Source organism: Alteromonas sp. KUL49 (genome assembly GCF_006538345.1).
Taxonomy (GTDB): Bacteria; Pseudomonadota; Gammaproteobacteria; order Enterobacterales; family Alteromonadaceae; genus Alteromonas.
In genome coordinates this window covers 519,042-566,831 of record NZ_BJKL01000002.1, presented here as the reverse complement: position 1 = coordinate 566,831, position 47,790 = coordinate 519,042, and the positions used below count along the sequence as shown (strand labels likewise).

At 44.3% G+C, this 47,790-nt stretch carries 49 protein-coding genes and 1 pseudogene (1 of these 50 cut by a window edge); 19 read left to right on the top strand and 31 right to left on the bottom strand.

From position 1 onward, the window contains the following. Positions 1–285 precede the first annotated feature (285 nt). Together prpB and EYS00_RS05675 are read right to left on the bottom strand one after the other, a co-directional pair. Complete coding sequence (prpB, locus tag EYS00_RS05680; protein ID WP_130635577.1) at positions 286–1,161, bottom strand: methylisocitrate lyase; 876 nt, start codon at positions 1,159–1,161, stop codon at positions 286–288. A 54-nt stretch (positions 1,162–1,215) separates the two neighbouring features. After that, entirely contained in the window at positions 1,216–1,887 is a 672-nt protein-coding gene (locus tag EYS00_RS05675) for a GntR family transcriptional regulator (protein ID WP_130635576.1), read from the bottom strand. A 207-nt stretch (positions 1,888–2,094) separates the two neighbouring features. Between EYS00_RS05675 and EYS00_RS05670 the strand changes: the two genes are divergently transcribed. After that, a complete protein-coding gene (locus tag EYS00_RS05670) occupies positions 2,095–2,550 on the top strand; it encodes a DUF6491 family protein (protein WP_130635575.1) in 456 nt (151 codons plus the stop codon). Here EYS00_RS05670 and EYS00_RS05665 read toward each other — a convergent pair. From EYS00_RS05665 to EYS00_RS05650, 4 genes are all read right to left on the bottom strand, one after another. Further along, complete coding sequence (locus tag EYS00_RS05665; RefSeq protein WP_130635574.1) at positions 2,547–3,152, bottom strand: DNA-binding response regulator; 606 nt, start codon at positions 3,150–3,152, stop codon at positions 2,547–2,549. The two genes, EYS00_RS05670 and EYS00_RS05665, sit on opposite strands and share 4 nt — an antisense overlap. After that, entirely contained in the window at positions 3,149–4,027 is an 879-nt protein-coding gene (locus EYS00_RS05660) for a sensor histidine kinase (RefSeq protein ID WP_130635573.1), read from the bottom strand. The genes EYS00_RS05665 and EYS00_RS05660 overlap by 4 nt, the downstream gene beginning before the upstream one ends. Positions 4,028–4,261: 234 nt before the next feature. After that, the gene (locus EYS00_RS05655; RefSeq protein WP_130635572.1) at positions 4,262–4,591 is read right to left on the bottom strand and encodes a multidrug efflux SMR transporter; all 330 of its coding nucleotides are present in this window, start codon (positions 4,589–4,591) and stop codon (positions 4,262–4,264) included. After that, on the bottom strand, positions 4,588–5,157 hold the full coding sequence (locus tag EYS00_RS05650; protein WP_181412786.1) for a hypothetical protein: 570 nt from the start codon (positions 5,155–5,157) through the stop codon (positions 4,588–4,590). The genes EYS00_RS05655 and EYS00_RS05650 overlap by 4 nt, the downstream gene beginning before the upstream one ends. A gap of 177 nt (positions 5,158–5,334) precedes the next feature. On the opposite strand from EYS00_RS05650, the gene EYS00_RS05645 reads away from it, so the two are divergent. Continuing rightward, positions 5,335–6,318 (top strand): YeiH family protein, encoded by a 984-nt coding sequence (locus tag EYS00_RS05645; protein ID WP_130635604.1) that lies wholly within the window; start codon positions 5,335–5,337, stop codon positions 6,316–6,318. A gap of 71 nt (positions 6,319–6,389) precedes the next feature. Here EYS00_RS05645 and EYS00_RS05640 read toward each other — a convergent pair whose 3' ends face one another. Genes EYS00_RS05640 through EYS00_RS05625 form a run of 4 tightly spaced genes read right to left on the bottom strand, consistent with a single transcriptional unit; the run spans position 6,390 to position 9,914 of the window. Beyond that, complete coding sequence (locus EYS00_RS05640; RefSeq protein WP_130635603.1) at positions 6,390–6,971, bottom strand: BON domain-containing protein; 582 nt, start codon at positions 6,969–6,971, stop codon at positions 6,390–6,392. Between the two features lie 21 nt (positions 6,972–6,992). Further along, on the bottom strand, positions 6,993–7,589 hold the full coding sequence (locus tag EYS00_RS05635; protein ID WP_130635570.1) for a phosphoheptose isomerase: 597 nt from the start codon (positions 7,587–7,589) through the stop codon (positions 6,993–6,995). 55 nt (positions 7,590–7,644) lie between these two features. Beyond that, a complete protein-coding gene (locus EYS00_RS05630) occupies positions 7,645–7,986 on the bottom strand; it encodes a YraN family protein (protein WP_130635569.1) in 342 nt (113 codons plus the stop codon). Between the two features lie 5 nt (positions 7,987–7,991). After that, positions 7,992–9,914 carry a penicillin-binding protein activator gene (locus tag EYS00_RS05625; RefSeq protein ID WP_165399319.1) on the bottom strand — a complete coding sequence of 641 codons (1,923 nt, stop codon included), beginning with the start codon at positions 9,912–9,914 and terminating at the stop codon, positions 7,992–7,994. Between the two features lie 148 nt (positions 9,915–10,062). Here EYS00_RS05625 and rsmI point away from each other — a divergent pair, with 148 nt between their 5' ends. Continuing rightward, positions 10,063–10,875 carry a 16S rRNA (cytidine(1402)-2'-O)-methyltransferase gene (gene rsmI / locus EYS00_RS05620; RefSeq protein WP_258313011.1) on the top strand — a complete coding sequence of 271 codons (813 nt, stop codon included), beginning with the start codon at positions 10,063–10,065 and terminating at the stop codon, positions 10,873–10,875. Positions 10,876–10,901: 26 nt separating this feature from the next. On the opposite strand, the gene nspC is transcribed toward rsmI, so the two are convergent. The 4 genes from nspC to EYS00_RS05600 form a co-directional block, all read right to left on the bottom strand. Next, positions 10,902–12,032, bottom strand: a complete 1,131-nt coding sequence (gene nspC / locus EYS00_RS05615) for a carboxynorspermidine decarboxylase (protein ID WP_130635566.1) — start codon at positions 12,030–12,032, stop codon at positions 10,902–10,904. Between the two features lie 29 nt (positions 12,033–12,061). Next, positions 12,062–13,264, bottom strand: a complete 1,203-nt coding sequence (locus tag EYS00_RS05610; RefSeq protein WP_130635565.1) for a saccharopine dehydrogenase family protein — start codon at positions 13,262–13,264, stop codon at positions 12,062–12,064. 168 nt (positions 13,265–13,432) lie between these two features. Further along, positions 13,433–13,843: a hypothetical protein gene (locus EYS00_RS05605; RefSeq protein WP_130635564.1), complete on the bottom strand. Its 411-nt coding sequence runs from the start codon at positions 13,841–13,843 to the stop codon at positions 13,433–13,435. A 118-nt stretch (positions 13,844–13,961) separates the two neighbouring features. After that, the gene (locus EYS00_RS05600; RefSeq protein WP_130635563.1) at positions 13,962–14,765 is read right to left on the bottom strand and encodes a 1-aminocyclopropane-1-carboxylate deaminase/D-cysteine desulfhydrase; all 804 of its coding nucleotides are present in this window, start codon (positions 14,763–14,765) and stop codon (positions 13,962–13,964) included. 168 nt (positions 14,766–14,933) lie between these two features. Between EYS00_RS05600 and EYS00_RS05595 the strand changes: the two genes are divergently transcribed. Next, entirely contained in the window at positions 14,934–15,479 is a 546-nt protein-coding gene (locus tag EYS00_RS05595; protein ID WP_242618655.1) for a chalcone isomerase family protein, read from the top strand. Positions 15,480–15,504: 25 nt separating this feature from the next. Then, a complete protein-coding gene (locus EYS00_RS05590) occupies positions 15,505–16,047 on the top strand; it encodes a DUF3833 domain-containing protein (RefSeq protein WP_130635562.1) in 543 nt (180 codons plus the stop codon). Here EYS00_RS05590 and EYS00_RS05585 read toward each other — a convergent pair. The 3 genes from EYS00_RS05585 to aceK form a co-directional block, all read right to left on the bottom strand. Then, the gene (locus tag EYS00_RS05585; RefSeq protein WP_130635561.1) at positions 16,028–17,383 is read right to left on the bottom strand and encodes a HAMP domain-containing sensor histidine kinase; all 1,356 of its coding nucleotides are present in this window, start codon (positions 17,381–17,383) and stop codon (positions 16,028–16,030) included. The genes EYS00_RS05590 and EYS00_RS05585 overlap by 20 nt on opposite strands. Continuing rightward, positions 17,377–18,060 carry a response regulator transcription factor gene (locus EYS00_RS05580; RefSeq protein WP_130635560.1) on the bottom strand — a complete coding sequence of 228 codons (684 nt, stop codon included), beginning with the start codon at positions 18,058–18,060 and terminating at the stop codon, positions 17,377–17,379. Before EYS00_RS05580 ends, EYS00_RS05585 begins: the two co-directional genes overlap by 7 nt. A gap of 101 nt (positions 18,061–18,161) precedes the next feature. Continuing rightward, positions 18,162–19,877, bottom strand: coding sequence for a bifunctional isocitrate dehydrogenase kinase/phosphatase (aceK, locus tag EYS00_RS05575; protein WP_130635559.1), 1,716 nt, complete (start codon positions 19,875–19,877; stop codon positions 18,162–18,164). Between the two features lie 230 nt (positions 19,878–20,107). Between aceK and EYS00_RS05570 the strand changes: the two genes are divergently transcribed. Then, positions 20,108–20,494, top strand: a complete 387-nt coding sequence (locus EYS00_RS05570; RefSeq protein WP_130635558.1) for a response regulator — start codon at positions 20,108–20,110, stop codon at positions 20,492–20,494. An 84-nt stretch (positions 20,495–20,578) separates the two neighbouring features. Here EYS00_RS05570 and arsB read toward each other — a convergent pair whose 3' ends face one another. The 5 genes from arsB to EYS00_RS05545 all read right to left on the bottom strand — a co-directional run bounded on the left by arsB (position 20,579) and on the right by EYS00_RS05545 (position 23,816). Beyond that, positions 20,579–21,592, bottom strand: a complete 1,014-nt coding sequence (arsB, locus tag EYS00_RS05565) for an ACR3 family arsenite efflux transporter (protein WP_130635557.1) — start codon at positions 21,590–21,592, stop codon at positions 20,579–20,581. Positions 21,593–21,603: 11 nt separating this feature from the next. After that, positions 21,604–22,317, bottom strand: coding sequence for an arsenical resistance protein ArsH (gene arsH / locus EYS00_RS05560; RefSeq protein ID WP_130635556.1), 714 nt, complete (start codon positions 22,315–22,317; stop codon positions 21,604–21,606). Beyond that, entirely contained in the window at positions 22,317–22,787 is a 471-nt protein-coding gene (locus tag EYS00_RS05555) for an arsenate reductase ArsC (RefSeq protein ID WP_130635555.1), read from the bottom strand. Before EYS00_RS05555 ends, arsH begins: the two co-directional genes overlap by 1 nt. A gap of 28 nt (positions 22,788–22,815) precedes the next feature. Then, on the bottom strand, positions 22,816–23,154 hold the full coding sequence (locus EYS00_RS05550) for a metalloregulator ArsR/SmtB family transcription factor (RefSeq protein ID WP_130635554.1): 339 nt from the start codon (positions 23,152–23,154) through the stop codon (positions 22,816–22,818). 131 nt (positions 23,155–23,285) lie between these two features. After that, positions 23,286–23,816, bottom strand: a complete 531-nt coding sequence (locus tag EYS00_RS05545) for a protein tyrosine phosphatase family protein (RefSeq protein ID WP_130635553.1) — start codon at positions 23,814–23,816, stop codon at positions 23,286–23,288. Between the two features lie 260 nt (positions 23,817–24,076). Here EYS00_RS05545 and EYS00_RS05540 point away from each other — a divergent pair, with 260 nt between their 5' ends. Beyond that, positions 24,077–24,676, top strand: a complete 600-nt coding sequence (locus tag EYS00_RS05540; protein WP_165399318.1) for a DUF642 domain-containing protein — start codon at positions 24,077–24,079, stop codon at positions 24,674–24,676. 18 nt (positions 24,677–24,694) lie between these two features. Here EYS00_RS05540 and EYS00_RS05535 read toward each other — a convergent pair whose 3' ends face one another. Next, positions 24,695–25,843: an S-(hydroxymethyl)glutathione dehydrogenase/class III alcohol dehydrogenase gene (locus EYS00_RS05535; protein WP_130635551.1), complete on the bottom strand. Its 1,149-nt coding sequence runs from the start codon at positions 25,841–25,843 to the stop codon at positions 24,695–24,697. 396 nt (positions 25,844–26,239) lie between these two features. On the opposite strand from EYS00_RS05535, the gene thrA reads away from it, so the two are divergent. From thrA to ung, 4 genes are read left to right on the top strand one after another with little or no spacing between them, the layout of a single operon-like run. Continuing rightward, positions 26,240–28,705, top strand: coding sequence for a bifunctional aspartate kinase/homoserine dehydrogenase I (gene thrA / locus EYS00_RS05530; RefSeq protein ID WP_130635550.1), 2,466 nt, complete (start codon positions 26,240–26,242; stop codon positions 28,703–28,705). 11 nt (positions 28,706–28,716) lie between these two features. Next, positions 28,717–29,673, top strand: coding sequence for a homoserine kinase (thrB, locus tag EYS00_RS05525; RefSeq protein WP_130635549.1), 957 nt, complete (start codon positions 28,717–28,719; stop codon positions 29,671–29,673). Positions 29,674–29,700: 27 nt separating this feature from the next. After that, positions 29,701–30,987, top strand: a complete 1,287-nt coding sequence (gene thrC, locus EYS00_RS05520) for a threonine synthase (protein WP_130635548.1) — start codon at positions 29,701–29,703, stop codon at positions 30,985–30,987. Continuing rightward, a complete protein-coding gene (gene ung, locus EYS00_RS05515) occupies positions 30,984–31,643 on the top strand; it encodes a uracil-DNA glycosylase (RefSeq protein ID WP_130635547.1) in 660 nt (219 codons plus the stop codon). The genes thrC and ung overlap by 4 nt, the downstream gene beginning before the upstream one ends. 49 nt (positions 31,644–31,692) lie before the next feature. On the opposite strand, the gene EYS00_RS05510 is transcribed toward ung, so the two are convergent. From EYS00_RS05510 to tal, 3 genes are all read right to left on the bottom strand, one after another. Then, entirely contained in the window at positions 31,693–31,869 is a 177-nt protein-coding gene (locus tag EYS00_RS05510; protein WP_013782890.1) for a DUF3545 family protein, read from the bottom strand. A gap of 287 nt (positions 31,870–32,156) precedes the next feature. After that, on the bottom strand, positions 32,157–33,806 hold the full coding sequence (pgi, locus tag EYS00_RS05505; protein ID WP_130635546.1) for a glucose-6-phosphate isomerase: 1,650 nt from the start codon (positions 33,804–33,806) through the stop codon (positions 32,157–32,159). Between the two features lie 22 nt (positions 33,807–33,828). Beyond that, positions 33,829–34,788, bottom strand: a complete 960-nt coding sequence (gene tal, locus EYS00_RS05500) for a transaldolase (RefSeq protein WP_130635545.1) — start codon at positions 34,786–34,788, stop codon at positions 33,829–33,831. Between the two features lie 286 nt (positions 34,789–35,074). On the opposite strand from tal, the gene yaaA reads away from it, so the two are divergent. The 3 genes from yaaA to EYS00_RS05485 all read left to right on the top strand — a co-directional run bounded on the left by yaaA (position 35,075) and on the right by EYS00_RS05485 (position 36,936). Continuing rightward, positions 35,075–35,851 carry a peroxide stress protein YaaA gene (gene yaaA / locus EYS00_RS05495; protein WP_130635544.1) on the top strand — a complete coding sequence of 259 codons (777 nt, stop codon included), beginning with the start codon at positions 35,075–35,077 and terminating at the stop codon, positions 35,849–35,851. 43 nt (positions 35,852–35,894) lie between these two features. Further along, positions 35,895–36,524: a glutathione S-transferase family protein gene (locus EYS00_RS05490; RefSeq protein WP_130635543.1), complete on the top strand. Its 630-nt coding sequence runs from the start codon at positions 35,895–35,897 to the stop codon at positions 36,522–36,524. 76 nt (positions 36,525–36,600) lie between these two features. Further along, complete coding sequence (locus EYS00_RS05485; protein WP_130635542.1) at positions 36,601–36,936, top strand: VOC family protein; 336 nt, start codon at positions 36,601–36,603, stop codon at positions 36,934–36,936. Between the two features lie 43 nt (positions 36,937–36,979). Here the strand turns inward: EYS00_RS05485 and EYS00_RS21255 are convergent, their stop codons facing one another. Then, a complete protein-coding gene (locus tag EYS00_RS21255; RefSeq protein ID WP_347400270.1) occupies positions 36,980–37,216 on the bottom strand; it encodes an Ig-like domain-containing protein in 237 nt (78 codons plus the stop codon). Positions 37,217–37,393: 177 nt separating this feature from the next. Beyond that, positions 37,394–39,315: pseudogene (locus EYS00_RS05475) on the bottom strand (Ig domain-containing protein); the annotation flags it as partial. Positions 39,316–39,547: 232 nt separating this feature from the next. Between EYS00_RS05475 and EYS00_RS05470 the strand changes: the two are divergent. Next, positions 39,548–40,486, top strand: a complete 939-nt coding sequence (locus tag EYS00_RS05470; RefSeq protein WP_130635540.1) for a bifunctional helix-turn-helix transcriptional regulator/GNAT family N-acetyltransferase — start codon at positions 39,548–39,550, stop codon at positions 40,484–40,486. A 38-nt stretch (positions 40,487–40,524) separates the two neighbouring features. Here the strand turns inward: EYS00_RS05470 and EYS00_RS05465 are convergent, their stop codons facing one another. Next, a complete protein-coding gene (locus EYS00_RS05465) occupies positions 40,525–41,490 on the bottom strand; it encodes a DUF2167 domain-containing protein (RefSeq protein ID WP_130635539.1) in 966 nt (321 codons plus the stop codon). A 214-nt stretch (positions 41,491–41,704) separates the two neighbouring features. Here EYS00_RS05465 and EYS00_RS20845 point away from each other — a divergent pair, with 214 nt between their 5' ends. Then, positions 41,705–42,619 carry a hypothetical protein gene (locus EYS00_RS20845; protein ID WP_242618654.1) on the top strand — a complete coding sequence of 305 codons (915 nt, stop codon included), beginning with the start codon at positions 41,705–41,707 and terminating at the stop codon, positions 42,617–42,619. An 80-nt stretch (positions 42,620–42,699) separates the two neighbouring features. Here EYS00_RS20845 and EYS00_RS05455 read toward each other — a convergent pair whose 3' ends face one another. Both EYS00_RS05455 and EYS00_RS05450 read right to left on the bottom strand, forming a co-directional pair. Beyond that, on the bottom strand, positions 42,700–44,619 hold the full coding sequence (locus tag EYS00_RS05455) for a monovalent cation:proton antiporter-2 (CPA2) family protein (RefSeq protein WP_130635538.1): 1,920 nt from the start codon (positions 44,617–44,619) through the stop codon (positions 42,700–42,702). Between the two features lie 24 nt (positions 44,620–44,643). Further along, positions 44,644–45,252: an NAD(P)H-dependent oxidoreductase gene (locus tag EYS00_RS05450; RefSeq protein WP_130635537.1), complete on the bottom strand. Its 609-nt coding sequence runs from the start codon at positions 45,250–45,252 to the stop codon at positions 44,644–44,646. Between the two features lie 244 nt (positions 45,253–45,496). Between EYS00_RS05450 and EYS00_RS05445 the strand changes: the two genes are divergently transcribed. The 3 genes in view from EYS00_RS05445 to EYS00_RS05435 are tightly spaced (at most 13 nt apart) and all read left to right on the top strand, a layout consistent with a single transcriptional unit that may run on beyond the window. After that, positions 45,497–46,771, top strand: coding sequence for an efflux RND transporter periplasmic adaptor subunit (locus EYS00_RS05445; protein ID WP_130635536.1), 1,275 nt, complete (start codon positions 45,497–45,499; stop codon positions 46,769–46,771). A 13-nt stretch (positions 46,772–46,784) separates the two neighbouring features. Further along, the gene (locus EYS00_RS05440) at positions 46,785–47,489 is read left to right on the top strand and encodes an ABC transporter ATP-binding protein (protein ID WP_130635535.1); all 705 of its coding nucleotides are present in this window, start codon (positions 46,785–46,787) and stop codon (positions 47,487–47,489) included. A 9-nt stretch (positions 47,490–47,498) separates the two neighbouring features. After that, positions 47,499–47,790: the 5' portion of an ABC transporter permease gene (locus EYS00_RS05435; RefSeq protein WP_130635534.1), read on the top strand. 1,019 nt of this gene lie beyond the right edge of the window; the window shows 292 of its 1,311 coding nt (coding positions 1–292); it begins with the start codon at positions 47,499–47,501; its stop codon lies off the right edge, out of view.

Here is a 47,790-nt window from a genome sequence, read left to right as displayed (position 1 = left end):
TGCAGTTACACAGCCCCGCCACGCCATAAACCCCTCCATGGGGGCTCTGCCTCAGCATCTGTGCTTCGGAAGGGCGTTGCTATGTAACTGCTACCTTGTCATTCATATCGTTATGACAGCAGTTACATAGCTGATGTCGCCCAGTTATTGGTACTTTTAAAAAGTACTCTTCTGTCGTTAACTGATTTTTGACTATGAAGAGGTGATAGTGAGCGAAACGCAAAATGTCGCTGGTAAGGGTGTATTTACCGCGTCTTTGAGAACTGCACGCTCCCACCTTCTAAGTTAGCCCTTACCCTGAGCAAAAAGTGCATCCAGCTTTTGCTCGTAATCGTGGTAGCCAAGATAATCGTATAGCTCCATACGGGTTTGCATCATATCGACTACCGCTTTTTGATCGCCGTTATCCAGAATAGACTGGTATACGGTTTCTGCCGCTTTATTCATGGCGCGGAAAGCACTTAATGGGTAAAGCACCATATCTGCACCCCATTCACCCAGCTGTTCTTTGTTCCAGAGTTCGGTTTTTCCAAATTCGGTAATATTCGCTAGAATAGGTACATCAAGTGCTTCTGCGAAAGCGCGGTAGTGTTCTTCAGTCTGCACTGCTTCAGCAAAGATGCCGTCTGCACCGGCAGCAACATAGGCCTTCGCACGTTCTATCGCTTTGTCTAGCCCCTCTTGTGCAAATGCATCGGTACGAGCCATGATGAAAAAGTCTGGGTCAGTGCGTGCATCCACCGCTGCTTTTATGCGGTCGACCATTTCTTCGGTGCTGACAATTTCTTTGTTAGGTCTGTGACCACAGCGTTTTTGGGCAACTTGGTCTTCCATGTGTACTGCTGCGGCACCTGCTTTCTCCATATCGCGTATGGTTTTAGCAATGTTAAACGCGCCGCCCCAGCCCGTATCGATATCGACCATTAACGGAAGATCACATGCTGATGTGATGCGTTGAACGTCGGCAATAACGTCGTTGAGTGAGGTCATACCTAAATCAGGTAGGCCGTAAGAGGCATTGGCAACACCACCACCAGAAAGATAAATGGCCTGATGACCAATAGACTTCGCCATCATTGCGGTATACGCATTAATAGTTCCAACAATCTGTAACGGTTTGTTGTCCGCTAACGCTTGTCTGAATTTTTTTCCTGCACTCATAATTAGTCACTCTTGGTTATAGGGTGTAAAGCAAAGGTGATTATTTGTCTTTGCTTATAAATCTTTGTTCAGCTTCTTCTCGATGTTGGTTTTTGAATAAAGAATATGGCGGCGCATGAGCATTTCTGCCAGTTCTTCATCTCTATTGGCAATGGCATAAACTACGTGTTTATGTTCATCAAATGCGGTACTTACCCTAGGTCCTGCCATGCCAAATTGAACGCGGTACATTCGGACTAAATGGTATAGCCCATCAATTAACACGCTAATCAAGTGTGCGTTTTTGCTTCCTTGAACAATGCGGTAATGAAAATCCACATCGCCCGCTTCTTGGTAGTAGTTTTCGCCACTCTTTACGGTGTCAAAGTGGGAGTCTAATAGTGCTTTAAGCGATGAAATTTCTTCATCTGACATATGTTTGGCGGCGAGACGTGCCGCCATGCCCTCGAGTGCTTCACGCACTTGATAAAGTTGCACTAGACCTTCCGCTGAAAGACCGACAACACGGGCGCCCACATTGGCTTTTCGCTCTACTAAATGGCAGGTGGCAAGCCTGTTGATGGCTTCACGGATAACCGCTCGACTGACTTGGTATTTTGTCGACAACTCGGTTTCGCTGAGTTTACTTCCCGACGGAATAATACCTTCAACAATATCGTCTCTGAGCTGGACAAAGGTCTTATCTGCGTTGGTAATTGGTGTTTCTACACCAAAGCTTGCGGCCATGAGTCATTCTGAAATGTAAATAATGTGTCGACAATATAGTGGTATATATACGTGTGGTCAAACTAAAACAGCATTAATTGTCGACAAAGTGGGATGTTTAAGACCAAAGTCTCGTTCCTAATGTGATACCTAACAGTTGCTTATGTTGGTTTTGTCGCTATATCCAAGTATGTTAGTCCAGTCATTAAATTGATTAAGGGTTTTGAAATGAATTATCGACAAATAATATTGATGGTTGTTTTCGCTATCGGTTTGGTTGGTTGTGCTTCGACTGACGAGGAGACTGTTGAAATTCCATTGGAAAACGATCCAAGAATTGGAGAATCAGTAGACAGAATTTGTTTTACTACTAACAGTGATGGCTGGGCTCCCGTGGATAATGATCGCAATGCGATTATTCTTACCCGTGGTATTCGAGACAGCTACAAACTAAAGCTTGTGGGAGTCTGTGATCCAGATTGGGCAATGTTCAGTGTGGCCTTCGTCAAACGAGTGGGTAACAACTGTCTTACTCGTGGAGATAGAGTGTATACCGACAGCAATACCTCCATGGGCTACTGCACTATCATGAGTATCAATGAATGGCACCCTGAAGCGATTACTACCGATATTTCGGAGGGTGATGGCTCCGTTCCCACCGCCGAGGAAAATTCTGAAGGTTAAATCCAGCCTTTTTGCCGCGCAATACGCGCGGCATCAACGCGGTTTGTGGCATCCAGTTTTGATATCGCTTCAGAAAGGTAGTTTCTTACTGTCCCTTCGGATAAAAATAGTGCGCTAGCGATGTCTTGGGTTTTCAATCCATCGGCCGCCAGACTCAGCGCTTTCGACTCTTTTTCACTGAGAGGATTATTGTCATCCAGTGCCATAATCGCTAGTTCAGGTGCAATGACTCTCTTGTTCTCCATCACAGACTTCAAGGATTGAATAAGATAATGGCTGTCAGACTCTTTAAGAATGAAGCCAAGTGCGCCAAGTGAAAGGGCTCGTTTGATGTAGCCAGGTTTAGAAAAGGTCGTCATGATGATGGTCTTAGTGGAAATTCCTTGGGCTTGAATAGCCTCACAAAGTTCCAGTCCACTCATTTCGGGCATTTCAATATCGGTCAAAACAATGTTAGGTGCTTGATTGTCTGATAACCATTCAAGGGCTGCGGCACCATTTTCGAAGGTGGCGACCACACTGATATCATCCTCTAGCGATAATAAAGTCGCTATCGCATCTCTTACCAAGCTTTGGTCTTCAACAATAATGACTGAGATCATGATGTTACCACCGGTATGGTTAGATGGACTTCGGTGTTGTTACTCCTAGAAATCAGTAGGGTTCCTTCGATTTCTTGGGCTCGCTCTCTCATACCTTTGATACCGTTTCCTTCTTTATTGATTTGATTTTGCCCGTTGTCGCTAATTTTCATGTGAACGCATTCGGTTTGGGTATATACCCTCAGTGAAACTTCATTAGCGTCACTGTGGCGTAGAATATTAGTGATGGCTTCTCTTGCTATTAATGCTAATTGTGTTTCCTGCAGTGGTGACAACATCCCCAAAGCAGATTTGTCTAGGTCAGCATTAACCACAATACTATTTTCCGTAAGCTTGTTCACCAACCTAGTGAGTTCTTCGTGGCTGGTGAGATGCTTAATGCCGCTTACGGTTTGACGTATTTCGCTGAGCAAAGACTGAGACAATCGAGATAGTTCAGCAACCTCTTTTTTGGCGTTATCAATCTGTCCTTTTTCTAATAACTTTTCGGCAACTTGTGCCTTGAGGGAAATACTACTCAGAGCATGCCCGGCAACATCATGTAAATCCCTACCTATGCGTTCTCGCTCTGCAATAGCCGTGAGTGTGGAAAGTGATGCCGCTTGATTGGCTTCTAAGATTTGATGGATAGTTTCTCTTCTTTCCATCACACCAAAACCGAAAAGCACAACAACATTGACCGCAGATGCGATGAAAAAATACGTCTGTTCGGCAAATATACTCGATTGGAGTACAACGATGCATATTACGATGAATAATATAAATAGAGTGCTTATCAACGTTCGATAGTAGTAGCCTACGATGAAGGCGATAAAGCCAAAAATAACCGCGCCTCCAGGGCTGTACACACTGGCCACATAAGCGAGTGTGAGCATGGCGCCCAATCCATAAAGCAATTGATGGTGAGGCAAGTGAATAGTAATTAAATAGAGTGAAACAAATCCCAGATAAAGGCCGGCGATAATAGTACTCGTTTTAAAATCAGGCAGTGCACCAAAAAGCAGAGGAACAAAGTAAAACAGTGAGAAAAACAGCGAGCTGTATGACCATTGGTTTTTTTCTACCTGACGTGAGTAGTGGGAGTGATATTGAAGCTGCCATAATTCACCCTATTGAAAGACAACAGTTGATTTACTGGTAATAAGTAAGGTTCCAGAAACAATCATTAATATTCCCACTATCGCATAAATATCAAAGGTTTGCTTCCATAGTATTACTGAAGCTGCTGATACCAAAGCTATCCCCATGCCAGACCATATAGCATAGGCCACACCAACGCCCATATGCTTCAGTACTACGGCGAAAATCATCCCAGATATCGCGTAGAAAAATATTGATGCTGAGCCGTAATGCCACTTTTCCCAGCCATCAGAGGCTTTCAGTAACAGCGTTGCAGTAACCTCAGTGACGACTGCTAGCGCGAGTAAAAGATAGGTCATAGTGAAACTTCCTTTGTGTGTTGTAGGTTGCGGTATCTTTGTTCCAGAGCGATAAGTGATATGACGTATACGATAACAATAACAGCACTTACTGCTTCAAAACGATTGTTGGGGAATAAACACCAGACCAGTACGATAAGTAATGTTCTTGCTATAGTATGAAAATAACCCACCCAGTGTTGAATTGCCCATGAGAGCGGCATCCACATTAATCCCGCGAGTATCCCCACACTTAGTGGTAAGCTTGTATGGTCATTGGTAGCTATGGGTAATGCGATCCCAAATACCAGCAGACTCATAATCATGCCTACATAAAATAATTTATCGAACTCGGTATTGACTCGTTCTTTAGAAAAGAATTTCTCACCAGTTAAGTACGAGAAGCCCGCACCCAGATAAAAAATGCCGCCGGTACCAATATATAGTAACCATGTCTTTGCTATTTCAGACAGGAAAGGTGAGGCAATTCCTATCAGCGCCCACACCAGAGTGCCGGCAAGTGGCATTGCCAAAAAGCGTCGTTGTTTGAAAATCTCTCTTTGATGTTCAAGGGTAAGTGTTGTCATGTGTTCTCTCCAATGTCTCATTGTGGAAAGAGTATGCAATGTGTCTTTGGGAAAGATAATTCACACTTGTCATCAATAGCATGTGACAAATGTCATGACGTGTTAGATTACAGGTCCAAACTCTCATGGAATGTTAATGTGAAGCACCTGACCCGTCTGATTAGCCTTAATAAATCAATGATAACTATGTATTTTCCCGGCATCGGGATTTGCGCTATCACTGGTATGGCAGCATTGTTTCTCAGTGAGCATTATGGGGCACCAGCAATGTTGTTTGCCCTGTTGTTGGGAATGGCGGTATCGTTTCTTTATCAGCAAGATACCTCATGTAAAGTTGGCATTGAATTTACTGGTTGTCATTTACTGCGAGCGGGTGTTGCCTTGCTAGGGTTAAGGGTTGCCTTTGGTGATCTTGTTACCTTGGGGTGGAAAACAGGGATGATGTTAGCGTTTGCAATAGTCTCAACCATTGCCATCGGTATTGGTTTGTCAAAACTTATGGGTATGCAAAAGCGCTTTGGCGCTTTGACGGGCGGCGCGGTTGGTATTTGTGGCGCGTCTGCGGCATTGGCGATTTCCGCCGTACTCCCCACAGATGAAAACAAAGAGAGGGATACATTGCTCACCGTTGTTGGGGTGACGGCATTGTCTACGTTAGCAATGGTGGTGTACCCCATTTTGGTTGAGTATGCCGGTCTAGATTCAACGGGGGCGAGCATTTTCCTCGGAGGAACAATCCACGATGTTGCTCAGGTGGTTGGGGCTGGATATTCTATTTCAGAGCAAACGGGTGACTTTGCCACTCTGACTAAGTTAGTCAGAGTGGCAATGCTTATGCCCGTGGTATTGTGTTTTGTGTTGTTGATTAAGCGTGCAAATGCTAATACAACCGAAGGTACTGACATCCCCAGTTTTCCTTCGTTTTTAGTATTCTTTGTTATATTGATGACGCTGAATAGCCTTGCTGACTTGCCATCTTTTGTTATCGAAACGGCTGGCGCCCTGTCTCAGTTTTTTCTTATTGTTGCAATCACCGCTATCGGTATGAAATCTAACTTAGGGAAGTTAGTAGAAGTGGGAATTAAACCGATATTATTAATGGCGATGGAAACCCTCTGGATAGCCTTACTTATACTCGTGTTTGTCTTGTATTTTTTGTAGTAGTTGTTACGTGGACAATCATTTAGAGATGGCGATGCCACTGATGCACAGCAGCATCGAGAGTAGACTGATTACAGTATTTCGAACGCGCGAACGACGCGAGCTACACCCGAAACATTCCTCGCCACGTCAACGGCTGCAGTTGCCTCTTGATTGGTAAGCTGACCCATAAGAAATACTTCAGAATCCTGTACAACAACTTTCACTTGCAGTGCTGGAATGCGCTCGTCGGCAATCAGTTGAGTGCGAACTTTCGACGCAAGCCAGATATCATTAGCTTGCGTTCCTGCTCCAATTGGCTGACCGAGTCGGATTTGATTGTGAAACTTAACGATGTGACGTACTTCTTTGGCTCTGGTCAAAGCTTCGTCGATGAGCGCTTGAGTCGGCGCCTGTCCAGTGAGTAAAGCAACTCTGTTATAAACATCTACTTGCAAATTAGCTTGCTGTTTAAGCGCTTCGCTTTTAGACCACTTCAGCGAAACTGCACCGCTGGCATTTTGGTCGTCTAATTGAGTTCCAACCGTTCTTCGGTCATTCGCAACCTTCGCAGCCATTGCTCCGGCAGCGCCCACAGCAACAACACATCCTTGCAGTGAACCTATCAAAAATGCGGCAGTAAAAATGCCAACAATTTTTTTTGAAACTGACATCATGCATCCTTTCCCTTGTGGTTATTCGTCACCTAAGTCAGCTGGAAACAGACTGTCGTCTATGCATTCACACAAATTGTGAATCACTAATAGGTGAACTTCTTGAATACGTGCAGTACGGTTTGATGGCACGCGAATTTCAACATCGTGCTCACTTAAAAAGCCCGCCATTTCACCACCATCTTTACCCGTCAGTGCAACGATGGTCATGTCTCTCGATAAGGCTGCTTCCATGGCAGCAATTACATTTCGCGAATTTCCGCTGGTTGAAATAGCGAGGAGTATATCGCCAGGCTGGCCTAATGCTCTAACTTGCTTTGCAAAAATCTCATCATAGCTGTAATCATTTGCAATAGACGTCAACGTTGATGTATCTGTACTCAAAGCAATGGCGGGAAGGCTAGGGCGATCTCTTTCATAACGGTTGAGCATTTCCGACGAAAAATGCTGGGCGTCACCTGCCGAACCTCCATTTCCGCAACTTAGTACTTTATTACCGCGGATGAGCGCTTCAACCATCATCATGGCCGCTTTTTCAATAGACTCTGGCAAAATTTCAGAGGCCGCGATTTTAGTTTGAATACTCTCGGTGAAGTTAGCTTTAATATTTTCTATCATGGTTTTTCTTCGGTTAAGAGGCTAACTTACGATACAGCACCAATGCCCTTTTGAGTTAACCTACGTTTTTTAGCCATTCAAGGTTATCGCCATTGATGGCAATAACGTCAATACGCATCGGCGTGGATGCGGGATTGGCGCCATTATCTAACAAATACACTTGAAACGCAGCTTGAATTCTCGCGAGTTTTCTTGAAGTTACAAATTCTGCTGCATGTCCAAATTGATTCCTTTTGCGATACTTTACTTCTACACAAACTATGGTTTCACCGTCTTGCATAACAATGTCGAGTTCACCCATTTTTGCGCGATAGTTTTGACAACGCAGTGTCAGCCCTTGTTCAATTAGATAATCAATGGCTTTTTGTTCAGCGACACTTCCTTGCGATACTGACATAGTTTTTATTCCGTAATTAGTTGAATATTCTCTCGTAAAATCACCGCATGAGGTAAAACCCTTTCTACTTCACCATGCGTGTTAATCGATAATTTACCCGTCAATCCCTGTAAATCGGTATAGGGGAGTGTGTTCAATACCCCAAGATTAGGCAGTAAACGATACGCGTCTACGCCAAAAGCAAAGAGTCTACTTTGCAGTGTGGTTCGATCTGGCCATATTTGGTCAGCACTTTGTCTAAGTGCTTGCCAGTTATTATTCGGCATCACCCAAGGCATATCCAAAAAATGTACATTTTGTAGGTCTCGCCATTGGTTTTTGGCACTCGTGTATTCCATAGAGCGAGAGGTGGCATAAACGTTAGTCACTTTTCCTTCATAAGGCGTAAGGCTAGCTTCAATAATTGGGTTAAGAAGTTCTGTATCCTGCGGGGAGGTAAATGCAACGATGGCGTCTATATCATGGCGACTTCTGGGCATGTTATAGATGTTTTCGTTGACCATGTGATCGATTTGTTTGATCCGCTCTTTGCTTTGCTCCACATCGAGTGCACGAGTTATTCCTTCACGCAACGAGGCGCTGTCGCTATAGGTTACTGTGGTGATATTGACCTTAGCGAGCCCGTGTTGTTTCACCAAAGTTTGCCAACGAGTATCAAATGCATTGGACATTCTTTGATAAAGTACGGACTGACCATGCACCAGTACTGGCGCTCGAATTCCCTTACTGAACATAGAGTCAGCTAGTTGGATAGCTTCGTCTTCTGGTGCTAAAGAAAAGTAGTTTACGCGCTGAAGACCGCCCGACAATTCACCAAACTCGACATTCGTTGCGAGTGATTGAACATCATTGGTATCTAGCCTATTTAAAGCCAGCATATTTACATTCGGTGGCAGTGCCGCACTGAGTGCCTCAACGTTCTCTTTCAGTAAAGGCCCAATAACAAAGTTGGCGCTACCTATTTCGGCAGTAAGTTGCTCTATTGATTTCTCATTAGTGTCTATGAATTGCAATGAGGGTAAATTCTCATCGGATTGATCGGCTTGATACTGAGAGTAGTAAGCCGCTAGTACACCTTCTTTTACTGTGTTTCCTGTGCTTTCCAAACGGCCACTGAGAGGCAGCAATACGGCTATCTTATCAATTTCTGGAGAATTAATTGTTAAGGCCTGTGTTACGTCCGAAGGGAAGAACTGAACCAAGGGATGACTGCGATACACCGTAGTGAACTGATCAACCGCTTGGGATAAGGCGGCGGAGTCATAAGCATACTCAACGGCTAGTTGACGTAATGCGATATAAGGCGCAAGTTCAGGGTGGCTGCTAGATATAGCATTTAGTTGAGATTCGGGCAGCGCAGACACCAGGTTCCAAGATGCCTTAACCTTTTCTTCGTCAGGCCGCGAGGTTTTGAGGAGTTGGTCAACACTATCAATTGCGTTACCTTGCTCTGAATATAGTCGGTATAGTAATTCAGCGTAGTCAGGTTGTAGTGCGCTCGGGACGTATTCTTGCTCATTTAACCAGGTGATAAGTTCGGTAGTAGAAACGTTGGCTCCGTCATACTGGCTTTGCGCGACCAGTAACTTGAACCGTGCTGCTAATGTAGGTGTTAGTGTTTCGTTTGCCAATTCCATCAAAATCTGATGGGCACTCACAGTATCCCCTTGCTCGAGGAAAAGCTCGGCGGCATCTAAGAGGTAAGCGTTACGTTGAGTTTCATCACCTGTACTCAGCCATGTGCTTTTTGCTCTAGTAATGAGCTTTAGCGGTGTGTCTTGGACTTCTTGTACAACCGTGGGGGCTTCTTGTACTCTCACTACAGGCGCATTTGATTGCTGAGGTGTGCTACCACAGCCAGAGAGTATTAACGAGATAATACCAGCCGTCACAGCAATTCGTTTGCTCTGAGGTTCAAGATTAAACACAGCTTTCTCCATTTTTCAGCAGAATCCACAGTTTATCCTAATCGCGCTGAAAATCTACGCTTGTAAACGTGAACTGGTCTTTGAGCGTGGTACACTTTACGTATTGAAATGATTAACTAAGGTCTGCTATGCAAAGCGCAACGCTTTTATTGTACCTACCCCAATAGGTAACTTGGATGATATGACCCCTCGAGCTATTGAGGTATTGCGTCAAGTTGATTGGATTGCCGCAGAAGACACTCGTCACAGTGCTCGACTACTTCAGCATTTTTCTATTCCTACTCGTACATTGTCATTACATGAGCACAATGAAGACAAGCGTACAGCCATGTTGTGCGAACGACTCAAAGGTGGTGAGTCTGTTGCTTTGATTAGTGATGCAGGTACACCGTTAATCAGCGACCCCGGGTTTGTACTGGTGCGTCGGTGTCGTGAAGAAGGAATAAATATATCAGCATTGCCCGGCCCATGTGCTGGTATAACGGCATTAAGCGCATCTGGTTTACCCACCGACCGATTTATATTTGAGGGCTTTTTACCGGTAAAGTCCCTCGCGCGCGATAACTTGCTTACACAACTTAAAGAGCGAGAGTGCACTAGCGTGTTTTATGAGGCGCCTCGCCGAATACTAGATACAATTAACGACATCCAACGTATTTTGGGTGACCGACATATTGTTATTGCAAAAGAGATAAGCAAAGCCTTTGAAACTTATGTGTCTGGTACGCCGCAAGTGGTTATTGATTATTTAGAGAGTGATGCCGCCCACCAAAAAGGAGAGTTCGTGGTGATGGTGTCTCCGGCCGAGCTGAATGCCTCAGAAATACCTCCCGAAGCCATGGCCTTACTCAATGCACTGTGTGAGCACCTACCACTTAAAAAAGCAGCAGCAGTTGTTGCTAAGCATTATGACTTGAAGAAAAACGCCTTGTACCAAGCTGGATTGGATGCTCAAAGGTAGTCGCCTCAGGAGTGAGAGGAGGGCATTTACGATAAACGCCCTTTAAAGTCTTCGTAGGTGAATGAACGGACCAACTCGAAGGTCCCGTCTTTTCTAAGGATACCTATGGCTGGATGCTCAACGCCATTGAAGAAAGTGGTTTTTACCATGGTGTAGTGCATCATATCTTCAAATTGCAGACGATCGCCAACACCGAGTGGCTTCTCAAACGAGTAGATATCGATAACATCACCAGCCAAACAAGAATTGCCTCCGAGTTTATAGGTGTGTGCTTTTTCACTAGCCTCGAAGCCATGAAGGATATGGGGGCGGTAGGGCATCTCTAATACATCTGGCATATGCGCAGTTGCCGAAATATCCAAAATTGCAATGTCCCCTTCGTTGTTAACAAGGTCCACTACTTCAGCAATCAAAGGGCCGGTTTGCCACGCCACTGCTGAGCCTGGTTCAAGTATTACATTTAAGTGTGGGTGGCGTTGTTTAAAAGCGTTGAGTGTGGTTACCAAATGCTCAACGTCATAACCTTCACTTGTCATTAAATGACCTCCGCCAAGATTAAGCCACTTTAATTGCCCTAACCATTTGCCAAACCTTTGTTCAATTGCGAGTAAGGTCCGTTCCGTAGCATAAGAGTCGCACTCACATAAATTATGACAGTGAAACCCTTCGATACCCGATAGATCGATATTCTCTAGCTCCGAAGCGCGAATACCCAATCGAGAGCCGGGCGCAGCCGGGTCGTATAAAGGTGTTTCTGCCTCTTGGTGCTCTGGATTAATACGTAAACCAACAGAAACATTAGACATGGCATCTTTGTAGGCTTGCCATTGAGAAAGACTGTTAAACGAAAGATGGTTAACTAGTTTGCTCAATTCATCAATGTCTTGCTTTTTGTACGCTGGAGAGTATGCGTGTACTTCCTTACCCATCTCAGCGGCAAGTTTAGCTTCCCACACTGAACTGGCGGTAGCGCCATGTAAATACTGCTTAATAATGTCGAAGCATGACCACATGGAGAACCCTTTAAGTGCAAGTATAATTCGCGCACCAGAGGCGTCTTGAACTCGTTGCATGAGCTCAAGGTTTCTAATCAACTTTTCCTCTTCAAGAACATAACATGGAGAGGGGATATCAGTGCGCTGAGTTAAATCGGTCAAAGGGAACTCCGTTCTGTACTAAAAGAGACTTATTTAGCGAATGGACTTTGGTCACATTCAATAACGTGCCACGGAAGGCCATGTTCGTTAAGCATATCCATGAATGGATCTGGATCGAATTGTTCCATATTCCAAACACCAGCTTGCTTCCACGTACCATTGAGCATAAGCGCCGCACCAATCATTGCTGGTACCCCTGTGGTATAAGATACCGCTTGTGCACCCACTTCATCGTTGCACTTGGCATGTTCACAGTTGTTGTAGATAAAGATGGTTTTTTCTTTACCGTCTTTTATACCTGTGATGTAAGTACCAATACAGGTCATGCCTGTGTAGCCTTCAGCGAGTGAGCCTGGATTAGGCAATACTGCTTTTAAAAATTCTAGAGGCACAATTTGCTGACCCTGGAATTCAACAGGCTCGATACTTGTCATGCCAATACCTTCAAGTACGCGAAGATGGTTGAGATAAGCATCGCCGAAAGTCATCCAAAAACGCGCACGTTTTAGTGACGGAAAGTGCTTAACGAGAGATTCGAGTTCTTCGTGGAACATGAGATAAGACGCGCGCACACCAATGTTTTGATAATCTAAATCTTCACGCACACTCAGAGGATCGGTTTCTTTCCACTCGCCATTTTCCCAAAAACGACCGCGCTGGGTAATCTCGCGAATATTGATCTCAGGATTAAAGTTAGTGGCAAATGCTTGACCGTGGTCACCACCATTACAGTCAACGATATCTAGATAGTGGATTTCATCGAAATAGTGCTTGGCTGCGTATGCGGTGTACACATTGGTAACACCGGGATCAAAGCCGCTGCCCAACAACGCCATAATGCCTGAATCTTTGAATTTATCTTGGTATGCCCACTGCCAAGAGTATTCAAACTTTGCCTCATCTTTTGGCTCGTAGTTTGCCGTATCTAGATAGTCAGTACCTGTAGCTAAACACGCATCCATAATAGGTAGGTCTTGATACGGTAGAGCAAGATTGACTACGAGGTCTGGCTTTACTTTATTGATCAGTGCTTCTACTTCTTTTGCGTTATCTGCATCTAGGGCAAAAACAGCTTTAACTCGATCTTCACCCACTTCTTTTTGGAGTGCTTCACACTTTGAAACAGTGCGGCTAGCTAAGTAAATTTCGTCAAAATGTTCGGGTAAGCGAGCACATTTTTTCACCGTTACAGTGGCTACACCACCGGCACCAATAATTAAAACGCGAGACATAGAGAGATTCCTAAATTAAAGCTGGAAATTTTGCGCCGAATGCTAGCAGACAACAATAAATTGGCAAGTCTAGCGAGCACGGATATTAGAAAAAATGTAACCTATTTTGTTGGAAAAACAAGCCAATGAGTGTTTTAGCGATAGTTTGGGAATAGTTAGCCCACGAGGTTAAACGTAGGGGGATACTAATGGCGGCGATACAATGACTTTCTCACCTAATCTAAAGTAGGGATACAGTAACGTAGAGACGGTTTTGTCAGGTGAATGTGTATTGATGGCGATTACTTCGATATCCGAGTTTTTGTAGGTTTTGATTGTGGTTGGGAAAACTAATACGTTGTAGTTTTCAACAATTTTAGCCAAGCTGGTTAAGTGATGATGCAAAGATTCAATCAACGCTGCGTTTTCCCTGCTTTCGCAAGTGTCCTCAGAAAACACACACTCGACTTTTCCTTTGATGTAAGTAGCAGCAAATGGATAAAAGCGAGACTTCATGGGTAGCATCAACTCGCAAAGTACCAGTGAGCGAGCTACTAATGTATTCAACGGTGTAGGAAGCGTAACAGGCCCATTGGTCACAGACTAACCCTCAAAAAAGTTGGAATATCTAATCTACTGCATTTTCAACTTACGCTTCAGCTTAAATATCAGTTCAATTAATCTACATTAACCTTTAAAGAGTTAACGCCTGCCTCCGCTAATACTGGCGTGCTCCCTGCATACCCCCCGTATGTAATACAAGAATTTTTTGACCTTGAGAGAACGTTCCTGCTGCTAACATTTCTTTGAGAGCGAAAAAGAGCTTTCCTGAATAAACACCCTCGGTAGGTATACCGTATTTTTTGTGCAACTCAGAGCAGAATGACTGTAGTTCAGGAGTAATTTTTGCGTAGCGACCATGGTGGAACGCATGTTCAATATGCCAGTTATCGTTAGGTTGAACCATAAAGTTTTGAACTAACGATTCTAAGTATTCTTCACCTTTTAACACGGCGATTCCAATAGCTTGTTGATCAGCATTGATTGACTGAGCTATGCCAGCTAGCGTTGCACCACTTGCTACAGGAGTGACAATGGCATCGAAATTCCACTCAATCTCCTGAACAATTTTTGCCACCCCATGCATTGCATCAATGTGGCTGCCACCTTCGGGAATAATCGCATAGCCTTTGTATTGAGTAGAGAGCTCGTTTAAATAGTCCGCATCGTTTCTGCGTTGATAGGTCACTCGGTCTACATAAATGATTTGTGCTCCCCACGCTGAAATATCCCGTAGCATGGGAGTTAGATTTTGTTGATAGTTACCACGAATGATGGCGATAAAGGGTAAGTCAAGCGACTTGCAACAATAAGCCAGTGCGTGAACATGATTTGAGAAACCTCCGCCAAAACTCACGATACCTTTTGCACCTTGCGGGACCGACGATAGTAATGAGGATAGCTTGCGCCATTTGTTACCCGAAATGACTGGGTGAATGAGGTCGTCTCGCTTAATTTTCATCTCGACTTGTCCTGCGCCCTCCCAGTCCGGAGTGAATGACACCAAAGGAGAGGGTAAAGAAAGTTCTTTTTCTAAGGAAGTGCAACGCAAAACAATTAAAACTGATCATAGCTACCATAACCCCAGTATAACTGTGTATGACAACGAGTAACATATGACGGCGACCTAATGAGTGCTTTTAGACGGGAGTTGGTGATTGGAGCTTTTATGGTTTTGAGTGTTTTCGGCGCATCGATAAATGCGCAACAAAACTTACCCACCAGAATAACCATGTATGTGCCTGAAGCAGCGCTTGTTGGCGAAGAGATGTTTCGTTACTTGTTTTGGAAGGTCTACCAAGCGCAACTATATGCACCAAATGGAGAATACAGTTCAGAGCAACCTTATGCATTGCGATTGACATACCAACGATCGTTGGACGGAGAAAAGATTGCCGAACGTTCTGCAGATGAAATCGCACAGCAAGGCGGAGTTACAGATTCGCAGCTTGATGGTTGGTTGCAGCAGATGATTGCTATCTTTCCAGACGTCAAAAAAGGCGATGTCATATTGGGGGTAGCCACCGAAGATAAGTACACGGTGTTCTATCTCAATGAAGAAGAAATTGGACGGGTTGAAGATACGGAGTTCACCGAACGATTCTTTGGAATATGGCTTGACCCAAGAACATCTGCGCCTGACTTTCGACGCGCATTATTAAAGTTACCCGGCTGACCCGGGATATATAGAGGTAATTACAATGAAGAACTTTCTGAAAATAGCATCTGCTGTTTTTGGTCTTGTGTTTTTAAACGGATGTTCTATTGCCATTGTTGGCAGCGACTATAAAGAACAAACTCCTGCATTTAATTTAAATCAGTTTTTCGATGGACAGGTTAAGGCATGGGGTATCGTACAAAATCGTTCCGGCGAAGTGGTTCAGCGCTTTGTTGTGGATATTCGCGGTTCCAACGCCAACGGAGTGCTGACTCTTGACGAAACTTTTGAATATGACTTAGGTGAAGGGCCGAAAACTCGCGTATGGGAAATCACTCAGAAAAGCGACGGCACCTTTGAAGGAAGCGCCAGTGATATTGCATCAACAGCGATAGGAATGTCTTATGGAAACGCGTTTAATTTCCGTTATGCAATGGACCTTCCTGTTGGGGATACTACGTACTTGGTCCAGTTCGATGATTGGTTTTGGGCATTTGACGATACTGCAATAATGAACCGCTCGTACATCAAAAAATTTGGTGTCGTTATGGCAGAGGTGACTATTTTTATGCAGCGTCAGTCGTAAACACTAATACGACGCCTAACCCGTGGCCCACGTTCAGTGGGTCAGGAACAAACCAGAGTTTTCCTTTGTGCAATCTAATGATTGCAGACACCAGTGATAAACCTAGGCCGTTCCCTTTTGATGTGCGGCTGTTGTCAGAACGATAAAAACGGTCTTCGATTTTCGATAGCATTTCAATCGGCACTCCACTACCACTGTCGTTTACCGAGACGACAACCTTGCCTTTGAACTCGGAGACCTGCACCTGTATTTTACCGTCTGTAGAGGTGTGTTTAATGGCATTATCGAGAACATTGGCAACGCACTGGAATACTAAGTTGGGATCACACCGAAACTCGATTTTCGATGCTTTTAATGTCAGTTCAATTTGTTTTTGTTGAGCTAGGGGAAGGTATAAATCTACCGCATCATCGATGACTTGGTTGAGTGCCGTCACTTCAAATCCCGCCTTGTGCTCTAACGTTTCAATTCGGCTGATTCTCAGTAAGCTGTTAAAAATGCTCAAAAGTTTGTTAGCTTCGCTGGTGGTCTCTTCTCGTGTTTTGGCGTCTTCTATTTTTTCTAGACTGTTTTTTAACCTTGTTAAGGGGGTCCTTAAGTCGTGAGCAATATTGTCAGTCACGCTTTTGAGGTTCTCTACAGACATTTCAATGGCATCGAGCATCTTATTGAGTACTACCGCCAATCGACTTAAATCGTCCCACTTACTGTCAATGTCCAGTCGCTCACTAAGGTTCCCGGTATCCATAATGCGTGAGGCGGTGACCGACATGCGATTGATGCGATTAACCACATAAACTGCGACAGCAAAACTGATGAGGCAAAGTGCGGTAAGTAAGAATAGAGTGCTTAGCACATAGGTTCGTTTTTTGGCATTTGATAGCGCAATATCTCTCCCTATGAATACACTGAATTCTGCGTTGTCGATGGTTTTGAACATTGACAATGTTCTTGTTGTATTGTCATTTGGCGTTAAATTATATGGTACTAACACGGCTTCACTGGGGTTTTGTGACGGTGAAAATGAGGGCCACTGTTTGATGTTACCGCCCCAGAATTGATTGTTTAGTGTGACGCCAATATAAGTTTGATTGTCTAGCGCATCGATATAGTCATTCAGTGAAGTAAAATCTTCCGTTGCGAGTGCATGTTGAATAATTATGGTCAGCGCTTGAGAGTGCGCTGTCAGGGTTTGAGCAGTGTGTTCTTGAACGCTTGTGGTATATGCTGTTTTTAAGAAATAAGAAACAAGCAACATTGCTGAAATGGCAAGGAAGGTAAGCAGAGCCCCAACACGAAAGCTTGAGCTCTGCGTAAATTGACCAATGGCTAGCACGGAACAGGTTCGGTGATTCTGTAGCCAGTACCTCTTACGGTCTCGATTAGCGGGATGTTGAACGCTTTATCTACTTTTTGTCTTAGACGGCTGATGTGAACGTCAATAACGTTAGTTTGCGGGTCGAAGTGGTAATTCCACACTTGTTCTAGCAACATGCTACGCGTGACCACTTTACCTCGGTTGCGCATTAAACATTCAAGTAATTGAAATTCTTTGGATTGTAATTCAATTTCCACGTCACCGTGAAGTACTTTGCGGTTGACTAGATCGAGGGTGACGTCGCCCACACTCATGGACGTGCCTCTATCATTCACTTTGCTTTTACCCGCTAAAACTTCAATTCGAGCTAGCAATTCCTCAAAGGCAAACGGCTTGGTTAAATAGTCGTTTGCACCGCGGCGCAAACCGATTACTTTGTCTTCTACCTGGCTTTTAGCACTGAGGAATATAACAGGAGTAAAGACTTGGTTGTTTCTGAGCGTGTCAAGTACCGATAGCCCATCCACCTTAGGTAGCATGACGTCTAACACAATGACATCTGCATTGGTGGACAGCCCCTGTTCAATTCCATCCTCGCCATTTTGTGCAAGTGTACACGCATGGCCTTCTTTACCCAGCTCACTTACGATATGAGCCGCTACGTTCGGATCATCTTCAATTAAGAGCACATTCATCGAAATAAAATCAAGTTACTAGGCGGTACCTTTTGTACTGATTAACCCCTAGTTTTCGATCACTTCTTTTGTGAATTTTTCGGCATAAATCAATGTGCTAATTAACTACTTCGAGGGAAACGCATACTCTCGTTGTATGGAGTGAAATGTTGAATCTCTCCTTTAGCCGTTATGGTTTGTACTTTGCGCCAGTATTCGGGCGTCATAAGGTCGCCGTGAAGCGACTTTAAAATCTCTTTGAACTTCCTTTTACCCACAATAAAGTGTTCAAATTGCTCAGGGAAAACGTCGTTTGGTGCGACTGACAGCGTGTCGATGGCATAGGGGTCATCTGATTTGGGTAACGATCTAAAGTTCCGTTCATGCATAAAGCATATTTCATCGTAATCATAGAAAATAACTCGACCATGACGTGTTATCCCAAAGTTCTTGTGCAACATATCACCGGGGAATATGTTGGCCATGGCAATCTGCTTGATGCACAGTCCTAGCTCGTTCAACGCATTGTGAATCTTGTCTTCGTCGGTCTCTTGTTGAAGATATAGATTAAGTGGTGTCATTTTGCGTTCGATGTACAGATGAGAAATGATAAGTTCTGAATCTGTAATTTCTACACTGGATGCACAAGTCTCTTGCAGTTCATCAATCAGTGCCTGAGACATTCTTTCAATGGGGAACCTAAAGTTCATGTATTCATGGGTATCGGCCATTCGGCCAACCCGATCGGACATTTTTACCAAACGATAGCAATCTTTTACGTGTTCTCTGGTGATCTTTTTGCTCTCGGCGAATTCGTCTTTAATGATTTTAAACACTACGCCATATGATGGCAGATGGAACACCATCATTACGAGCCCACGAATACCTGGAGCAGCTTCAAACTGATCGTTTGAACCTTCCAGATGCTGTAGGTAGTTGCGATAAAATACGGTTTTTCCATGTTTGAAGTGCCCAAGCGCCATATACAATTCAAAGTGTTTTTTATTGGGAAGTAATTCCTGAAGAAATGCGGCGACTTCGGCAGGGTGTTGGGTGTCGACCATAAAATAACTTCGGGCAAAACCAAAAATAACACTTAAGTCTTTTCTATCGGTGAGTAATGCATCGACGAAAAGTTGTTGTTGGTCATTGCGCTGTATCGAAATAACAAAGGGTAAGGTTTCGTTGGGCATACAGATTCGCCCAATTAAATATGCGGATTTACCGCGATAAAATGTGGGTTTGAGTATCTCTACAGCATGAACACTGGCGAGTTGCTCTTTAGTGAGACGCTTGCGAAGTGCGACTTCGAGGTGATGCATATCTCGTGTTTTGTCTTCAAACTCAATATTGAATCGGTAGATAGAGAAGATTGATGAATACATTTGTGCCACCGTGGTTGTGGTGTCGAAACTATTCACGACTTTGTGTCTGTCTTGCCCAGGCAAATAGCAGCGGCTAGGCAGCACAAACATGAGCGAGTCATCGATTTTTTCGTGTTTGAAAAGCCTTCCTATCACCGAGTTATAAAAAGTCTCAGCAAGCTCGTATTGTGGATGACCTTCGAGAAGCACAGCAAATTTGGTTTTTAGGAGCTGCCAAAATTCATTGCTACTGCGGTGTGGATGTATGTCGTGAAAAATCTCGGCCACAGCGTCGGATAAACTCCGTTCATAGATGGTGATGCGTTCTTTCGAAGCCGTTTGCGTCTCTTGCCACCGCCCCTGTTCAAATCGCTCTTGCGCACCACGGGTTATGCGGGTGAACCATCGGTAGCTTTTATCAAAATGAGAAATGATGTGATAAGCCACTTTTTTAGCGAGCATTGCGTCAGACATGTCTACCCCAGCTATTTGTTTGATTGACGCACCTTAATTCCAGTGACGTCTAATGGCAGTTTGCACAGTATGAAATGATCGGCTTTACTATACCAATTACTGAGATGAATCATGGGTATATGCTCACCCAGTAAACTAGATTAGTTGTAAAACTGCTTTTCTTTATACTTTAGTGCAATATAATCAGAAGCATAGTGACCAATTATTAACACGTAAAACACTGCATTTTTATGAGCTACTCTGTACTTGTTTGTGACGACTCAACAATGGCGAGAAGAATGGCAAAACGCCATTTGCCTTCGGGATTCGCACACACCATTTTCGAGGCAACTAATGGCGTTGATGCGCTAGAGGTGCTGGCTCATAATCACGTAGATCTACTCATTCTCGATTTGACCATGCCGATTATGGATGGAGTTGCCGTTCTTGAAGAGATAAAGCTTCGAGGGATAAAGGCTTTTGTAGTGGTAGTTTCGGGTGATATACAGCCCGCAATGCAATCAAAGGTCATGAGTTTGGGAGCGTTAGGCTTCATTCCAAAACCACTAAAAACTCACCTGTTAAGTGACATTTTGACAAGCTACGGATTTATCCAGCCCCAACCTATGGTTGGATAATCTGAGCGAGCCCTTGCTATTTCAACTTGCACAGCAAGCGGCTCGTTTGGAGAGTAAAGTGTATGGTTTGAAAGTTAACTCGCCCTAATCAAACCAATGTCTTGTTTTATTCGCAAACCACACCAGTGACAACATTACGGGGACTTCCACCAACACGCCGACTACCGTAGCAAGCGCTGCACCACTGTGTAACCCAAATAACGCAATGGCAACGGCGACCGCTAATTCAAAGAAATTGGAGGTTCCTATCATACATGCAGGTGCTGCTACATTGTGAGGAAGCTTCATTTTCTTAGCGGCGAAATACGCTATGGCAAAGATTCCGTAGGTTTGAATAAGCAGTGGAATGGCTATAAGTACAATGTTCTGTGGCTGCTCAAGTATGGTATTGGCTTGAAGGGCGAAAAGAATAACTATTGTCAGTAATAGACCAAAAATTGAGAAGGGTTTAAGTCGTTCAACAAAGTGCGTGAGTTTTGCCTCACTGACTTTGGTGAAGCGTGCACGGGTGACCGCTCCTGCAACCAATGGAATGACCACATATAGCAATACAGATAGTAAAAGCGTATCCCAAGGAACACTGATATCGGTAACGCCCAACAATAAGCCGGTTAATGGGGCGAAGGCAAAAATCATAATGACATCGTTGATTGATACTTGGACTAGGGTGTAGTTAGCATCGCCTTTAGTGAGATGACTCCACACAAATACCATGGCTGTGCATGGCGCTACGCCTAACAAAATCATGCCAGCAATGTATTCAGTGGCGGTTTGTGGGTCGACCCAATCGGCAAAAATACCTTTGAAGAATAACCAGCCTAGTAGGGCCATGGTAAAAGGCTTTATCAGCCAATTGATCACCAAGGTTAGCACTATACCCTTGGGTTTTTTGCCCACATCTTTAATAGCTGAAAAGTCTATTTGAATCATCATTGGGTAAATCATTAGCCAAATCAATACAGCAATAACCAGATTTACGTGTGCAAATTCAAAATCAGCAATAGAGGTAAAGAGAGCCGGAAAGTAAACGCCTGCTCCTACACCTACAAGAATACACAATGCCACCCACACAGACAGGTAGCGCTCAAACAATCCCATGCGTGCTTTCCTTATTTTTTGTTGACGCGTTTACTAACTTCTTCAGCACTTTCTACTCTTTCAGAGTAGCGGTCGACGAGAAAGTCTTTATTATCGCGAGTTAATAAAGTGAATTTCACCAATTCTTCAACCACATCTACAATGCGGTTGTAATAGGGCGAAGGTTTCATTCGCCCATCTTCGTCAAACTCTAAAAAAGCCTTTGCCACAGAGGACTGATTGGGGATGGTTAGCATGCGCATCCAGCGGCCTAAAATGCGCATTTGATTAACGGCATTAAACGATTGCGAGCCGCCGCATACTTGCATTACCGCGAGTGTTTTGCCTTGCGTCGGGCGAATACCGCCTAGATTCAAAGGAACCCAATCGATCATACTCTTCATGATGCCAGTGATACTGCCGTGACGCTCTGGCGAGCACCAGACTTGACCTTCAGACCAAAGCATCGCTTCTCGCAATTCCTTTACTTTAGGATGACTTTCATCTTCGGTATCAGGCTGAGGAAGCCCTGTTGGGTCGAAAATTTTTGTCTCAGCACCAAAGTACTCTAGTAAACGAGCTGACTCTTCGATAACCAGACGGCTGTAGGAGCGCTCTCTCAAGGAACCATAAAGTAAAAGAATCTTTGGATTGTGAGCTGAACCTGTCGTCGCGAAATCATCACCTACGGGTTGATGCATTTGTGACATATCGAGGTTTGATGATGGTGTGATAGTGTCAGCCATTACAATGCTCCCAATAGTTTGAGGCGTGATTTGATCTCGTCAACAGACGCCTTTGATTCGGCGAGTTCTACTAATGCTGCAACCCGAGACTCGATGATGTCGATGGTGTTATTGAAAGCGAGTGCTTTTTCTTCCTCTGACCCTTCGAGCTTAGAGGGATCTTCTAAACCCCAGTGCAGCTTCAGTGATTTGCCAAAGTAGACAGGGCAAGTTTCGCCAGCGGCAGAGTCGCATACCGTGACCACGATATCCGGTGCATAGTCTTCAAATTCGTCCCAAGACTGGCTACTTAGACCTTCTGTGTTGTAGTTACGCGCCGCTAAGTATTTTAATGACAGCGGATGTACTTGCCCCACTGGTTGGCTACCAGCACTTCTGGCTTCTATGGCTGAACTAGTCGACTGATTTGTTACCGCCTCACAAAGAATACTTCTGCATCGGTTGTGTGTGCATATGTAGAGAATTTTCATTCTAAGAATTCCATCACTAATAAAAGAATTAATCACAGGTGGTGGCGCAACACAATTGAGAAAGTGCTTCGCCGAGATATTCACTATTGTTGTTAAGAGTTGTGTTCAAGACACTGGTGACCCAATGAGGCAGTGCGGGATTTAGGTGGTAATAAACCCATTTACCACGTCGCTCGTCGGTGACCAGTTGGCATGCGCGCAAGTCTGCCAAATGACGAGAAATTTTAGGCTGACTTAACTTAAGTGACTCGGTTAAATCACATACACACAGCGGGCCTTTTTCACTGAGTAAGAGTAAGGTTTTAAGCCGCGTGTCTTGTGCTAAACACTTAAACAGGGCGAGTGGTGATATGTCTATCTGATTCATGTGACCCCTCACTTCTATATGGCATGCAAGGGGTACTTGATGACATATATGATTTTTCATATGTGTTAAATCATATATGAAAAATCGTATATGTAAAGTGATGGATACGAAAAATGATGCGGCTTTACTACCTATTTAAACTCATAGTGGGCGAGTACATCCTCGATGTAACTTTGCCAAACTTCATTAGGTTGCCAGATATTAAGCATGGTCTGTTTTGCCTCAGCTTCAGGGATGCCAAGTTGCGTAACCTGATAAAGATAACTGAAGACCGCACCTCGCCAATTTAATCGACAGTGGGTCAGTGTGACGCCACCTTCCTGTGTGTTCATTTGCATTTGAGCAACGTAGAATTGAAAGTTCTCTATAGTGGGGTTTTCCCAATCCACAGGAATGTTTAAATAATTGAGGTCCAACTCTTCTAAAAGCATTCGCTCTTCTGTGCGATCGTCTGGGATAAGGTCAATCACATGAGTCAATCCAGAAGCCTTTAATAATTCAAAGTGCTCTCGTTCAGGGAGGCCTGCACTCATTGTTGTGTCGCTTAACACGGTATAGTTTTTTAGGGTAGACATGGGGTCGGAGTTTACGTTGTTCGCCTCTTGCGCATTGAGTGATGCAGTTAGCGCAGTTAAAAGCATCAGTGTTAGCCAAGTTTTCATGTGTTTTACTTCCTTATTTCAGAGTAGATGCTAATAAAAAATCTCAGAAAACGGTTCTCTTTTAGAGATAGATACTATTTCTAAGCGTATATTTATAGCATTTTCAATACGTTAAAAAACAAGTTTTAGCGTTATTACATAGTATAATTTTCATTCGCTCACAAAACACTATACTTCGCGGAATGACATTGACTCTTGAGGCATATATGCGTTTGAAATTTTCTCTCACTTTTCTTCTTTTGTTATTTTTTTCGACGAATGTGATAGCAAATATTATTCAAACTACAGTAACCGCGAATGAATTGGTTAACGGTGGATTTGAAGATAATAATGTCGCCAATGGAGGCTGGATGTGGACATCTTCCGACAATGTAAACGGCTGGGATGGGAGCAATATTGAGGTATGGAATAACCTCTTCGGTTTTGGTGCATTCGAGGGTACCAACTACATAGAGCTCAACGCGCATGGTAGTGGAAAAAGCTATTCGATTTATCAGTCCTTTTACACGGATGCAGGTGCCATCTATGATCTCAGCTTTGCTTATGCAGCAAGAAGAAGCACGAATGAGGCTTTTTCTGTTGAAGTGATTAATGAACTAGGAGATTCCATACTGAGTGTAGAAATTAACGACCACTCGATAAAGCAATGGCAGTTGTATCAAACCCAGTTTATTGCCAATAGTGCACTTACAACATTACGCTTATCGACAATCTCTCTCGGCACGCTTGGTAACCTAATTGACAATATTACGGTGGTTTCCCGTGAGTTTTTAGTACAGCAGGTATCTATTTCTGGAACGGGATGCGTTTTCATTTTTGCTTCGATGCTCGTATTATTCAGAAGAAAGCAGCGCCCTTGAGCGCTGCTTGCCAATAGGCTACTTGTTCATGTGAACTACTGAACGAATGCTCTCGCCCTCATGCATGAGAGTAAAGGCGTTGTTGATGTCCTCTAAGCCCATGGTGTGCGTGATAAATTCTTGCAGACCAAAATCACCATTCAGATATTGCTCGACAATACCCGGAAGTTCAGAGCGACCTTTCACTCCACCGAAAGCTGTGCCGCGCCATACTCTTCCTGTCACCAGCTGAAACGGACGCGTTGAAATTTCTTGTCCAGCACCAGCTACGCCGATGATCACTGATTCACCCCAGCCTTTGTGGCAGCATTCAAGAGCAGAACGCATTACATCAACATTGCCGATACACTCGAAAGAATAGTCTACGCCACCGTCGGTGAGTTCAACAATGACATCCTGTATCGGTTTATCATGGTCTTGGGGGTTGATAACATCAGTGGCACCAAGTTGTTTTGCTAAGTCAAACTTACTCGTATTGATATCGACACCGATAATGCGGCCAGCCTTCGCCATTCGAGCGCCTATAATAGCAGAAAGCCCGATACCACCGAGCCCGAAAATAGCTACCGTATCACCAGGTTGCACTTTTGCTGTATTAAGTACAGCGCCCATGCCAGTGGTTACACCACAACCAAGCAAGCACACTTCTTCAAGGGGCGCATCCTTATTGACTTTAGCTAAAGAAATCTCTGGTAATACCGTATATTCGGAAAATGTAGAACACCCCATGTAGTGGTAAATGGGTTTCCCGTCGATTGAGAAACGACTGGTACCATCTGGCATGAGTCCTTTGCCCTGAGTGGCTCTTACCGCTTGGCATAGATTGGTTTTGCCCGATGTACAGAATTTGCATTCACCGCATTCTGCCGTATAGAGGGGGATCACATGGTCTCCAACTTCTACGCTGGTAACTCCTTCTCCAACCATTTCCACGATACCACCCCCTTCATGTCCGAGAATGGATGGGAATACACCTTCTGGGTCTTCACCCGATAGTGTAAAAGCATCTGTATGGCATACGCCGCTGGCAACTATGCGTATGAGAACCTCGCCTTCTTTTGGCAATTCTACATCTACCGTTTCCATACTGAGCGGCTTGTCAGCAGACCAGGCAACAGCGGCTTTTGATTTAATATGAGTTTGTCCGTCTTTTAACGATAGTGGCATAGCCGATACCTTTTTAGTAAGAATGAATTGCGTGTAAATATAGTCTAAAAATCAATTGCTTTGCACATTGTTAACAAAATTTATTTTTAATGTCTCTGTTTTAGAAATGACTTTTGTTTAATGTTGCAAAAAGTGAAATACAGTGTGGTGAAAACTGCGGTTGACAGATAGACGTCTATACGGCAAATTGGACGCATGAAAATGATTGTAATGATTCGCACCACCACCATGCTGATTACCACCTTAACAAGGGCGGTCGCTGACTAGTGCGAGAAAGCAAAAGACAACGAAAGCCCGCCCTCACAGAGAGCGGGCTTTTTTTTACTCGAATTACCTACATGCTCGCTTCGTGCATTGGTAACCGAGTAAATCGAAGGAACATTTAAGGAGCAGCATATGAAAGTCTTAAAGTTTGGGGGATCTTCCCTTGCCGATGCACCACGTTACCTACGCGTAACGGATATTAGTACGGCAACCCACCAAACCGATGGCGCGGCAGTTGTGCTATCTGCACCTAAAGGCGTAACGAACGCACTTTCACTATTGTGTGAACAAGCCGCTGCTGGCGAGGATTTCGCACCTCTTTTCACTAAACTTTCAGATACCTTGAATGGCATTGCCGCTGAGTTGAATAATCAACTAGATGGATTCGAGTTTGACCACGTTTCAGGCTTCATTGAAGAGCGCCTTGCGCTGCTAAAACAGCATTTAGACGGTATTACTTTGTTAGGTGTAGCGCCAGACGCTGTATCTGCAGGTATTCTGAGTGTGGGCGAATATGTATCGGTCACTTTGTTTAGTGCGATTTTAACGTCTAAGGGTATTACTAACCGCATTATCGACCCTGTCACCTACATATTGGCCGAAGGCGAATACCTAGATAGCATTGCAGATGTTGCACTCAGCAAAGCACGCTTTACTGATGTTCCGTCAGACGGCAGTGAGCTGTTAATCATGCCCGGTTTTGTTGCCGCCAATGACGAGGGTGAAAAAGTTACTCTAGGACGCAACGGTTCAGATTATTCAGCTGCCATACTTGCTGCTTGTATAGACGCAAAATGTTGCGAGATATGGACTGATGTAGATGGTGTTTACAATGCTGACCCAAATCAAGTAGAAGGCGCCGTATTACTTGATAAATTGACTTATCAAGAAGCGATGGAACTGTCGTATTTTGGAGCGAAAGTACTTCATCCAAAAACTATCGGACCCATCGCCCAACACCACATTCCGTGTTTGATTAGAAATACCCTCAACCCTGCTGCACCGGGTACGCTTATCAGTAATGAAAAAAGTGAAACTTGGACATCGGTTAAAGGTATATCTCAGTTAGACGACGTGACTATGTTCAATGTGGCTGGTCCAGGGTTAAAAGGTATGGTGGGAATGGCAAGTCGTGTATTCGAAGTGATGTCGAATGCCAACATTTCTATCAGTCTAATTACCCAATCATCCTCTGAATATTCCATTAGTTTCTGTATTCAAAGCAAAGATGCGAATCGCGCATTAACTTTGCTGGAAGATGCCTTTGCTCTGGAGCTGCAAAATCAGCTGCTTGATCCTATTGAAGTGCGTCACGATCTCGCTATTGTCACTTTAGTGGGTGATGGTATGAGACAAACCAAGGGCCTAGCGGCACGTTTCTTCAATTCGTTAGCACAAGCCCGTGTCAACAACGTAGCCATCGCCCAAGGCTCTTCAGAGCGCTCAATTTCAACAGTGATCGAAAGCCAACGTGCAAAGAAAGCGGTAAAAGTTATTCACCAAAATTTCTTCTCAAATCGACACACTATTGACGTGTTTCTTGTGGGATGCGGCACAGTGGGCGCAGAGCTTCTCAGTCAAATATCCAAACAGCAATCTAAGTTGTTAGAACGGGATATTCAGGTACGTGTTTACGGTATCGCGAATAGTAGGAAGCTACTGTTGAACAGTAGTGGAATTGATTTAGACAGTGATTGGAACGCAGCGCTTAATTCTGCTAGTGAGAGTTTGAGCATTGAGCGTTTACAGCAGTTTGTGAATGACAACAGTCTAGTGAATCCTGTTATTGTCGATTGCACAAGCCATGATGGTGTTGCTAAGCAGTATGTGGATATGATGGAGCGCGGGTTCCACGTGGTAACGCCAAACAAAAAGGCAAACACCAGTGATCTAACGTATTACCGAGAGTTAAAAACCACAGCACAAAGTACTAATCGCCAGTATTTGTATGAAACTACCGTCGGCGCTGGTCTACCGGTTATTGATAACTTGCAAAAGCTTTTTAGTGCTGGTGACGTGCTGCATAGATTTGAAGGTATTCTTTCAGGAAGCCTTTCTTATGTGTTTGGTAAGTTGGAAGAAGGTATGAGTTTGTCAGAAGCAACCTCATCAGCTAAAGCTAACGGCTTTACAGAACCAGATCCCCGCGATGATTTAAGCGGTATGGATGTGGCACGAAAACTACTTATCATGGCTCGTGAAGCCGACCTTGAGCTTGAACTTTCAGATATAGAAATCGAATCTGTGCTACCAGAGGGCTTTGCCACAGAATGCTCAATTGATGAGTTTATGACTCAACTGCCATCCCTAGATGAAGCTTTCTCTAAGCGAGTAGAAGAGGCTAAAGCTAGAGGTGAAGTGCTTAGGTACATTGGCAGCATTGAAGGTTCAAAATGTAAGGTAAGCATTCAGTCAGTGCCTGCATCAAATCCTTTGTCTCAAGTGAAGGACGGTGAAAATGCGCTGGCTATTAGCAGTGACTATTATCAACCTATCCCTTATGTGATCCGCGGTTATGGGGCTGGAGCTACAGTGACGGCGGCAGGTGTATTTGCCGATGTACTGCGCACTATGCCTTGGAAACAAGTGGTTAGCTAGAGGACGCTGTGATGAAAAAAATTCGCGCGTTCGCGCCGGCCTCGATAGGCAATGTTAGCTTGGGATTTGATGTATTAGGTGCAGCGCTTGCCCCAGTAGACGGCACCCGCTTGGGTGATGAAGTTGATATAGCATCAGCAGATGAGTTCTCCTTGTCTTGCGTTGGTGCATTTGCACACAAGTTGCCTGGCGATGCGGACAGCAACATAGTGACTAAGTGTTATCACTATTTTTGTGAACAAATGGTCAAGCAGGGTCTAGAAACTTCGCCAGTGGCAATGACCCTTCATAAGAACTTACCCATAGGTAGTGGTCTTGGCTCGAGTGCTAGCTCAATTGTTGCTGCACTTGCTGGTTTGAATAGCTTTTTTGACTCTCCCTTCGACGAAGATACCTTGTTGGGAATGATGGGTGAGCTAGAAGGTCAGATTAGTGGCAGCATTCACTACGATAACGTAGCTCCGTGCTATCAAGGTGGCATGACTCTTATGACAGGTGACACCTCTCCCGTGACTATGTCATTACCTTTGGTTGATCATTGGTACTACACTATTTGTTACTCTGGTATTAGCGTTTCTACGGCGGCTGCGAGAGATATTTTACCCAAGCAAGTCGATATGGCGACGGCGTTAACCTTCGGACGCCAGCTCGGAGTTTTTGTGCATGCACTACATACTGGTCAACACGAAAGCGCTGCGAAGGTAATGCAAGACGTTATTGCAGAGCCTTACAGAAAGTCATTGTTACCTGGTTTTGATGACGCAAGAGCGTTTTGTACAAATCAAGGGGCCTTGGCTTTTGGAATTTCTGGTTCTGGCCCAACAGTATTTGCGGTGAGTGATAATTTAGACAGTGCACAGGCAATCGCAAGTTATCTAGACGAACATTATATTCAGAATGAAGATGGCTTTAGCCATGTGTGTAAGATTCCCGCAGAGGGAACGTTAACGTCAGAGCTTTCTGACTAGCGACACAAGTTTTAAGAGGTAAAAGTAGTGGAATTAGTAAATTTAAAAGATCCTCAAGATCAAGCCTCATTTGCCCAAGCAGTAAAGCGTGGCCTAGGTAAACAACAAGGGTTGTATTTTCCAACCAATATTCCAAAACTGGACAACATCGATGACGTGCTAGCCATGCCGTTTGTTGAGCGCAGTATTACTGTGCTTCGCGCCCTCATTGGTGATGAGCTTAACAATGGCGAGCTAGAGCAAATCGTCGAAACCGCATTCGCGTTTGGGGCACCTGTAGAGAAGGTGACAGATGACGTATACACCCTTGAGCTTTTCCATGGACCAACGTTAGCGTTTAAAGATTTTGGCGGCCGTTTTATGGCGCAAACACTGTCTGGAATTAGCGAAGGGCAACCTGTAACTATTCTTACAGCAACGTCAGGTGATACGGGGGCTGCGGTAGCTCATGCCTTCCATGGTATCGACAATATCAACGTGGTCATTTTGTTCCCCAAAGGCAAAATCAGTGCCTTGCAAGAAAAGTTGTTTACTACCCTTGGTGGTAATATACATACCGTCGCTATCGAATCAGACTTCGATGCCTGCCAAGCCTTGGTGAAAACCGCATTTGATGACCCAGATGTACGTGAAGGTCTTCACCTAAACTCTGCCAACTCCATCAACATTAGTCGTTTGTTGGCGCAAGTGTGTTACTACTTTGAGGCAATGAGCCAATTACCTGCTGACAAACGCGACCAATTAGTGGTGTCTGTGCCTAGTGGTAACTTTGGTAACTTGACGGCGGGTATGATTGCCAAAGCCATGGGTCTACCTATTAAGCGTTTCATCGCGGCAACTAACCTCAATGATACCGTTCCACGCTATCTGAAAACTGGCGAGTGGGCACCTAATGCTACTGTTGCGACCATGTCTAATGCAATGGATGTGAGTCAACCGAACAACTGGCCTCGTATTGAAGCACTAATCGAGCAAGGCTACATTGATAAAGGGTGCTTGAAAGGCGAGATGGTAGACGAGGAATATACTCAGTTAGCTATGAGACAACTCGCTCAGTTGGGTTATACCAGTGAGCCTCATGCTGCTATTGCTTATCGTGCGGTAAGCCACGATCTAGAGCCTGGTGAAATTGGTTTATTCTTGGGGACCGCGCATCCCGCGAAATTCCGTGAAACCGTAGAAAACGTACTTGGTAACCCTATTAGCTTGCCAAAAGCATTGGCAGATGTTGCTGGTGAAGACAGCCTAGCTATTGATTTACCTGCGTCATATGATGCGCTCAAGCAACATATGATTTCTTTGCTAAAAGCATGATCACTTGGGATGATGTGTTAACGTCTGAAAGAGAAAAGCCTTACTTTCAGTCGTTAATGCAAAAAGTGGAAGCGTCTAGAGCGGCGGGGAACAATGTATACCCGCCGTCGTCAGATGTTTTTAACGCCCTATCTATTACCTCCTTGTCTGACGTAAAAGTTGTGATATTGGGACAAGACCCTTATCACGGTCCCCGTCAAGCTCACGGTTTGTGCTTTTCAGTTCTACCCGATGTGAAAACGCCACCGTCTCTTGTCAACATCTATAAAGAGCTCGCCAATGATATTGACGGGTTTGCCATTCCGGAACACGGAACACTGACCAAATGGGCTGAACAAGGGGTATTGTTACTTAATACAGTACTTACAGTAGAGCAGGGCAAAGCACATAGTCATGCTAAATGGGGATGGGAGACGTTTACCGATAGCGTCATAAACGCCGTTAACCAGCATTGCTCGAACGTGGTCTTTTTACTTTGGGGAGCACACGCACAAAAAAAAGGTGCTTCGCTAGATACCAGCAAGCATTTAGTGTTAAGCGCACCTCATCCCTCTCCACTGTCTGCTCATCGCGGTTTTTTCGGATGTAAGCATTTTAGTGAAGCGAATGACTACCTAGCCAAAAAAGGTATGACTACCATTGATTGGCAAGTATAGTTAGCTGAAAAGTAAAAAGGCTGCTTGGTAAAACCAAGCAGCCTTTTTATTATCTTTCTAGCGTCTCTAGTTCGTATTCGAACCCACAATCGAGTTCTGAGAGCTCTTTTTCAAGTTTGAAGCGATCTTGCAGTGCTTCAATCTCCCTCCACTTCCGCTTTTTGCTTTTTGTTTTCGCTGGGCTTGCTTCGATGTCTAGCATGGCAAATAGATCTGACTTGTCCACGAGGATCTCCTTTTTATTACCACTTACAACAGTACAGAGCGTTTGTTTTAATTTCCCTCTGTACAATTTTGTATCACAGCCACGATGAAAATAAAACAGGTTTGTTTACCTTTTATTAACACTTAGTGACGATACGATGACAACGTAAGGTTCGTGAGGACAACAGCTAATTGAAGCAATATGTTCTGTCGTTAGTGTCTTCTTAAAACAAAAAACGGCCAGCGTAAAGCATGACCGTTCTGTGCGTTTTTGCACCATTCTAGCGAATTTTTAACCGCTAGCATTCCTTATTTTGGTGCATTAGCTGCTCTGAAGCGGGCGATTAAATCTTGTGTAGATGCGTCGAATGACGATTTTTCAGCATCTCCATTAATGCCTGCAAGCACTTGATTTCCTAGTGCTTTACCTAACTCTACGCCCCATTGGTCGAACGAGTTTAGGTCCCAGATAACGCCTTGAACGAATACCTTATGCTCATACATTGCAACCAACGCGCCAAGAGTGCGAGGTGTTAGTGAATCGAATAAAATAGTATTACTTGGTTTGTTACCCGGCATGGTTTTGTGAGCAGCTAAACGTTTGCGTTCAGCGTCGTCTAGCCCTTTACCTTCCAGGTCTGCATAACAGTCTTCGAAAGACTTACCTTGCATCAGGGCTTGAGTCTGACCAAAACAATTGGAGGCTAGCATAGCGTGATGGGTGTCATTTTGGTTCGGGACATTTAGTGGCAGCATGAAATCGGCGGGTATTACACCAGAGCCTTGGTGAATTAGCTGGTGGAAACTGTGTTGACCGTTAGTGCCTTCACTTCCCCAGATGATTGGGCCTGTGGGGTAATCTACAGCGCTACCATCATGGGTTACTTCTTTACCGTTACTCTCCATATCAAGCTGCTGGACATAGGCCGGTAAGCCTCTCAGGTAATGATAATACGGAAGCATCACGTGTGATTGAGCATCGAAGAAATTGCGATACCACACACCAAGCATAGCCAAAATAACTGGGAGGTTTTCTTCCAAAGGTGCCTCACAGAAATGCTTGTCCATGTCGTGTGCGCCTTCAAGAAGCCCTTTGAAGTTCTCAAAACCCAACGCAAGCGAGATAGGTAGTCCAATAGCAGACCAAAGTGAATAACGACCGCCAACCCAATCCCACATGGGAAAGATATTGCTTTCGTCGATACCAAACTCGGTGGCAGCTTTCACGTTCGATGAAACCGCAACAAAATGCTTGGCTATATCTTCTTGTGTTCCACCTTGGGAAAGGAACCATTCTTTTGCTGAAATGGTATTTTGAAGTGTTTCTTGAGTGGTAAATGACTTTGAAGACATTACGATCAATGTGTCTTCATGATCTCTTTTACTCAGTACGTCATGAATGTGGCAACCATCAACGTTTGCGACAAAATGCACATCTACTGCAGCAGATTTACAAGGAAGCAGTGCCTCAGTCATGATTTTTGGACCAAGGAATGAGCCACCTATCCCTATCGCAACAATATGTTTGATAGCTTTTCCTGTGTAACCTTTATGCTCGCCTGAATGAATACTTTCAGTAAAGGCTTTAATTTTACCAAGGGTTGCTTGCACTTCAGGCATTACATCTTCACCGTCAACAACGACCTGTGAACCCGAGAAGTTTCTCAAGGCTGTGTGTAAAACAGCGCGTTTTTCGGTGTCATTAATGATGTCACCTGAGAACATTGCCACTCGATGTTTCTCAACACCACAGGATTTGGCAAGGTCAAATAGGGCTGATAATACGTCTTGAGTTACTCGGTTTTTCGAGTAGTCCAAAAACAAACCGCAAGCTTCAAGTTGCATTTGCGTTGCGCGAGAAGGATCGGCGACAAACCAATCTCTCATATGCTCAGATTTTACGCCTTCTGCTAAATCTTTCAGCGTTTGCCATTGCGGTAAAGATGTAAGTGCACTCATGGTGTACTGGTCCTTGAATTAATTATGCTTGTAACTTTTCTTTAAGTAGCGTTTCTAGTTTGTCCTGATCCGCTGCAAAATTACGAATACCTTCTGACAACTTCTCTGTTGCCATAGCGTCTTGGTTCATATCCCAACGGAACTCTGCTTCAGTTAACTTATCACCCGGTGCTTGAGTTGCGCCTTCATCAACAAGTTTTACTTCAAGTTCACCTGGCTCATTGGCCAATTCTTCAAGCAGTTGAGGGCTGATAGTTAAACGGTCACAACCTGCTAGCGCTTGGATTTCACCGATATTACGGAAACTCGCACCCATAACGACAGTCTTGTAGCCGTGCGCTTTGTAGTAGTTGTAAATACTGGTCACAGATACAACACCCGGATCTTCCTCTGGCGCATATTCAGTCTTGCCAGTCGCTTTCTTGTACCAATCAAGAATTCGACCAACAAACGGTGAAATTAGATACACACCAGCCTCTGCACACGCTCGCGCTTGGGCAAAGCTGAACAACAACGTAAGGTTACAGTTGATGCCTTGTTCTTCTAATTCCTTCGCCGCTTGAATACCTTCCCAGGTTGACGCAATTTTGATAAGAATTCGCGACTTATCGATGCCAGCAGCTTCGTATAGGGCTACTAAACGGTGTGCCTTCTCGATAGTTGCTGCTTTATCAAATGATAAACGAGCATCAACCTCTGTAGAAATTCGACCAGGGATAGTACCTGAAATTTCCTTGCCGATGGCTACAGCAAGTTTGTCTGCCGCGTCTGTAAGTTGTTGCTCTGAGTCAGAGGACTGAGATTTAGCCCAGCTCACTGCATCGTCGATAAGGCTTGCATATTGCGGAAGCCCTGCAGCTTTTAGCAGAAGTGAAGGGTTAGTGGTGGCATCTACCGGTTGATACTTTTTAATAGCATCGATGTCGCCGGTGTCGGCAACAACGGTTGTGATTTCACGTAGTGAAGCTAATTGATTGCTCATAATTTTCTCTAATTGAATTAAGTTATATTGTGCGGTTTAGCCAGGCATTAAAACGCACTTATCAGTCTTTGTTTACTGTGTTTAACAAACAGTATTTAGAAAGGGTAATCACTTGGAGACATAGGCTATTTATACCAAACCCACATGACAATTTATAGCCTACACATAAGAAATCCGAGCCTAATCGACAAAGTCTTTTAGGTTAATCGTTTTCTTTTCATCACCTTGGCATTTTTAAGCGTTTAACCAGTGTTATACTGCGGTTAACAATCGATGAGGAGTTAAAATGTTAGTCGTTGTATCACCAGCTAAAAACCTTGATTATGAAACTGCAATCCCGGTCTCAGAACACACGCAACCCGCATTGTTAAGCAACGCAGAACAGCTGGTGGAAACCTGCCGTACTTTGTCGCCTGCTGACCTCTCATCCTTGATGAGTATCAGTGATAAGCTTGCTACGCTCAACGCTAACAGATTTACGGAATTTTCTACGCCATTTACGAAAGATAACGCACGTCAAGCACTCTACGCATTTAATGGTGATGTTTATACCGGACTCGATGCTTACACCTTGAGCGAGGCAGATGTGATCTATGCTCAAACCCACTTGCGCATACTATCAGGGCTTTACGGTGTATTGCGCCCACTCGATCTTATGCAAGCGTATCGATTGGAAATGGGTACAAAATTAGCCAACGCAAACGGTAAGGATTTGTATCAATATTGGGGCGAAACCATCACAGAAAATCTCAACGCTGCTTTAGCAGAGCAGGGTGACAATGTGCTTGTTAATCTGGCATCCAATGAGTATTTCAAGTCAGTTAAGAAAAAGTCACTCGATGGCATGATTATCACACCTGTCTTTAAAGACTACAAAAACGGACAGTTTAAAATCATTAGCTTTTTTGCAAAGAAAGCTAGGGGACTGATGGCGCGTTATGTCATAGAAAATCGAGTCAAAGATGTAGATGGACTCAAGGCATTTGACTCCGCTGGTTACACGTACAGTGAAGAGCAAAGTTCGTCCACTGAAATGGTATTTTTGCGCAAAGTAGAAGATTAAATTGTTAAATAATGCTGTTCGCTTGAGTAATAAGGAATTTAATATGTATACATTGTACGGGTATCCTCGAACGCGGTCTGTGCGTGTGGCATGGGCGTTGGAAGAGATAGGTATACCCTATTCATATCATGCTGTTAATCTCAAAGCTGGCGAACACTTCTCAGAAGGATTCCGCAAGATTAACCCTGCTGGTAAAATACCGGCCTTGTTGACCAGTGAAGGCACACTCTCTGAATCCGCAGCAATTTTAACCTTTTTGGCAGACAAACATGGCCTTCAAGAGTTTATCCCAGCGCCGGGTTCCTTCTCTCGAGGTTTGTACGAGCAAACGATGAGCTTTTTAGTTACCGAGCTTGAACAACCACTGTGGGCCATTGCCAAACATACGTTCGCACTGCCGGCCGAAAAAAGGCTACCTGAGGTTATTGATGTTGCTCAATGGGAGTTTAACCGAGCGCTCAGTGTCTTCTCAACGATGCTCGGCGCTAATACTTTTCTAGTAGATAACAGCTTTAGTATGGTCGATGTGGTAGCCGGACACATCCTGTCATGGGCTCGCGCCAGTAAGCTAGATATAACGCACGATAATGTAGCTTCGTATGCAGATATCGTACTTTCTCGCGAGGCATACGAAAGAGCTTGGCGAAAAGAAGTTGCTCATTTGTCAGAGTAATAAAAATTTAGCGTGACCAAGGACTTCTGGTCTATTACAGTATATTTTTTGTTCATGTGAACGTGAGGAATCTGTAATGGAACTTGGATTGTTTTCCCTTAGTTTAGCAGTAAGGGACATTGTTGAATCGAAAAAATTCTATGAAACTCTCGGATTCAACGCTATGCCGTCCTGCGGCTCGGTTGAAGAAAAGTGGGTCATTATGAAGCACGGTCAAACCATGATTGGTTTGTTCGAAGGAATGTTTGAAGATAATATCTTAACATTCAACCCATCTGATGTACGTGCTGTAGAAGCGCATTTAAAAGACAATGGAATTGAAATCGAAGTGCCTGTGAAAGGGGAGAGCGGTTCGGGCCACTGCATCGTGAAGGATCCCGACGGTAACACTATCATGCTAGACCAGTTTTAGTGTGTTAGAAGTAGCGGCACCGCAAAGTGCCGCCTTTCACTTGTTAATTAACGTTGACGACAAGCGTATCTGTTTTACCCAAGTTCTTGGTTTTAACAGTGATTATCGCTGTGCCGCTATTACGAGCAGTAATTACTCCCGAACTATTCACCGTCGCAACACTCGTATTGTTTGACGAGAATGTCACGTTTTTATTAGTGGCACAGGCGGGAAGTACAGTGTAAGAAACTTGTCTTGTGCTGCCTTTTGCCATGCTGAAGTTTGTCGCAGATAGTGACACGCTATTCACCGCGACAAAGCTTCCATCACAGGTAGGCTCAGTGGGTGTAGGTTCGTCTGGCGTATCATTGCCTGAATTTCCACCACTATCACCACCGTCAGTGTTACCTCCTCCTTGTGTCGACGTTACTACAAAGTTATCAACCCAAGCAGTGGTATTGTCTTGTGTGGTGTTGAACACGATCTTTGCTGATTGATTAGAAGCGCCCGTGGTAAACGTAATGCGCTTTTGCTCAAAGCTATCTGAAGTGAAAGTCACCGTTTTAGTATTCCCGCCGTACTCTTTCACCAACATGCGAGATACCTGACCATTATTATTGACGCGACCATATGCGGTGAGTTGGTATTCCGTGTTAGGCGCTAAAGCAAGGGTTTGGTTTATCCCCCCTTTGCCATTTATCTGTGCCGCATATTGCCCTTGCTGTGAAACATTTGAAGTGACGTTGTTGTTACCCCAGTTGGCGTTCCAACCATTGAAATCTCCAGCTTCAAAACCGGAATTTTGTACAAGGTTGCCGCCACCAGACGTTGATCCAGAAACATCAACTCTTGTGGTATCCGTGTATGCACCGTCATTCGTTCTGACGGTGATAGTGGCCGAGCCCGCTGAAATCGCTGTCACTCGACCACTTGCACTCACACTTGCTACGTCATCATCACTAGAAAAAAAACTACTGACTGATTTGAAGCGTTGTAGGGCGATATGTTTGCCGAAAGTGTTTGGCTAACACCTTGGTTTAAGCTCAGCGAGGAAGGCGTTAGCGTTACTCCGCTTACTGCAATAGGAGCGCTGGATCCATTTACAACCGTAATATCTCTAACAGGGCTTTGCATGTATATGCTTGTGCCATTCGAAGATTGGAATGCCGCTGCAAGCGCATAGTAATGACCATTCGGAAGCGTATTTGAAGCAGGCACGCCGCTGAGATTAATTGAAAGCGTGGCTTCTCCAGCATACTTCTTATCGTCGTTGGTGGTTGAAGGATCGTTGGCTGATTTAACAACACGTACTAAGCCTGACGCATTTCGTTCAATAAGGTTTAAAGTCACCCCATTGAATGCCCCTGAATCAACGTAAAAGTCATGTCCACCGTGGTAGTCCACTGTAACTTCCATGGTATCGCCTGAGCGATATTGAGTTGACGTGTATTGACCTGGGTTTTCAATCCAAACTGATGGCAATGCCTTCCAGGTTTTCACATATTCAACTTGCATGCGCGCCTTTTCTGGGAAGCCCTGTGAAACAATATTGTCTGGGTTTGGGTCAGCGCGCTGACATGCAGGATTATATTTAATGAGCTGTCTACGAAGACCTTGCGAGAAAATCAAATGCATAGGACGATGCCACCACTTGTTGGGCTTAGAGCCAACTTCAACACCGTCGACGTACCAAGTTATGCGATCAGGTCTGTTTTCTACCGCGTAAGTATGAAAGCCCAAGCTAGGATCAAAGGGGGCTTCATAATGCAGTAGCTGAGCTTCTGGGTTGGGTTTTGGACGTTTCCAAACGATTTGTCCATTTTCTTCAACCCGGGCATGAAGGTTATGGTCCATATCGAACTGATCATCAAAATCCGTAGGACTGCGCCAGTCCGCTTGCTGCAACTCAACTATGTCAATTTCACTGTAGTCTACGTATTGCTTTGTTGGGTCATTTCTATCTGGGAATGGATGTCCATCACTATAAAGCCAAAATGCGGGGCTTAGACCGGGGAATATTTCTACCCCTTTGATACTTGCTTCATAGAAGCCATACACACCGTCGGCAACGGTTCTCACTGCACCTGATTTGTAATAGAGCTCTCGTTGCGTGGCTTGTGATGGACCTCCAGCAACACCGTCCCAGCAGCTATCTTGAAAGGTACGAGTGTGAGTTTCTTGCGTTGTTTCAATCACTAGTCGTCCATTTTGAACATAGGCGTTGGGTTGCGCAAACGTCCACGCACCTACAACCAGACTCGATGGCGCATTTTGCCATTTAGCTGGGTTAAGTGAACCGCTTTCAAAATCATCTGTGCGATTTCCTAACTCCTGCCATCTTACCTGTCCTGCGTCAAAACCGGTCGGTCGAACTACTTCTGCGTTTAACACGCTTGGCATTGACAATGCCAATGATGCTAACAAAAGAGATTTTTTCATTTTGGCGTTCCTAGTAACAAGTTTATTTCACATTTTACAATAATGATACATATGTAAACATAGTATGTTTGAATTTGAAAGATGAATAAAACAAATTAATAAAAATTTAAACTTTAGTCGTGTAGCGCTTGGATTATTGACGTATTTCAGTCTTAGTAATATTGTATGTGTAACTGGTTACGGAGTTTGTGGTGTGAGACCATTTCATGAGTTGGGGCATATTGCTCTGGGTACAGCCCTTCGGCAGTTAGCCGCACAAGTATCTAACGATGCTGAAAAAACCTACGAACGGTTTGGATTTGATATTGAACCAAAATGGTTTCCCGTTTTTTATGTACTTGCTAACTCAGGTGCTGATTCGGTTGTGAATATAGCTAAGACAATCAATCATAGTCATGTGTCGGTGAGTAAAATCCTCAAAGAAATGAAACAAGCAGATCTAGTGGAAAGCTATAAATCAACGAGCGATTCACGAGTGACACTTGTATCGTTGAGCTCGAAAGCTCGAGTAATGATTCCTGCTATGTATGCCCAGTGTGATGCCATAGATACTGCTATGACACAGTTAACAAAAGACACTGGCGTTGATTTGTGGCAATCATTAAGAGTGGTTGAGAGGCATCTAAAATTTCATCCGATAAGTACCAGAGTCAATGAAGTTCAAGAAGACATTAGGATCGTCGACTACGCCCCTATTTACCAAGCGGCGTTTAAAGCGCTAAATGTTGCTTGGATCAGTAAGCACTTTGTCATGGAAGCGCCAGATTACAAGGCACTCGATGATCCAGATGGGTATATCCTTAACAATTCTGGCGTCATTATGATTGCCTTGTATCAAGGCGAGCCAGTAGGGTGTTGTGCGTTGATCAGAGTCTCCGATGACACTTATGAACTAGCCAAAATGGCAGTGTCTCCGAGTGCGCAAGGCAAAGGAATAGGCCTTTCACTAGGGCGTAAGATAATTGAACGGGCGAGGCTCATGAAGATAAAGCGCCTATACCTTGAGAGTAATTCTAAGCTGCTACCGGCACTGGCACTGTATGAGAAGTTAGGGTTCAAATTTATTGAAGGGGAAAGCTCACCTTACGAACGATGTGATGTTCAGATGGAGCTTAATGTGGCGTCAATTTGAGGAGCATGAGCTCCTCAAATATAAAAATGCACAAATGTTTACGCCTGAGTTTCTTTCTTTGTGAAAAAGCGGTTCTTTAACCAGTACAAGGGGACCAAGAGTACGAACCAGAACTTTTTCAAGAAAACGAGCGCCAACGCTAGAAAGCCGGTTTTTGCCAAGACCTTTCCAGCAATAAGACCACCTATCCCGTAAGCCGCTACTTGATCAATGTCTGGATCAAATTCACTGTACTTGTGACCATCATTAAAACTTGCCATAGCAAGTACTTCATCTCTTGCTTCATTGACTTCATCTAGCTGCTCCATATTCGCGATAAAGTTCATCACCAGATAACCTTGTCGGCCCAATGCCCTAACGTTGTAGTTCAGCGTATGGTTAGCACTGTCACCAAATTGCAGCTCTTTTGCCCAATACAATTTGTGAGTACTAGCGTCGTAATAAGGTTGCTGCGCCCAACCTACAAGCTCAATAGCTTCATAGCCATTTTCGGTTCGCCACTTGTTTTCCTCTCTTGTATCAGCCTGCATACTACTGAGTAAATCATCGTAATCGATATCGCCTGCATCCTCATCAGAAACGTAGCCGTCATTGGCATACTCTATAGTTACTCCCCAAGACGCGCTATCTAGCACGCGATACTTTTGTGGAAACAGCATTCCCAAAGTTAATTCACCCTCAGGGTTACCCCATGCCTCTTCAAGTACGCGTTTAGTATCTTGAGGGGAGAGGTAGTAGTAGTTTTCTGGTACTGATAGGCTAGCTTTACCGCCGGGTAGATCAATTTCACCGGTTTGATAGTTCAAAGATGCCTCAAACTCTTCAACCCATTGAAAATATTGCTGAGCTTTTAATTCTTCGTCGGTAAGTGACATGGCGGTTTCTTCATTACCGTCGAGGACCTCTTTAAATGACGAAGATTCTTCGCTACTTTGAGCAATTGTAGCGGTTGAAAGTAGCAGTAATAGGGCGGATACCCCACGGGCAACTGATGAGGAATTCATAGAACAGTCCTTGTTTTGTTATTGTGGTTTAGTCAAATTGCACTAAAAACATAATTGTTGAATGCGCAACTTTTGTTAATGTCTGATAGCTCGGGAGATTAGTCAAATATTTAAATCTTTCAAAAAGTTGCGACCTTCCAATTTTGCGACCAACGACGCAGAGCAAGACGTTTGCAAATCTTATTTAAAAGCACGTGGTATGTAAGGAAATTAAGTGTCTATGAGAGACCTTCTAGATAAAGCAAAAAAACTGGCGAGCGCCAAAGCTGACCTAATACTTGGTGAATTAGACAATGGCTTTAAAACGGCAAAGGATGTTGTCGCTGGTCTGCCAATTTTTATTTCTCTAGAACGTTCTCAGAACACGCAGTGTGACTACGACGAGAAGCACTATTTCGTGATTCCGTATCATTTGAGTGAGTCAGGATTCCTACTTCACACCATGCGCTCAATTCCAAAGGGAGTTTTAGAAGTCAATGATTTGCCCAAAAGGCGAGTATTTCATTTTCCTAATGAGCATTATGAGGGAACGTTGCGAAAGTATATGCTTGAAGCGGCGAAAAACATGGCCTATGAGTCTTCTGCACAAAACGTGAGTAGCCTTGAAAAGCTGGCTAATGATATAGATTCTCTCGACAATAAATTAACCTACGGCATGCTTTTTATTGGTGGTATTGCTGCCATATTTAACCCGCTTATTGGTGCAGGTATTGCGGTAAAAGCATTGTTGCCAAGTATTTCTGGCACGTTTGCCAAGTATGGCCTAAAACCCATCGGAGAAAAGGCGACAAGAGCACAAGTCGAGAAAAGCGCTAAACAGGCACAAGAGCACGTACTCAAACAGTTTTCTGAAGCATCAACGGTGAAAGTGGTTAACCCCATACTTAACGAACTCGAATTTGCGTTGAGGACCACCGAAGATGTTCACGACCCACTGCATGACCCTAATTTAGCTGATGGAACTATTCAGGAACTACCCGGAGAGAGTTGGAGAAACCTCACAGAAATTGCTATTTGTCATGTTTACAAAGACGTTATCAAAGATGAATCTTTACATCGTGATGCCAAATTAGGACCTGAAGATATTCGCTGGCTAGAAGTGTTACTGGCTGGAAAGTTAGACAATTAAAACAACCTATAACGCCAACACTTTCATTATGTTGAGATAAGTATCAACCCAGTAACGGTCGCGATTTTCATAAGGCTAGCTTACTCGCCCTCCTCAAACTTGTTTTGATATCCTTTAGGCGGAGGTGTCCAACCGCGTTCATCACTGTGGTGTTTATCAGCCCTATCTTGCTGCATCATCTGCAAGATAGTTTCTTCTAGCTGCATGAATATCTTTCGGTAGTCTTGGTCGAATCGTTCACCTTCTGTCCCCGATTGCCATTTTTCAAATAGTGTCTGAGATGCATTGGTTTCCGCATTAATGAAGGCGGCTTTTTTCTGCTCAACAGCGAAAGGGTGAAAACCTAAATCAGTCATGAGCTGGCCACCCATTTCTAGCGCTGAGTGATAGGTCTCATTGATGACATAGTCAGCACCTGCAAGGGATAATTCATAGCTGTGACCTTTATCAAAAGCGCGGGCTAGTATTCTAACGGTGGGATAAGTATGTTTTACATAGTGAACCAGTTCTATAGCTGACTCGCGATTGTCTATAGCGACAACCAAGGCTTTGGCTTCTTCTATACCCGCAGTGTGAAGTAATTCTGGACGAGTAGCATCTCCAAAATATGCCTGAATATTAATGAGTCTTAGGTTTTCAACTTGCCCAGCCTCATGGTCGAGTACGACAGGTTTTACCCCATTCGCCGTCAGTAAACGGGTCACTATTTGCCCAAATCGACCAATGCCAGCCACGATCACTGTACCCTGTTCTTCAATTGTGTCGTATTCCTGGTTATTACTCACAGCCTCGTATTTTGGCAATATCACTTTATCGAATAGGATGAATAACAACGGTGTCAGAAACATTGATAATGCAACGACTAATTGAAGCATGCTTGCTGTTTCGCTGGGTACAACATGATTTTGAATACCAAAACTCAGAAGTACGAACCCAAACTCACCAGCTTGCGCTAGGCTCATTGAAAACAACCATCGACTACTATTGCGGATTTTGAAGATACTCGCTAATAACCAAAGAATGCCTGCTTTTGACAACATAACACCAGCTGTGATGGCAAGTATGATGACAAGGTTACTTGTTAAAATCTGGAAGTCTATGCCAGCACCTACAGTGATAAAAAACAACCCTAGTAGCAAACCTTTAAACGGTTCAATATTGGATTCAAGTTCATGTCTGAATTCACTATTAGCGAGCACAACGCCGGCTAAAAAGGTACCTAGCGCTGGCGACAAACCCACCAAACTCATGAGTGCAGCTATTCCAACCACAAGTACTAGCGCCGTTGCTACAAATATTTCGCGCAGACCAGAACTAGCGACATAATGAAATAGAGGGCGACTGAGAAAGTGGCCCGCGGCAATAACACCACCAATACTGCCAAGAATAGCAAGCGCGTAAGCCCAAGTGGGCAAGCCAGCTACAAGACTAAGTTCTTCGTGATGATCGGCAGCCTCTTTCGTGGCTTGCGCTGCAGCGGCAAGCTCTGGGAGTGCTAACATGGGGATAAAAGCGAGCATTGGGATAACCGCGATATCCTGCATTAAAAGCACGGAAAACGCGTTTTGTCCACCTTCGGTTTTGGTCAGTCCTTTTTCATTAAATGTTTGTAGAACAATGGCTGTGGAAGACAGTGAGAAAATTAATCCGATAGCGAGAGCAACCGTCCATACCTGACCAAATGCTAGTGCTACTGCAAATATAAGTGCTGCGGTAAGTATGACTTGTAGCCCTCCCAGACCAAGGAGTCGATTACGCATTTGCCACAGCATTTTGGGCTCTAGCTCTAAACCCACTAAAAACAACATCATCACCACGCCAAATTCGGCGAAGTGCTGAATAGTCACCGTTTCTTGACCGACTAAACCGGTCACCGGCCCAATAATTACCCCCGCAATTAAGTAACCCAAGACAGAGCCCAGCCCGAGCTTTTTGGCCAGGGGCACAGTAATTACTGCTGCAACCAAGTAAATAAAGGCTTGAACGAAATAGATGGTCATGAAGTGTCCGTTTTTAACTTGGTTTTAATGAGCGAGCGAGGGTAAAAGGTCATTAATGATAACGGTATTATCCGTTTGTAAATCATCAAACTGGCCATGATGTAGTGCGTTGAGCAGCTTCTGCCAGTCTTCAATATGTTGGGGCATGCGCTTTTCCTCTACCGCTGAACGGCTAGAAAATAGAGAAAACGGCGGTAAATAACGCATACCGGTAAGCATTGCAGTTTGTTCTAGGGGTTGAAGTAATTCTCTTACTGTAAAATGGTTGTAGCCGCCAGCTCGATAGGCGTCTTTGTTACCACCTGCGCTCAGTGCACACATAAAGGTTTTGCCGTGTAATGCGTTTCCATTGGTTCCGTAGGCAAAGCCGTACTCCAGTACCAAGTCTTGCCATTCTTTTAAAATGGCGGGTGTTGAGTACCAGTAAAACGGAAACTGGAAGATGACAACATCATGATCGAGCAGTCTTTGCTGCTCTCGAGTAATGTCGATATTGAATTTCGGATACTCAGCATACAAATCAACAGTGGTGACAAACGGAAGTGATTTAGCGTTCTCAAACAGAGGTAAATTTACTTCTGAACGCGATTGGGATGGGTGAGCAAACAGCAATAAAATTTTTAGTTGTTTCATGTGTATCCGTCTAGTGAGCCGCAGCAATTTCCAACACTTGTTTACTACTCTTTCACAGTTGAAAGGTTCAGTCCAACACGCTCTAAATACTAGATTGAATTTACTGGTTTAGCCACGTGCCTAAACTGCCTCACTATTTTATCTACATTTAAACTTTCTCAACGTTCAGTGCGACTGATGTTTTATTGCTCTTGGTTTTACCTTGAGACAGACAATCATTGAACGCGTTGAATGAGGGATAAGGATGAAAATAGCGGATACCAGTGCGCAGGACGTCGCTGTAGCGCCAAAATCAAAAAGAAAAACGTGGATACTGGGGGGAATAGCTGTAGTACTTGTACTGAGTGCGCTAGGTGTATTGGCGTCGAGCTATTCTAATTGGGCCAATACAGATATCTCTGTTGCCCGTGATAGGTTAAGAATTGCTCAGGTAACCCACGGCGATCTGACACGAGACTTATCGTTGCAGGGAAGAGTAGTCGCTGCGGTGAGTCCTAAGCTTTACAGTCCTTATCAGGGAACCATCAACTACCAGGTTGCCGCAGGAGATTCTGTGGAAACGGGTCATATTCTTGCCTACATTGATAGCCCCGAACTTACCAACCAGCTCAAACAAGAAGAGGCGAACTTGCAGCGCCTGCAAATTGAGCTTGATCGCAAGAAAATAGATGCAAAACAAAAAGCGTTACAAGACCAAAAATCGGTGGATCTTGCACGCGTAGCACTGAGTGCTGCAGAGCGGGAGAAGCGCAGAGCTGATAGCGCTTTTGAGCATCACAGTATCAGTGAGATAGATTTCGAAAAAGCGCAAGACGACTTAGAGAATGCCAAACTCGAATATCAACATGCGGTTTCAGATGCAGACCTCAACAAAGAATTACTTAGCTTTGAGGTGAGAACCAGCCAGTTGCAAGTCGACCGACAATCACTGTTAGTTGCTGATCTTCAACGCAAGGTTGAAGAGCTTACTGTGCGCTCTCCAGTGACGGGGATCGTGGGTAATTTAGCGGTCGAGCAAAAAAATCAAGTGGCGCAGAATCAAGATATTCTCTCAGTGGTTGACCTCAGCGAGTTTGAATTGGAGGTACTTATTCCAGAGGGTTACGCCGATGACCTTGCTATTGGTATGGAAACCGAAGTCATGGTAGATGGTAAAAAACGGCTAGCGACTTTGGTGACTATTTCTCCTGAAATCATAGACAACCAGGTGACTGCTCGGGTTCGCTTTAGCGATGAGTCGGTGTCAGGGCTTCGACAAAACCAGCGCTTAACTACCCGAATTTTAATAGAAAATAAGCCCGGTGTACTTATGGTTCAGCGTGGTCAATTTCTTGAAAGTGGCAGTGGACGCATTGCGTACATCGTTCGCGGTGATATCGCTACAAGAACATCCATCAATACCGGCGCAAGAAGCCTTTCAGACGTAGAAATACTCTCAGGGCTTAATGCCGGTGACCAAATAATCATCTCCAGCACAGACGCATTTCGCGGCGCAGAAACCGTTTTACTCACTCAATAAGAGGAAGAAAATTATGCTAAAAATGGAAAACATCAGTAAGGTTTTCAGAACCGATGTAGTAGAAACTCATGCATTACGACAATTCAGTTTGAACGTGGATGAAGGCGACTTTGTTACTGTGACAGGACCTTCAGGATCGGGAAAAACCACCTTCTTAAATATTGCAGGGTTACTTGAAACCTATTCTTCTGGAACCTATGAGCTTGACGGTAAAGATGTTTCAAACTTGAGTGACAGTGCCCGAAGCCGACTTAGAAATGAAAAAATAGGATTTATTTTTCAGAGCTTTAATCTAATTCCTGATCTCAATCTTTTTGATAATGTGGACGTACCGTTGCGTTATCGGGGATTCAACAGCGCCGAACGGAAAAAACGCATCGAAGAGGCGCTAGAAACAGTTGGGTTGAGCAATCGTATGAAGCATTTACCTGCACAACTTTCTGGCGGGCAGCAGCAAAGAGTAGCAATAGCGAGGGCACTGGCTGGATCGCCCCGTTTTCTGCTCGCCGACGAACCCACGGGTAATCTCGATAGTAAGATGGCGCACAGTGTTATGGACTTACTCCACAACATTAACGCGCAAGGCACTACCATAGTTATGGTGACCCACGATCCGGGTTTTGCAAAACAAGCGAAGCGTAATATTTTTGTTCGCGATGGTCAGGTAAGTGAAAACACTTTAGTGGAACAAGACCTGCCGTCTGCGGCAAGTGCGTAGGAGGCGGGCATGTTTTTTTACTACATTAAATTGGCCATGCTCAGCTTCAAGCGCAATCCAATACTGAGTTTATTGATGGTGTTAGCGATTGCCTTTGGCATTGGTGCGCTGATGACAACCATTACAGTCAATTACTTGATGTCAAACAATCCTATCAAGGAAAAGAATGACGTGCTTTATCACATTCAGTTGGATAGCTGGAGCCCCTATGAGGCGGCGCGTGATGATGATGCACCTCCATTGCAGTTAACTTGGACCGATGTCAACAATCTTCAGCAAGCCGAACAAGCATTTAGACAAG

Bases quoted from the DNA above. Each gene is read 5' to 3' on its own strand.
- EYS00_RS05555 (WP_130635555.1), bottom strand. From the start codon at position 22,787: ATGAAAATTCTCTACATATGCACACACAACCGATGCAGAAGTATTCTT.
- EYS00_RS05635 (WP_130635570.1), bottom strand. From the start codon at position 7,589: ATGATAGAAAATATTAAAGCTAACTTCACCGAGAGTATTCAAACTAAA.
- EYS00_RS05490 (WP_130635543.1), top strand. From the start codon at position 35,895: ATGTATACATTGTACGGGTATCCTCGAACGCGGTCTGTGCGTGTGGCA.
- EYS00_RS05655 (WP_130635572.1), bottom strand. From the start codon at position 4,591: ATGACCTATCTTTTACTCGCGCTAGCAGTCGTCACTGAGGTTACTGCA.
- EYS00_RS05665 (WP_130635574.1), bottom strand. From the start codon at position 3,152: ATGATCTCAGTCATTATTGTTGAAGACCAAAGCTTGGTAAGAGATGCG.
- EYS00_RS05630 (WP_130635569.1), bottom strand. From the start codon at position 7,986: ATGTCAGTATCGCAAGGAAGTGTCGCTGAACAAAAAGCCATTGATTAT.
- EYS00_RS05455 (WP_130635538.1), bottom strand. From the start codon at position 44,619: ATGACCATCTATTTCGTTCAAGCCTTTATTTACTTGGTTGCAGCAGTA.
- EYS00_RS05660 (WP_130635573.1), bottom strand. From the start codon at position 4,027: ATGCTCACACTCGCTTATGTGGCCAGTGTGTACAGCCCTGGAGGCGCG.
- EYS00_RS05535 (WP_130635551.1), bottom strand. From the start codon at position 25,843: ATGCCACTATCGTTAAAAGACGGACAAACTCATATTAAATCAAAAGCC.
- EYS00_RS05450 (WP_130635537.1), bottom strand. From the start codon at position 45,252: ATGAAACAACTAAAAATTTTATTGCTGTTTGCTCACCCATCCCAATCG.
- tal (WP_130635545.1), bottom strand. From the start codon at position 34,788: ATGAGCAATCAATTAGCTTCACTACGTGAAATCACAACCGTTGTTGCC.
- EYS00_RS05675 (WP_130635576.1), bottom strand. From the start codon at position 1,887: ATGGCCGCAAGCTTTGGTGTAGAAACACCAATTACCAACGCAGATAAG.
- EYS00_RS05600 (WP_130635563.1), bottom strand. From the start codon at position 14,765: ATGAAAATTAAGCGAGACGACCTCATTCACCCAGTCATTTCGGGTAAC.
- EYS00_RS05640 (WP_130635603.1), bottom strand. From the start codon at position 6,971: ATGTCAGTTTCAAAAAAAATTGTTGGCATTTTTACTGCCGCATTTTTG.
- prpB (WP_130635577.1), bottom strand. From the start codon at position 1,161: ATGAGTGCAGGAAAAAAATTCAGACAAGCGTTAGCGGACAACAAACCG.
- EYS00_RS05440 (WP_130635535.1), top strand. From the start codon at position 46,785: ATGCTAAAAATGGAAAACATCAGTAAGGTTTTCAGAACCGATGTAGTA.
- thrA (WP_130635550.1), top strand. From the start codon at position 26,240: ATGAAAGTCTTAAAGTTTGGGGGATCTTCCCTTGCCGATGCACCACGT.
- aceK (WP_130635559.1), bottom strand. From the start codon at position 19,877: ATGTCTGACGCAATGCTCGCTAAAAAAGTGGCTTATCACATCATTTCT.
- EYS00_RS05485 (WP_130635542.1), top strand. From the start codon at position 36,601: ATGGAACTTGGATTGTTTTCCCTTAGTTTAGCAGTAAGGGACATTGTT.
- EYS00_RS05595 (WP_242618655.1), top strand. From the start codon at position 14,934: ATGAGTGCTTTTAGACGGGAGTTGGTGATTGGAGCTTTTATGGTTTTG.
- EYS00_RS05545 (WP_130635553.1), bottom strand. From the start codon at position 23,816: ATGAAAACTTGGCTAACACTGATGCTTTTAACTGCGCTAACTGCATCA.
- EYS00_RS05580 (WP_130635560.1), bottom strand. From the start codon at position 18,060: ATGAATGTGCTCTTAATTGAAGATGATCCGAACGTAGCGGCTCATATC.
- EYS00_RS05445 (WP_130635536.1), top strand. From the start codon at position 45,497: ATGAAAATAGCGGATACCAGTGCGCAGGACGTCGCTGTAGCGCCAAAA.
- EYS00_RS05610 (WP_130635565.1), bottom strand. From the start codon at position 13,264: ATGTCTCGCGTTTTAATTATTGGTGCCGGTGGTGTAGCCACTGTAACG.
- arsB (WP_130635557.1), bottom strand. From the start codon at position 21,592: ATGGGATTGTTTGAGCGCTACCTGTCTGTGTGGGTGGCATTGTGTATT.
- arsH (WP_130635556.1), bottom strand. From the start codon at position 22,317: ATGGCTGACACTATCACACCATCATCAAACCTCGATATGTCACAAATG.
- EYS00_RS05650 (WP_181412786.1), bottom strand. From the start codon at position 5,157: ATGACAACACTTACCCTTGAACATCAAAGAGAGATTTTCAAACAACGA.
- EYS00_RS05590 (WP_130635562.1), top strand. From the start codon at position 15,505: ATGAAGAACTTTCTGAAAATAGCATCTGCTGTTTTTGGTCTTGTGTTT.
- EYS00_RS05465 (WP_130635539.1), bottom strand. From the start codon at position 41,490: ATGAATTCCTCATCAGTTGCCCGTGGGGTATCCGCCCTATTACTGCTA.
- EYS00_RS05550 (WP_130635554.1), bottom strand. From the start codon at position 23,154: ATGAATCAGATAGACATATCACCACTCGCCCTGTTTAAGTGTTTAGCA.
- EYS00_RS05645 (WP_130635604.1), top strand. From the start codon at position 5,335: ATGATAACTATGTATTTTCCCGGCATCGGGATTTGCGCTATCACTGGT.
- EYS00_RS05570 (WP_130635558.1), top strand. From the start codon at position 20,108: ATGAGCTACTCTGTACTTGTTTGTGACGACTCAACAATGGCGAGAAGA.
- pgi (WP_130635546.1), bottom strand. From the start codon at position 33,806: ATGAGTGCACTTACATCTTTACCGCAATGGCAAACGCTGAAAGATTTA.
- thrB (WP_130635549.1), top strand. From the start codon at position 28,717: ATGAAAAAAATTCGCGCGTTCGCGCCGGCCTCGATAGGCAATGTTAGC.
- ung (WP_130635547.1), top strand. From the start codon at position 30,984: ATGATCACTTGGGATGATGTGTTAACGTCTGAAAGAGAAAAGCCTTAC.
- yaaA (WP_130635544.1), top strand. From the start codon at position 35,075: ATGTTAGTCGTTGTATCACCAGCTAAAAACCTTGATTATGAAACTGCA.
- EYS00_RS05670 (WP_130635575.1), top strand. From the start codon at position 2,095: ATGAATTATCGACAAATAATATTGATGGTTGTTTTCGCTATCGGTTTG.